The sequence below is a fragment of the Enterobacter cloacae complex sp. IR5403 genome (assembly GCF_049238705.1).
GTDB classification, from domain to species: domain Bacteria; phylum Pseudomonadota; class Gammaproteobacteria; order Enterobacterales; family Enterobacteriaceae; genus Enterobacter; species Enterobacter hormaechei_C.
Map to the genome: position 1 here is coordinate 1 of NZ_JBMKHP010000021.1, position 57,671 is coordinate 57,671.

Annotated in this window: 54 protein-coding genes and 6 pseudogenes (1 of these 60 running past the window's edge); 45 read left to right on the forward strand and 15 right to left on the reverse strand. The window is 49.4% G+C overall.

All coding sequences use genetic code 11. From position 1 onward, the window contains the following. Nucleotides 1-273: 273 nt before the first annotated feature. From ACOTW6_RS20180 to ACOTW6_RS20195, 4 genes and pseudogenes are all read right to left on the reverse strand, one after another. The gene (locus tag ACOTW6_RS20180; protein ID WP_042111466.1) at nt 274-687 is read right to left on the reverse strand and encodes a hypothetical protein; all 414 of its coding nucleotides are present in this window, start codon (nt 685-687) and stop codon (nt 274-276) included. A 688-nt stretch (nt 688-1,375) separates the two neighbouring features. Beyond that, nucleotides 1,376-1,519: pseudogene (locus tag ACOTW6_RS20185) on the reverse strand (morphinone reductase); the annotation flags it as partial. Between the two features lie 275 nt (nt 1,520-1,794). After that, a complete protein-coding gene (locus tag ACOTW6_RS20190) occupies nt 1,795-3,072 on the reverse strand; it encodes a DUF2254 domain-containing protein (RefSeq protein ID WP_003036928.1) in 1,278 nt (425 codons plus the stop codon). 64 nt (nt 3,073-3,136) lie between these two features. After that, nucleotides 3,137-5,134, reverse strand: coding sequence for a BCCT family transporter (locus ACOTW6_RS20195; protein ID WP_016245729.1), 1,998 nt, complete (start codon nt 5,132-5,134; stop codon nt 3,137-3,139). A gap of 544 nt (nt 5,135-5,678) precedes the next feature. Here ACOTW6_RS20195 and ACOTW6_RS20200 point away from each other — a divergent pair. Beyond that, nucleotides 5,679-6,866, forward strand: a complete 1,188-nt coding sequence (locus ACOTW6_RS20200; protein WP_032610113.1) for a site-specific integrase — start codon at nt 5,679-5,681, stop codon at nt 6,864-6,866. Between the two features lie 51 nt (nt 6,867-6,917). Here ACOTW6_RS20200 and ACOTW6_RS20205 read toward each other — a convergent pair whose 3' ends face one another. The 3 genes from ACOTW6_RS20205 to ACOTW6_RS20215 all read right to left on the reverse strand — a co-directional run bounded on the left by ACOTW6_RS20205 (nt 6,918) and on the right by ACOTW6_RS20215 (nt 10,659). Then, nucleotides 6,918-7,268, reverse strand: a complete 351-nt coding sequence (locus ACOTW6_RS20205) for a hypothetical protein (protein ID WP_032673100.1) — start codon at nt 7,266-7,268, stop codon at nt 6,918-6,920. 75 nt (nt 7,269-7,343) lie between these two features. After that, nucleotides 7,344-9,266, reverse strand: coding sequence for a DUF927 domain-containing protein (locus ACOTW6_RS20210; protein ID WP_032610115.1), 1,923 nt, complete (start codon nt 9,264-9,266; stop codon nt 7,344-7,346). Between the two features lie 61 nt (nt 9,267-9,327). Further along, nucleotides 9,328-10,659 (reverse strand): tyrosine-type recombinase/integrase, encoded by a 1,332-nt coding sequence (locus tag ACOTW6_RS20215; protein WP_219241041.1) that lies wholly within the window; start codon nt 10,657-10,659, stop codon nt 9,328-9,330. A gap of 599 nt (nt 10,660-11,258) precedes the next feature. Between ACOTW6_RS20215 and ACOTW6_RS20220 the strand changes: the two genes are divergently transcribed. The 6 genes from ACOTW6_RS20220 (at nt 11,259) to ACOTW6_RS20245 (ending at nt 13,714) form a co-directional block, all read left to right on the forward strand. Continuing rightward, on the forward strand, nt 11,259-11,612 hold the full coding sequence (locus ACOTW6_RS20220) for a hypothetical protein (protein ID WP_214606329.1): 354 nt from the start codon (nt 11,259-11,261) through the stop codon (nt 11,610-11,612). Beyond that, nucleotides 11,605-12,036, forward strand: coding sequence for a hypothetical protein (locus tag ACOTW6_RS20225; RefSeq protein ID WP_214606330.1), 432 nt, complete (start codon nt 11,605-11,607; stop codon nt 12,034-12,036). The genes ACOTW6_RS20220 and ACOTW6_RS20225 overlap by 8 nt, the downstream gene beginning before the upstream one ends. Before the next feature lie 47 nt (nt 12,037-12,083). After that, nucleotides 12,084-12,512 carry a DUF2787 family protein gene (locus tag ACOTW6_RS20230; protein WP_026080582.1) on the forward strand — a complete coding sequence of 143 codons (429 nt, stop codon included), beginning with the start codon at nt 12,084-12,086 and terminating at the stop codon, nt 12,510-12,512. 58 nt (nt 12,513-12,570) lie between these two features. Next, entirely contained in the window at nt 12,571-13,035 is a 465-nt protein-coding gene (locus ACOTW6_RS20235) for a lecithin retinol acyltransferase family protein (RefSeq protein WP_023293479.1), read from the forward strand. Between the two features lie 59 nt (nt 13,036-13,094). Further along, nucleotides 13,095-13,253, forward strand: a complete 159-nt coding sequence (locus ACOTW6_RS20240; RefSeq protein ID WP_224688858.1) for a DeoR family transcriptional regulator — start codon at nt 13,095-13,097, stop codon at nt 13,251-13,253. Between the two features lie 74 nt (nt 13,254-13,327). After that, nucleotides 13,328-13,714, forward strand: a complete 387-nt coding sequence (locus tag ACOTW6_RS20245; RefSeq protein WP_225088728.1) for a hypothetical protein — start codon at nt 13,328-13,330, stop codon at nt 13,712-13,714. Nucleotides 13,715-13,858: 144 nt separating this feature from the next. On the opposite strand, the gene ACOTW6_RS20250 is transcribed toward ACOTW6_RS20245, so the two are convergent. After that, complete coding sequence (locus tag ACOTW6_RS20250; RefSeq protein WP_165789347.1) at nt 13,859-14,827, reverse strand: IS5 family transposase; 969 nt, start codon at nt 14,825-14,827, stop codon at nt 13,859-13,861. Nucleotides 14,828-14,889: 62 nt separating this feature from the next. Here ACOTW6_RS20250 and gfcB point away from each other — a divergent pair, with 62 nt between their 5' ends. The 6 genes from gfcB to etk are packed head-to-tail and all read left to right on the forward strand — an operon-like array spanning nt 14,890 to nt 22,192. Then, nucleotides 14,890-15,534 (forward strand): lipoprotein GfcB, encoded by a 645-nt coding sequence (gene gfcB, locus ACOTW6_RS20255; RefSeq protein WP_106613225.1) that lies wholly within the window; start codon nt 14,890-14,892, stop codon nt 15,532-15,534. Further along, nucleotides 15,531-16,277, forward strand: coding sequence for a capsule biosynthesis GfcC family protein (locus tag ACOTW6_RS20260; protein WP_213828758.1), 747 nt, complete (start codon nt 15,531-15,533; stop codon nt 16,275-16,277). The genes gfcB and ACOTW6_RS20260 overlap by 4 nt, the downstream gene beginning before the upstream one ends. Continuing rightward, a complete protein-coding gene (locus tag ACOTW6_RS20265; protein ID WP_214602676.1) occupies nt 16,277-18,373 on the forward strand; it encodes a YjbH domain-containing protein in 2,097 nt (698 codons plus the stop codon). The genes ACOTW6_RS20260 and ACOTW6_RS20265 overlap by 1 nt, the downstream gene beginning before the upstream one ends. Nucleotides 18,374-18,418: 45 nt before the next feature. After that, the gene (locus tag ACOTW6_RS20270; protein ID WP_106613226.1) at nt 18,419-19,558 is read left to right on the forward strand and encodes a polysaccharide export protein; all 1,140 of its coding nucleotides are present in this window, start codon (nt 18,419-18,421) and stop codon (nt 19,556-19,558) included. Then, nucleotides 19,546-19,992 (forward strand): protein-tyrosine-phosphatase Etp, encoded by a 447-nt coding sequence (gene etp / locus ACOTW6_RS20275; RefSeq protein ID WP_000057871.1) that lies wholly within the window; start codon nt 19,546-19,548, stop codon nt 19,990-19,992. Before ACOTW6_RS20270 ends, etp begins: the two co-directional genes overlap by 13 nt. Nucleotides 19,993-20,011: 19 nt before the next feature. Next, nucleotides 20,012-22,192 (forward strand): tyrosine-protein kinase, encoded by a 2,181-nt coding sequence (gene etk / locus ACOTW6_RS20280; protein ID WP_047731730.1) that lies wholly within the window; start codon nt 20,012-20,014, stop codon nt 22,190-22,192. 119 nt (nt 22,193-22,311) lie between these two features. Here the strand turns inward: etk and appA are convergent, their stop codons facing one another. The 3 genes and pseudogenes from appA to cydB form a co-directional block, all read right to left on the reverse strand. Continuing rightward, a complete protein-coding gene (gene appA, locus ACOTW6_RS20285) occupies nt 22,312-23,610 on the reverse strand; it encodes a bifunctional acid phosphatase/4-phytase (RefSeq protein WP_109867319.1) in 1,299 nt (432 codons plus the stop codon). Between the two features lie 79 nt (nt 23,611-23,689). Continuing rightward, entirely contained in the window at nt 23,690-23,782 is a 93-nt protein-coding gene (gene cbdX / locus ACOTW6_RS20290) for a cytochrome bd-II oxidase subunit CbdX (RefSeq protein ID WP_000270305.1), read from the reverse strand. A gap of 12 nt (nt 23,783-23,794) precedes the next feature. After that, nucleotides 23,795-24,154, reverse strand: a pseudogene (gene cydB / locus ACOTW6_RS20295) (cytochrome d ubiquinol oxidase subunit II); the annotation flags it as partial. A 171-nt stretch (nt 24,155-24,325) separates the two neighbouring features. Here cydB and ACOTW6_RS20300 point away from each other — a divergent pair. The 3 genes and pseudogenes from ACOTW6_RS20300 to ACOTW6_RS20310 form a co-directional block, all read left to right on the forward strand. Further along, complete coding sequence (locus tag ACOTW6_RS20300) at nt 24,326-24,604, forward strand: hypothetical protein (protein WP_338404821.1); 279 nt, start codon at nt 24,326-24,328, stop codon at nt 24,602-24,604. A 523-nt stretch (nt 24,605-25,127) separates the two neighbouring features. Then, entirely contained in the window at nt 25,128-26,393 is a 1,266-nt protein-coding gene (locus ACOTW6_RS20305) for a tyrosine-type recombinase/integrase (protein ID WP_080865721.1), read from the forward strand. A 279-nt stretch (nt 26,394-26,672) separates the two neighbouring features. Further along, a pseudogene (locus tag ACOTW6_RS20310) lies at nt 26,673-26,903 on the forward strand (HNH endonuclease); the annotation flags it as partial. Nucleotides 26,904-27,055: 152 nt separating this feature from the next. On the opposite strand, the pseudogene ACOTW6_RS20315 reads toward ACOTW6_RS20310, so the two are convergent. Continuing rightward, a pseudogene (locus ACOTW6_RS20315) lies at nt 27,056-28,041 on the reverse strand (hypothetical protein). Between the two features lie 240 nt (nt 28,042-28,281). Between ACOTW6_RS20315 and ACOTW6_RS20320 the strand changes: the two are divergent. From ACOTW6_RS20320 to arsC, 15 genes and pseudogenes are all read left to right on the forward strand, one after another. Beyond that, on the forward strand, nt 28,282-29,232 hold the full coding sequence (locus ACOTW6_RS20320; protein WP_172750868.1) for an IS1595-like element ISKpn3 family transposase: 951 nt from the start codon (nt 28,282-28,284) through the stop codon (nt 29,230-29,232). 144 nt (nt 29,233-29,376) lie between these two features. Then, a complete protein-coding gene (locus ACOTW6_RS20325) occupies nt 29,377-29,979 on the forward strand; it encodes a DUF1819 family protein (protein WP_097595476.1) in 603 nt (200 codons plus the stop codon). Further along, nucleotides 29,976-30,578, forward strand: coding sequence for a DUF1788 domain-containing protein (locus ACOTW6_RS20330; protein WP_000566901.1), 603 nt, complete (start codon nt 29,976-29,978; stop codon nt 30,576-30,578). Before ACOTW6_RS20325 ends, ACOTW6_RS20330 begins: the two co-directional genes overlap by 4 nt. Before the next feature lie 11 nt (nt 30,579-30,589). Continuing rightward, nucleotides 30,590-34,231: a BREX system P-loop protein BrxC gene (brxC, locus tag ACOTW6_RS20335; protein ID WP_421766280.1), complete on the forward strand. Its 3,642-nt coding sequence runs from the start codon at nt 30,590-30,592 to the stop codon at nt 34,229-34,231. Between the two features lie 45 nt (nt 34,232-34,276). Further along, a complete protein-coding gene (gene pglX / locus ACOTW6_RS20340) occupies nt 34,277-37,903 on the forward strand; it encodes a BREX-1 system adenine-specific DNA-methyltransferase PglX (RefSeq protein ID WP_421766281.1) in 3,627 nt (1,208 codons plus the stop codon). A gap of 190 nt (nt 37,904-38,093) precedes the next feature. Continuing rightward, entirely contained in the window at nt 38,094-40,691 is a 2,598-nt protein-coding gene (pglZ, locus tag ACOTW6_RS20345; RefSeq protein WP_421766282.1) for a BREX-1 system phosphatase PglZ type A, read from the forward strand. A gap of 10 nt (nt 40,692-40,701) precedes the next feature. Next, nucleotides 40,702-42,786 (forward strand): protease Lon-related BREX system protein BrxL, encoded by a 2,085-nt coding sequence (brxL, locus tag ACOTW6_RS20350; protein ID WP_421766283.1) that lies wholly within the window; start codon nt 40,702-40,704, stop codon nt 42,784-42,786. An 85-nt stretch (nt 42,787-42,871) separates the two neighbouring features. Next, nucleotides 42,872-43,477: an IS5 family transposase gene (locus tag ACOTW6_RS20355; RefSeq protein ID WP_421766289.1), complete on the forward strand. Its 606-nt coding sequence runs from the start codon at nt 42,872-42,874 to the stop codon at nt 43,475-43,477. Further along, on the forward strand, nt 43,401-43,853 hold the full coding sequence (locus ACOTW6_RS20360) for an IS5 family transposase (protein WP_421766290.1): 453 nt from the start codon (nt 43,401-43,403) through the stop codon (nt 43,851-43,853). Before ACOTW6_RS20355 ends, ACOTW6_RS20360 begins: the two co-directional genes overlap by 77 nt. Continuing rightward, nucleotides 43,790-44,041 (forward strand): annotated as a pseudogene (locus tag ACOTW6_RS20365) (hypothetical protein). The gene ACOTW6_RS20360 and the pseudogene ACOTW6_RS20365 overlap by 64 nt, the downstream one beginning before the upstream one ends. A 144-nt stretch (nt 44,042-44,185) precedes the next feature. Next, nucleotides 44,186-44,539, forward strand: a complete 354-nt coding sequence (arsR, locus tag ACOTW6_RS20370; RefSeq protein ID WP_032181589.1) for an As(III)-sensing metalloregulatory transcriptional repressor ArsR — start codon at nt 44,186-44,188, stop codon at nt 44,537-44,539. A 47-nt stretch (nt 44,540-44,586) separates the two neighbouring features. Continuing rightward, nucleotides 44,587-44,949, forward strand: a complete 363-nt coding sequence (arsD, locus tag ACOTW6_RS20375; protein WP_032170437.1) for an arsenite efflux transporter metallochaperone ArsD — start codon at nt 44,587-44,589, stop codon at nt 44,947-44,949. Nucleotides 44,950-44,966: 17 nt separating this feature from the next. Then, nucleotides 44,967-46,718, forward strand: a complete 1,752-nt coding sequence (gene arsA, locus ACOTW6_RS20380; protein WP_095719654.1) for an arsenite efflux transporter ATPase subunit ArsA — start codon at nt 44,967-44,969, stop codon at nt 46,716-46,718. A 47-nt stretch (nt 46,719-46,765) separates the two neighbouring features. Further along, nucleotides 46,766-48,055 carry an arsenite efflux transporter membrane subunit ArsB gene (arsB, locus tag ACOTW6_RS20385; RefSeq protein ID WP_421766284.1) on the forward strand — a complete coding sequence of 430 codons (1,290 nt, stop codon included), beginning with the start codon at nt 46,766-46,768 and terminating at the stop codon, nt 48,053-48,055. A 12-nt stretch (nt 48,056-48,067) separates the two neighbouring features. Continuing rightward, complete coding sequence (arsC, locus tag ACOTW6_RS20390; protein ID WP_032181594.1) at nt 48,068-48,493, forward strand: glutaredoxin-dependent arsenate reductase; 426 nt, start codon at nt 48,068-48,070, stop codon at nt 48,491-48,493. A 30-nt stretch (nt 48,494-48,523) separates the two neighbouring features. Here arsC and ACOTW6_RS20395 read toward each other — a convergent pair. From ACOTW6_RS20395 to ACOTW6_RS20405, 3 genes and pseudogenes are all read right to left on the reverse strand, one after another. Beyond that, nucleotides 48,524-48,937 (reverse strand): annotated as a pseudogene (locus tag ACOTW6_RS20395) (ArsA-related P-loop ATPase); the annotation flags it as partial. A gap of 198 nt (nt 48,938-49,135) precedes the next feature. Beyond that, nucleotides 49,136-49,342, reverse strand: coding sequence for a helix-turn-helix transcriptional regulator (locus ACOTW6_RS20400; RefSeq protein ID WP_032170432.1), 207 nt, complete (start codon nt 49,340-49,342; stop codon nt 49,136-49,138). A 121-nt stretch (nt 49,343-49,463) separates the two neighbouring features. After that, on the reverse strand, nt 49,464-50,042 hold the full coding sequence (locus ACOTW6_RS20405; protein ID WP_115799762.1) for a YagK/YfjJ domain-containing protein: 579 nt from the start codon (nt 50,040-50,042) through the stop codon (nt 49,464-49,466). A gap of 288 nt (nt 50,043-50,330) precedes the next feature. Between ACOTW6_RS20405 and ACOTW6_RS20410 the strand changes: the two genes are divergently transcribed. From ACOTW6_RS20410 to ACOTW6_RS20475, 14 genes are all read left to right on the forward strand, one after another. After that, nucleotides 50,331-51,056 (forward strand): hypothetical protein, encoded by a 726-nt coding sequence (locus ACOTW6_RS20410; RefSeq protein ID WP_421766285.1) that lies wholly within the window; start codon nt 50,331-50,333, stop codon nt 51,054-51,056. 156 nt (nt 51,057-51,212) lie between these two features. Continuing rightward, nucleotides 51,213-52,076 carry a GTPase family protein gene (locus ACOTW6_RS20415; protein ID WP_421766286.1) on the forward strand — a complete coding sequence of 288 codons (864 nt, stop codon included), beginning with the start codon at nt 51,213-51,215 and terminating at the stop codon, nt 52,074-52,076. A gap of 91 nt (nt 52,077-52,167) precedes the next feature. Continuing rightward, nucleotides 52,168-52,989, forward strand: coding sequence for a DUF932 domain-containing protein (locus tag ACOTW6_RS20420; protein WP_368569545.1), 822 nt, complete (start codon nt 52,168-52,170; stop codon nt 52,987-52,989). Between the two features lie 217 nt (nt 52,990-53,206). Beyond that, entirely contained in the window at nt 53,207-53,869 is a 663-nt protein-coding gene (locus tag ACOTW6_RS20425; RefSeq protein WP_421766287.1) for a WYL domain-containing protein, read from the forward strand. A gap of 75 nt (nt 53,870-53,944) precedes the next feature. Beyond that, nucleotides 53,945-54,181 (forward strand): protein YpjK, encoded by a 237-nt coding sequence (gene ypjK / locus ACOTW6_RS20430; protein ID WP_063255810.1) that lies wholly within the window; start codon nt 53,945-53,947, stop codon nt 54,179-54,181. After that, nucleotides 54,181-54,624, forward strand: coding sequence for a YfjS/YafY family lipoprotein (locus ACOTW6_RS20435; RefSeq protein ID WP_001547764.1), 444 nt, complete (start codon nt 54,181-54,183; stop codon nt 54,622-54,624). The genes ypjK and ACOTW6_RS20435 overlap by 1 nt, the downstream gene beginning before the upstream one ends. A 22-nt stretch (nt 54,625-54,646) precedes the next feature. After that, nucleotides 54,647-55,114 (forward strand): protein YkfB, encoded by a 468-nt coding sequence (ykfB, locus tag ACOTW6_RS20440; RefSeq protein WP_001547765.1) that lies wholly within the window; start codon nt 54,647-54,649, stop codon nt 55,112-55,114. A 76-nt stretch (nt 55,115-55,190) separates the two neighbouring features. Beyond that, on the forward strand, nt 55,191-55,430 hold the full coding sequence (locus tag ACOTW6_RS20445) for a DUF905 domain-containing protein (protein ID WP_000194654.1): 240 nt from the start codon (nt 55,191-55,193) through the stop codon (nt 55,428-55,430). 97 nt (nt 55,431-55,527) lie between these two features. Further along, nucleotides 55,528-55,986, forward strand: a complete 459-nt coding sequence (locus ACOTW6_RS20450; protein ID WP_151331197.1) for an antirestriction protein — start codon at nt 55,528-55,530, stop codon at nt 55,984-55,986. 15 nt (nt 55,987-56,001) lie between these two features. Further along, the gene (locus tag ACOTW6_RS20455; protein ID WP_368569693.1) at nt 56,002-56,478 is read left to right on the forward strand and encodes a RadC family protein; all 477 of its coding nucleotides are present in this window, start codon (nt 56,002-56,004) and stop codon (nt 56,476-56,478) included. A gap of 8 nt (nt 56,479-56,486) precedes the next feature. Then, nucleotides 56,487-56,708, forward strand: coding sequence for a DUF987 domain-containing protein (locus ACOTW6_RS20460; protein ID WP_048981705.1), 222 nt, complete (start codon nt 56,487-56,489; stop codon nt 56,706-56,708). Nucleotides 56,709-56,726: 18 nt separating this feature from the next. Beyond that, nucleotides 56,727-57,053, forward strand: coding sequence for a type IV toxin-antitoxin system antitoxin YafW (yafW, locus tag ACOTW6_RS20465; RefSeq protein WP_001548930.1), 327 nt, complete (start codon nt 56,727-56,729; stop codon nt 57,051-57,053). 89 nt (nt 57,054-57,142) lie between these two features. Continuing rightward, nucleotides 57,143-57,520: a TA system toxin CbtA family protein gene (locus ACOTW6_RS20470; RefSeq protein WP_000854726.1), complete on the forward strand. Its 378-nt coding sequence runs from the start codon at nt 57,143-57,145 to the stop codon at nt 57,518-57,520. Beyond that, on the forward strand, nt 57,517-57,671 hold the 5' end (the start) of the coding sequence (locus ACOTW6_RS20475) for a DUF5983 family protein (protein ID WP_001547769.1). The gene runs 334 nt beyond the window's last position; 155 of the gene's 489 nt are visible here — the first part of the coding sequence; it begins with the start codon at nt 57,517-57,519; the stop codon falls past the right edge of the window. Before ACOTW6_RS20470 ends, ACOTW6_RS20475 begins: the two co-directional genes overlap by 4 nt.

Genomic DNA, 57,671 nt, shown 5'->3' on the forward strand with positions numbered 1-57,671 from the left:
GCGCACTAAGACCGCACGAATATAATGGTGGGTTAACGCCAAACGAATCAGAAAACCGATACTGGAAAAACTCTAACGCGGTGGCCAGTTTTTGTTGACCACTTCACCAGCCAGATGTAACCCTGGCGGTCGAAGCGCTCCCAGATTTGCTCAAAGGTCTAGCCAGGTGGCTGGGCGCACTGGTTATGTCAAACCGACGGGCCATGAACTGGTCCGGGAAGTCTATGGGATTATCGTAGACCGTCCAAAGTTCAAGATTTGTCGATGTGTCAGTTACCATTCTGCTTCGAACTCGCCTTCGCGCAGTTCGCACTTGCCCTCAATAATTTCCCACGCATGAGTCATGCCCATATTCATCAACTCAATGGTACGCTCGCGGTCATCGGAATAAGCGCCAACAAATATGACGTATTCCAATTTAGGTTCTCCAAATTCAGGCGAGCAGCCGAAATCATGGAAAGCAGCTTGCCATTGAGTACCTTCTTCATCTGGCATATGGAAAAGTTGCATAGGGCGTTCACCTGGTTCGAACTCAATAAAGCTCGCTGAACCAGCCGGGGAAGTGAGCACCCGAGCATGGCCATCAAAAAAATAATTGCTGGCGCTTCTCAATCCTTCCACATAAAACAACCGGCCATCTGATAGTTGTTTCAAGACCAGATACACCTCACGTCGCTGAATACTCATTATTATTCCTGTGGTTATGGGCATTGAAGGATATTAAGTATGCCCATGCGTAAACCTGGGAGAAAGCAAAAGAGGTATAGCCTGCAGAAGAAATTTTCATTTATTTGACCGATGCCCCGATCTCGATCATTTTGGCCACAACCTTGTCCAGTTTCACGTTACTCAGCGTCAACGTCGCCAAGCATTGGCGCCAGGGCGATCACATCCACGTCATTATTGCGGGTAGGCAAGAGTGTTCACGTGAGTCGTCTGGCAGGTCGAGTCGTGGAGTGACACTACAAAATGCATTGATGCGGAAACATCTGACAGAACAATCGAAAACTTGACCTGCTCCCTTATTGTTTGATTCAGGGTAAATTAAGCAACTTCCGCTCCCGGCAAAGAGCGGGCGAACTCATCGAGCATAAAGTCCGCTGTGAGCGAAAAGCGGACGCCCGCATAGCGTAAACAGGCGTCTGATATTTTGATATGGATTGATGACTTAACCCCTTCCCCGCTTCGTCAATGACTTTCTCGTCATTATCTTTGGTAAATGATCCTTTTGCCTTTCCGGTAGAATACTCAGCATTATTTCTGAAGAGCGGCAAAGACGAGTGCCTTGCCATGAGTTCACCATAATTTCATCTGCGCCCGTGCGGCGAACCAGATCCCTGAGCCCGTCACGGACGACCTCCGGTTTGCCCCATACGGATTCACGCAGCTGATAATATTTTGCGGTCAGTTCATCAGCGGTATCACTAGTCATTGCCCGTGAGCGGGTCATGGGGGCCATAACGACGCGGTTTACCAGGTCAGTATCACCGGTCTGAAACGGGGTAAATAATTTTTCCATTTTTATCTCCTTTGCTGGAGGAAATATGATGGTCTCAGCTACGGAATAAAAAAACAGTAGTCTGTTCCGAACTGAGTAGACATAATTTCTACATTTAGTGTTCTCCTGGTATTAAACCGAAATATTTGATTGTAGGCGATGTCTTACGTAGAGATAAAGCCTGCTGCAAAAGTGATGAAGACTCAGTATGTTCTCTTCTAATACAAAGCAGACGCCCATTCTCATGCAGACGCTTTGTTCTTGTCTCGCTAGCAACCAAATCGCTTGCTCCACAACTATGATTGCTTATTAGCGTTTTCATCAAAAAACAAATCAAAATAAATTGATTTTATGAATTCTCTATCGGAGTCTATATGGTCAGCGCGATTTGCATGCTCTAATGTTTCAATTGCCAGAGTGTGCGCGGCATCAGCAAACATCTCAGGCCAACCCGTACTCAGCATAGATAGCCCTTTGAGCACTCTTATCTGAATCTCTCTCATACTGGCACCATCGCGTGCGACAGGTGAGAAAAAGTCTTCCAGGAGATCGTTGTTCTGAAGTGGCGCAACGTGTACTGAAGGATAGGTCACTTCAATTTCATGAGACTTATTCTGCGCGTAAGCAGAAAGTATACGAACACCTCTGCCAATGACATCGATTGCGGTTCCAGGATCGTTCACTGCGGGTGAAAGGGCTCTGCAGGCTATTTCGGCCATGACGCTAAGACAAAATCGGGGATCCTGAGCAAATGAACGCACATCCGAGACAATGATCGTCTCAAGTAAATCGGCGCAGATTGATGACTCCTGGCCCTGACTCAGGTACAAAGCTGGCATGGACGGATGAATGAAACTGCCTGGTTGCGCCACAAGGTATACATGACGAGGATCATTGGCCAGCAGCTTGCTGAGTTTCTCCATATCAATATATTCAACATAGCCAATCTTCTTCGGATAAACTGCAACCGTTCCTTTCGGCTGTTCATAGCTCTCAAGCCATGGATATCCGCCGAGACAGGGATTTCTGGCTCTCGCAATAAATGTTTCGATGGCCGCCTGTTCTACTTTTGCTGTTGTCTCACCGACCCTCCCCAGAGAGGTCAAATGCTGTATCCAACGAAGCAATGTGATGAGGATGAGGGCAATGACAACGAGTGTGACAATGAATAAAATGACTCTTCCCCTTTCTCCGTAGGCTCCCATATTGAGGGCAATAATTCCTACCAGACTGAAGAGAAAGGAACCAATGAAGGTGGCCAGTACATTTTGTGTGGTTACGTCTTCCACAACTAAACGCGTTGCTCTGGGAGTAACATTAGTAGTGGCTGAACCGTAGGCTGTGACCATGATACTCAGCGAAAATGTGGTCACTGCCAGCATACTCGATGCCAGTATGTTCAGAATGTTATCAACTGCTTCCGCACCAACCTTCACTGAAACCGACTCAGGAATCATTGATTTAAAAAGAATAGATAAAAGAGCCGTTATTATCGCGACAATTGCGAATAACGTAGCTCTGAACCAGAGTTTCTTAAATGTTTGCTTCAGAATCCATTGCCAGCGTGAAATCATTCTGCATTCCCTCGTATTGCGGTCGGGATAAATAATTGCCGCCCCCTAGGACGGCATTTTGCTATCAACGAACCAGGTGCAGGAAGTGCAGGTGTTTTTCGTACTGGTCCAGTATGTCATTAATCAACTGTTCCTGATTCCAGCCCATCACATCATAATTTTGACCGCCTTCTTTGAGATAAACCTCAGCGCGATAATATCGATGTTGGTCAGTCTGCTGCTCATCATTATCCATTGCGGCGAGCGCGAAGGTGGGTGAGCTATACCCGCGAAGCCTCACTTCATATATAAAATTCAGCTCGTTGCCCAAATCCACTTCAAGACGAATACGATCGTCGGCTGCGTCACTAATGTGGCTTATCGTCCCCTGCTTGTTCAGTTCTTCCTGAACCAGCGTCATGGCAGGCTGGATAATGTCGTCCATAAAACGTTTCACAAGAGATCGTTTCGGCAGATACGCGATATTGCGTAACCTTCTCTGCCAGGGAATTGGGTTACGTGCAGCCGTAGGAGCAATAGTCGCCATGCTCAGGCTTTCACGCTTAGTCAAATCTCGACGCAGGGCTTTTAACAGCCCGTATATGGATATCAGCAAGATCACGGAGAAGGGTAATGCACTTGCTATTGTCACCGTTTGCAGCGCGCTCAGCCCTCCCGCAAGGAGAAGCGCAATTGCAACAACTCCCATGAGCGATGCCCAGAAGATTCGCTGCCAGACGGGTGTGTTTGCCACCCCACCTGATGCCAGAGTATCTACAACCATTGCCCCCGAGTCAGCAGATGTGACAAAGAAGACGATGACCATAGCCATTGCAATAAATGACAGCACGGAGGAGAACGGGAAATGCTCCAGGAAATTGAACAAGGCCAGCGAGACATCCTGTTGGACGGTATTGGCGAGATCGGTCGCCCCCTGGTTCATAATGAGATAGATTGCGCTGTTACCAAACACCGTCATCCACATGAGCGTAAAGCCGGCCGGAACAAACAGCACACCGGTGACAAATTCGCGAATGGTTCGGCCGCGTGAGACCCGTGCGATAAACATCCCCACAAATGGCGACCATGAAAGCCACCATCCCCAGTACAGTAATGTCCAGCCCCCCAGCCAGTTGCTCGACTTAGGTTCATATGCGTAAAGATTGAACGTTTTACTCACCAGTTCCGAAAGATAACCGCCGGTATTTTCCACAAATGACTTCAGCAGAAGCACAGTTGGCCCCAGACACAGGACCAGCGCCAGGAGCAACAACGCGAGGCCCAAATTGAGCTCAGACAGGATACGTATTCCCTTGTCTAGGCCGGTCACCACAGAAATCGTCGCTAACCCCGTGATGGCCACGATCAGAATGACCTGCACCGTTTCATTAATGGGCACCCCGAATAGGTGGTTCAAACCGGCATTCACCTGCAAAACACCGTAACCCAGCGATGTTGCAACGCCAAAGACCGTACCTATAACGGCAAAAATATCAACCGCATGGCCTATAGGTCCGTATATGCGATCGCCAATAATGGGATAGAGTGCAGAACGCAGCGTTAAAGGTAGACCGTGGCGGTAACTGAAAAAGGCCAGAATCAGCGCTACAATGGCATATATTGCCCAGGCATGCAGACCCCAGTGGAAGAAGGTCAGCCGCATTGCTTCCTTCGCTGCCGCAACAGTCTCTGGGGCGCCAACGGGAGGTGAGAGATAATGCATCACCGGTTCAGCAACGCCAAAGAACATCAGGCCGATCCCCATCCCTGCCGAAAAAAGCATCGCAAACCAGGAGTGATAGCTGAAATCAGGTTGCGCATGGTCCGGACCCAGCTTGATATCACCGTAGCGTGAGAGTCCCAGAAACGTGACACTCAATAAAATCAGGGCCACAGCAAGGATGTAGAACCAGCTTGCATTCGTGAAGATTTGTTGCTGAAGTAGTTTGAAATTTTTGTCAGCAACATCCGGGAATGCAGCGGCAAAAGCGACAAGAAGAAAAATTAACAAAGCAGATGTAAAGAATACAGCTTTGTTAATCTGGCTGTGAGACTTCTTTGGGATTGTTTCATTTTCACTCATAATCATTTATTCCATTGATTTAAATCCGTATTGGATAATGCTTACCACCTCTTACAGAGTAGCAAAATTCAACTGACTATGCGGCGTGAATCGAGCACATGGTGTGATGAGTGCCGATACAAATCATCCTATAATCGAAGGAGTTCTTTGTTAATCAGCCTGCCACTTCTTGGGTATTTAATTTGCATATTCTGTACCAGAGCTGGGATATACGTTAAGTGAAGTATATTAGACACGAATTACCAGCTTCTGCTTTTGGCACATAGCCGCCCCACATACAGGCAACGCTACTGGTCCTTATGGCATGTAATTATACCCGACTGAAACACATATTATTTCTGTGAACACTTCCCCAACGGCAATCTTTCCCCTTAAGACCAGAATCAGACCGTAAAGCCTGCTCTTTCTGCATTTCCCGTCTTAATTCATACCATGTGGCACCAGCATTCCCTTCGCCATGCCAGAAAATCAACTCAACCATAAAAAGCGCCGTGCCGGGGATGGGTCAACCCTGACGTACTTAACACCAGTCACAGGAGGTAATATGTCCAGCCCGAAACGCTTCCGTTTTACTAATCAGCTCATTAAATCCCTGCCCCCTAACACATCAGATTCACACAGCACCGATGCCGAATACAGCGATACCGAGATTTCTGGCCTGAAGTGTCTGGTCAGCAAAGGGGAAGGACGTAAAAAATTTTTGCTCCGCTACCTCTATCATGGACGAAAACGCGCCATAGCTATTGGTCACTGGCCTGAGGTAGATGTCACCTTAGCCCGTAAGATTTCCATGGAGCATAAACGCTCACTTGCCACCGGAACTGACCCTAAGCAGGAACGTGAAAACAAGAGACAAGAAATGACATTCGATGAACTCTTTAACCAGCATTATCTGGTATGGGCAAAATCTGCAAAACGTAGCTGGGGAAAGGATTTCCAGCGCTACCGGGATCATATCCGTCCCGTCTTAGGTCTAATGCTACTGAGTGATATCACACCAGCCAGGATTCTTCGCCTCCAGCAGACGTTAAGCATTTCACTGTCAGCAGCAACCTGTAATCGTGTCATCGTACTGGTTAAAGCGGTATTTACCTGGGCAGGAAGGCGAGGCATTACCTCTATCCATCCGGCAAGAGTGGTACAGCTTCTCAGGGAGAACAACGCCCGACAGCGCTATTTCACCGAGGATGAAATTCGTCGTATTTTTCTCTCCGCCGATGATGATACCAGCACCGTCGCTGCATGCTATGTCAAACTGCTGTTACTGACCGGCCTTCGTCGTGATGAGCTGCGTCTGGCTAAGTGGGAGCATGTTGACCCGGTTAAACGCACCCTGTGGCTCCCTGAAACCAAGAATGGCTATGGACGGATTGTTCATCTTAACTCACTGGCGATGGACGTAATCAGAACGCTGCCAACACAGCGTGGAAATCCGTGGTTGTTTATCGGTAAAAAACAAGGAATGCCGCTGAACAATCCGGTCAAAGCCTTTCAGCGTATCGTGCGACGGGCGGGAATTTTCGACAAAGAAGTGTGTATTCATACCTGCCGCCATTCGGTTGCGGCGCTCATCGTTTCCCATGGTGGAACGCTGTATGACGTTCAGGCGCAGTTAGGTCATCGCAGTAGTCAGTCATCACAGCGTTATGCGCACCTTCATCCTCAGCGCTTACAAAACACCAGCCAACTTCTGGCGGAAAGGATAACAGCTCAGCTACCTTCTTTGCGATAACTGAAAAGCAGAGGCAAATGCCCCTGCTTTTTTTGAGGGTAAACTCATCAATCAGAATGGGATGTATTCATAAGCGGTCTCATCCTCATTACTTCTGGCAAGATATCGGGCTTTATTGCGAGCCTGATCGATTGATAGTGTTGGTAATTCGCCAAGATAATCATAACGAACGTTACCTTTGAAAATATAACTGGCAAAGAAACGAATCTTTTCATTCCGGTTAATCATTGCTTTTAATTCAGGATACTCACTGTCTGTCACTTCCCTACAGATACCATAGAAATTGCATTTAGCCTGCGTCATGATAAGACCATAAAGCGTAAATGGTGGACGAATAGTTTCACAGCCTGTAATAGCGCCAGGAAAAAAGTGAGTCTCATTTAATTCGCAGAATTCAGTCATGGGGTTCCCCTTCTGTTAATTTATTCAGAATAATAAGTTTAAAGATAAGTTAGTTAACTACATTCAGATAATGCTTTAAGAAAAATTCAAATCAACACTGATAAACTCCCGCTTAATATGGTAGTAACACTTATCCATACCAGTAAGAGGACGCTTTTTGTAATGCCCTTTACTTTCTACCCGAAGAAGTTTTCGGCATGCCAGCTCCTTAGCGACTTCTCGAGCGCTTAATGAATGTTTCTGGCACCACTCTTCAAATACAGGTGCGAAGATTAAAAAATCCTCATTAGTATGGTGGATATACCCCCAGTGGTTTCCGGGTTTACGGCTCTCACGATCTTTCAGGCCGATGAAATGTGCCCCTTCCCTTTTTACAAGATCACGCTGAATATCAATCAATGCTTGCTGGACCGGGTTATATTGCACAGAGGTATCACTCAGCCAACGAACAACTATTTCCCAGACGGCGGTCGCAATTCGTTCCGGAGAGTAAGGCAAGATACCCAGTTCCTGCGCCAGCAGACCTACAGCCATTACGAAAGAAAAGCGTCGAAGCGCACGGAGTTGAACATCCGTCAGGAGATACCCTTCATCAATCAGCTCAGCCAGAAGCAGGCCTTCACATTCTGATACCTTAGCTTTAACGGATTCATGTAACCATTGATAACTCACGGGAAGCCCCTCTTCATCAGTCTGAGAAAGCAGACTACGGAGAAAAGCGGGTCCAGCCGTCCCACAGAAGTGCTCAAGTCCCGACTTAAGTTTGTCAGCATGCTGACGAATAATTTCCGGCCCCTCTCCAGGGGCTCCGGCATCTTTCGGGAAAATCTGGAGATTGATAACCCGATGCTCATGACCGCCCTGCAGGTTTTGTTTTTTTTCTCGCAGCTTATGGGAAAATGATATCTCGCCGGAAGACACAAAGAACGAGTTCCACCTTAACGGTTCGCGCATCTCCTGCGTTTTATCCATACGAATTTTTGAGACACCGGATGTCAGGTTATAGATCAGGGAGGAAAGCTCTTTTCCAGAAAATGCTCCTAATTCATCAAGACATACCACGGTACCGGATTGTAAAGCAGCATGACTCTCGATACCGTTGCTCGTGGCATTCCACCGGGCAATGAGCGACGGGCCGTTACTTCCGGCATCTCCTCCATACCCGTGACACGATGCACTCAGTTGCAGCAGGATTGTTTTTCCTGTCGTGGAAAGACCATAGAAATGGAATATAGCAATATCCTGCCCGGCAAGCCCAAGCAAAGGGGATGCAAGAGAGAGCATGATGGCAAAAATTTGATAATCACCTTTTGCATGTTCAGCAATAAGTTCCTGCCACTGATCTAGCTCACCGTATTCCTTAATCCCTTCGGGGATACGCTTTACAGAAGCCGGGATAATATTTTCAAATCCGTCAAGGTCACAGAAAATAGGGGTTTTTCCGTGCAAAAAAGCGGCTTTCTTATCGATCATCCCCATAGATGGCGTCACCAGATAACACGGTAACTTCATATCCATGCACTTGAGAATGAATCTAATCAGTTCATTTTTACGAACAGGATCAATCGCAACGCCTCTGTGAGCGAGAGAGGCCATTACCCGATCAATATCGGCATACAGTTCATCCATTTTGATACGAATAGAAATAATCTTTCCAGCCTGATTCCTTGCAACAAGCAACAACTGCATATCAGACTGACTATCAGCAGAAAAGCATTTCGCATAAGGAAATACAGGTGTAAATGTAAACGGTACCGGGGCCTTACCTGAGAGTGAATAAAGCGCTTCTGCACTGGCTCCATAACCCTCCGGCAATCCCTCACGGAATACCATTTCGTTGATAACGGAAAGATCGATATCTTTATGTTGTGAAGCTTTTCTCAGCAGCTTCTTGACATCTGACCTGTCAGTTTTTTCACGATGCATATTTGACATAATTTTCGCGAGTGGTGAAAGCGCAGGTGGTAGCGTTGATAATGTTTTAGTTTCAATTGTCATTAATTCTGTCCTGTAAAATATATAACGGTATAAGCCATGTCCTGCTCTATGAATGTTTTCATTAAGTCATGTTTACAAGGTTCAAATCTGCCATCGCCCGGTTAACGGCTTCGTGGTAACGCGCCGGCGATGAGTGCAAGTAAAGTGACGTTACTTTGATCGTGCTGTGGCCCAGTAAGTCTTTGACGGTGTGAATGTCGGCCCCGCTCTCAATGAGCTTTGTCGCAAAGGTATGACGCATCTCATGGATGGTGAACGGTGGAATACCCGCAGCCTCACAAAGTCGTTTTTGCAGGCGACGCGGCTCAGCAACCGGATTGTCGGTCCCCTTGCCCGGAAATACCCAGCCTTCATCACCCAGATGCTGACGCTGTTCTGTCAGAAGAACGAACGCCTTATCACATACCGGTACACGGCGGAGTTTGCCGTTTTTGGTGTGGCGAAGAGTGATAACTTTGCGGCTCCAGTCCACATCCTCAAGGCGAAGATGACGGGTTTCCCCCAGACGCAGTCCCGTCAGGGCAAGGAACATGAGCAGAGCAAGGGCTTCATGATCGGGTTTACCATTACGCCAGCACTCACACACTTCCATCCAGCACTGAAGCTGGGAATCATCCATGGCGCGGCGATCTGACGTCACTTCAGGCAGCGCTTTGATATAAAGCGCCGGAGAGCGGTTGGTGTATCCCATGCGTATAGCCCAGGTAAACACCGCTTTAATGAGCGCCAGATGGCGGTTGCGGGTGGCTGGCTTGAGATCGAGAGCATACAGATAGCTCAGAATATCCGCCTCCGTCATACCTGCCAGCTTTTTGTCACCGAGAAGAGGGCGCAGGTATTTACGGATCTTAGAAAGGTCGGTGTTAGCTGAACGCTTAACGCCCGTGCTGAGTACGCTTTTCTCATACTCATCCACAAGCTCATTAAACGTCATTTTACTGTGAGTAAGAAAACGCTCACCGTAAGCCTCAACGGCGGTCTTGAGCTCCTGAATTATTTTAAAGGCATGCTCCCTTGCATCTTTAATTGAAATTTCCGGGTAGCCTCCTACGGCAACGTAGATATTCTTTCCGCGAATACTTTTGCGGACAATAAATTTAATGCGACCTGATGGATAGAATATTGCCTTAAGTCCGGTTAACTTCTTATCGCTGGTCTCGATTGTTTGTGCAGCTTGTACTGCACGGATTTTATATTCATCAAGAAAGGCTTTAGTAAAAACACCTCCAGTATTTTTAGGTGCAACCTCTGAATATTCTATAGCATTAGATACTCCATGGTCGGAATATCCATGAATCTCTTCATCGACATTGAAGGAATTTTTATGAGCAGCAGCGATGCTCTTTTCATCCAGCGCTTGCGTTATTTTATTTAAAGGGTAATTAACATCCATAATATGTACATGGTCCTCTGAAAATTCAGATGATAATGAGTAAGTTAATATGTCGGCCAACAATGGGATAAGCTTATTTATTCGTGACATCACTTTCAAGCCCATGAAAAATCAGCTCTTACATGCCCATTGACATTTAATACTCAAGTCAGAAAGACCATGATGACTCATCAGGAGTACTCCTGCTCAGGGAAAAGGGAAAATAGCGTTAAACCATATAAAAAATTGTGTTCCGGATGCGTCGCCCAAAGTAAGTCAACTTTTGAGGCTCTGAAATAAGAAAATGGTGATACACCTCACCGATTTTCGCCTGATAAACGACCTCATAAGGCATTTAAAATTAATACCTTTTAAATCAATAGATTAAAGTAATGGTTTTAACAATATGCAGCCCAACTTAAAGGTGAATCAACCTTTCCATAATCAAAACCACACTCTATTCATTTTTTATTATTGTGACATTCGTCACATTTTACACCTGCGGGTGCTTTGATTTTGTACATTCACAAAGCTCACCCACACCAACGACTATGACCGTAAAAAACCTCTTTTTATGCACATATTATTTCCATGTAAATCAATTCATTATGGAGATAATCATGTTTAAACTCACGACTCCCACCAGTCTTCCCCTTCTCAACCTGCCCGCCTCCGCACTGGTGGCCCTCAGCAATGAAATCCTTGGCCCTGTCGATGATATCGACCTGTTTACCGCCTTCTGGAACGAAACGGGAACCCTGCTCTGGCATCTCAACCACGATGACACACTCCCCGAAGACCCGCTGCTGGCAGTGGCACTGGCTAACCCTGAATACGTCACCGCGCTTGATGATGGCTGGTATCTCCTGCTCGGCATCGTCTGCGATAACGGTCAGGGTATCTATCTGGTGTTCCCGGAAACGACCGTTATCACTCAACTCCAGAACCTGATTAAGGCGCTGAACCATGAGTAAGAAAAAAATCGCTACCGAAGCCGCCGTCATCGAAAGCTATACCGTGTACTACAGCGGGGAAGCAGAGAAAATCAGCCCCCATAGCAAGGGACTGCTGACGTATGAGCTGGGTAAAGAGGGTGAAACCGGAAGCCTTGCCCTGCGCTTAACCGCCAATGGCGAAGGGGGCCTGTTCTCCCGTGAATGGATAGCGCTTGATGCGATTCACGCCATTCTGGAACAGCAGCAGGACAGCTTTCCGTCCCGTGTATTCCGCCCGCTGTTTGGTCAGGGCAGCACCAACAACGCCGGGTTTCTTGCCGCCGTACTCAGAAGTCCGGATATCTGTCTTATCGAGGCGGACAGCAACAGGCTCTTTATGCACCGTTGTTATGCCGACTGGCAACATCGTATGACGCAGCTTGCCGCAATCAGCCAGGACTAATCCCCCGCTTTTTCTGTGTTCCATACCCCTTAAAAAGGAAATTCACTATGTCATCACCCGCTATATTGCAGGGCGGCTATGTGCTGCCGCTCTCCCGGTCGTTCACCCAACTGCTTCTGGGTATCGTTGCGCAAAAACCGCCTCATCGTCACCCCATCACCGGATTAACCATTAACTTCCGTGACCCTGAATACTCACCGGAAAAGGGCGGCTGGCATCCGGTCGAAATACGCCTCATCCCTGCCGGAGAAGACTGGCAGCTCGATTACGTCACCGATTTTCACTATGCAGGACATCCATGGCCTGAGCTTGAAAAAGATGTCGATGTGAGCTGGACGCAACAATACACGTGGCTTTCCCGTTGTGGCGATATCTCTCATGTCGACGCCCGTGAGTTCTGGTCGCTATGGGAAAGTAACTTTATGGCTTACCACGATATGGGGGTTTTCACGGTCCGTACGTTGTGGGAAAGCTGAGTGTTCACAACGTTTCCCCCGCATCCCCCCTCTCCCCCGTAGTAAGGAACTGAATGTTATGTACCGGCTTCTGCTGCTGAACTTCGTGGATTCATTTATCGATAACTGCATTCTGTCCTGCGTCGATGAACCGGCTTACGGCGGTATCGTGCAGTGCGAACTGCTTTTTGGCCTTGCCGCACACAGCGGTATCTATGTGGGTAACGGCGATATTGTTCATCTTGATGGAGATGGAACCGTTATCAAAAGTAAGGCTAAAGGGTTTCTTGACCGGCTCGATGGCTGGAACTCCGCTATCTCGGTGTATACCGACTGTATGGATTTGACGCCTCAGGGTTGTGCTCAGGCCGCTGAACGGGCAAAGGCGGCAGTGGGCCAGCGCTATCCCTACAGCCTGCTCGACTTTAACTGCCACCGGTTTACTGCCCGCTGCGTTACCGGCGATTCGTGCCCTGATATCTGGCTTGCCAGACATCTCGATTCTTTTCAGAAAGGGGACCGATGGCGCGTATGGCAACGATGAAAGCCAGCCGTTGCAGGCAACGTGTCACCGGACAGGGAGAACGGCTTATCCGGCTGACCATGGTGCTGTTTTACGGTCAGACAATATCTGTTCGCTACATCATCCGGCAGTTTGACGTGTCTCCCCGTACAGCAAGACGGGACCTCGCTCAACTGGCCTTTGTGCTGGAATCTGCTGGACCTCACCGCTGGCGACTGGCTCCCTCGCTGAAACCCTGACTTTTTTATCTGCCGGTCATCTCCTGACCGCTCCGTATGGCAGGCTGTCTCCGCTTTTCAATCCATAAGGGAACATGATGAAAATTTTAAAACTGTTAACCGCCGCAATTCTGCTTTCCGCCTTCAGCCACAGCGCGTTCGCCGACGAGCAGGCTGACGCTCAGATGATAACCAACTCGACCTTCTGCGCGATGTACTCCACCCGCCTGACCCAGACCAGTGACAGCGGCCTTCAGGTAAAAGGCGTTAATCTCAATGCCCGCTTCAACGGACCGGTATTCAACAGGGTACTTCAGGTGATGAACAAGACCTATGGCAGAACCTGGCTCGAATCAAATGCCCGTAACGGCAGCATGACCGCCATGCAGCTTTCGCAGTCGGAGCTTCTGTATAACCCGGAATATGCCCGGCAGTGCGATGCTTTTGCGGATAAAGTGGAAAAGGAATGGCGCGGAAAGTAATCCCGACGCGTTATACCTCTATCCGGTGAACAGAAACCTGCTTTCGGGCAGGTTTTTTTTACTTTTTTGTTTTTCAGGCGGACAAACCGGCTTTGTTGAATAAATCAGATTTCGGGTAAGTCTCCCCCGTAGCGGGTTGTGTTTTCAGGCAATACGCACGCTTTCAGGCATACCTGCTTTCGTCATTTTGTTCAGCGCTCGTACCAGGGCCATAGCCTCCGCAACCTGACCATCGTAGTCACGCAGCGTCAGTGAACCCCCGAACAGCTGTTTTACCCGGTACATCGCCGTTTCCGCTATCGAGCGACGGTTGTAATCTGTTGTCCATTTCCACCGCGCATTACTCCCGGTCATTCGCTGATTAGCCACTGCACGGTTACGGTCTGCATATTCACCGGGCCAGTAACCCGCACCTTTTCGGGGAGGGATAAGGGCGCTGATTTTCTTACGCCGCAGTTCATCGTGACAGAGCCGGGTGTCGTAAGCGCCGTCTGCCGATGCTGCCCTGATTTTTCTGTGAGTCTGCCGGATAAGACCCGGGAAGGCTTCTGAGTCCGTCACATTGTTCAGCGACAGGTCTGCACAGATGATTTCATGTGTTTTGCTGTCAACTGCCAGATGCAACTTTCGCCATATACGACGGCGTTCTTTGCCGTGTTTTTTGACTTTCCATTCGCCTTCACCAAAGACCTTCAGCCCGGTGGAATCAATCACCAGATGCGCGATTTCACCCCGGGTGAACGTTTTGAAACTGACATTAACCGACTTTGCGCGCTTGCTGACACTGGTGTAATCCGGGCAGCGCAACGGAACATTCATCAGTGTAAAAATGGAATCAATAAAACCCTGTGCAGCCCGCAGGGTCAACCTGAACACGCGTTTAATGACCAGAACGGTGGTGATGGCGAGATCAGAATAGCGCTGAGGTCTTCCCCGTGATGAAGGCGTTGCCGACTCATACCAGGCCTGAATAGCTTCCTCATCCAGCCAGAAAGTTATGGAGCCACGGTTGATGAGGGCTTTATTGTAGGTGGGCCAGTTGGTGATTTTGAACTTTTGCTTTGCCACGGAACGGTCTGCGTTGTCGGGAAGATGCGTGATCTGATCCTTCAACTCAGCAAAAGTTCGATTTATTCAACAAAGTCTTTTTTTAATTAACCTTTCAAGGATTAAAGGTGCGCCCTCTTATTTTATCGATTTTCGCACTATTTCTTGCGGGATGTACGCACAGCCAGCAAAGTATGGTCGATACATTTCGCGCCAGCCTTTTCGATAATCAGGATATCACCGTAGCGGATCAGCAGATCCAGGCGTTGCCTTATTCCACGATGTATTTACGCCTTAATGAAGGGCAACGAATCTTTGTGGTACTGGGACATATAGAACAAGAACAAAGCAAATGGTTATCCCAGGATAACGCCATGCTGGTTACTCATAATGGACGTCTTTTAAAGACCGTCAAACTTAATAATAATCTGCTGGAAGTGACAAATTCCGGGCAGGACCCTCTGCGTAACGCGCTGGCAATAAAAGACGGCAGCCGCTGGACGCGCGATATTCTCTGGAGTGAAGACAACCATTTTCGCTCTGCGACCCTGAGTTCCACTTTTTCCTTTGCTGGATTAGAGACGCTGCATATTGCGGGTCGCGATGTGCTGTGTAATGTCTGGCAGGAAGAGGTGACTTCCACGCTGCCAGAAAAACAGTGGCAAAACACATTCTGGGTCGATTCGGCTACTGGCCAGGTTCGTCAAAGTCGGCAAATGTTAGGCGCAGGGGTTATTCCCGTAGAAATGACGTTTCTTAAACCCGCACCATGAATAAATTACAGTCGTATTTCATTGCCAGCGTACTTTACGTAATGACACCCCATGCCTTTGCGCAAGGAACGGTGACTATTTATCTGCCTGGCGAACAACAGACACTTTCCGTTGGCCCCGTGGAAAATGTTGCCCAGTTGGTGACACAACCGCAACTGCGCGATCGCCTCTGGTGGCCTGGTGCCTTGCTGACCGACTCTGCGGCGAAAGCTAAAGCGCTTAAAGACTACCAACATGTCATGGCACAGCTTGCTTCCTGGGAAGCAGAAGCTGACGACGATGTGGCGGTAACGATTAAATCCGTGCGCCAGCAGTTACTCAATCTCAATATCACTGGTCGCTTACCGGTCAAACTGGACCCTGATTTTGTACGAGTGGATGAGAACAGCAATCCCCCGCTGGTCGGGGACTATACGCTCTATACCGTACAGCGTCCGGTGACTATTACTCTGCTGGGTGCGGTTTCTGGGGCTGGGCAATTGCCCTGGCAGGCAGGCCGTAGCGTTACCGATTATCTGCAAGATCACCCCCGTCTTGCAGGCGCGGACAAGAATAACGTTATCGTGATTACGCCTGAGGGTGAGACTGTCGTCGCCCCTGTTGCCCTGTGGAATAAAAGACATGTGGAACCACCGCCTGGCAGCCAGCTTTGGTTAGGCTTTTCTGCGCATGTACTGCCCGAAAAATATGCTGATTTAAATGACCAGATTGTGTCTGTTTTAACGCAACGTGTTCCTGACTGATGAAGAAGAATTCTTATCTTTTAAGCTGCCTGGCCATTGCCGTCTCCAGTGCCTGTCATGCTGAAGTATTAACCTACCCGGATCCGCTGGGTTCGTCGCAATCGGACTTTGGCGGCACAGGATTGTTGCAGATGCCAAATGCGCGCATCGCAACGGAGGGTGAATTCAGCGTCAACTACCGGGATAACGATCAATACCGTTTCTACTCCACCTCCGTGGCGCTGTTCCCATGGCTGGAAGGCACCATTCGTTATACGGATGTGCGCACACGTAAATATAGCCAGTGGGAAGATTTCAGCGGCGATCAGTCATACAAAGACAAATCATTCGATTTTAAACTTCGCCTGTGGGAAGAAGGTTACTGGCTACCGCAAGTGGCGTTTGGTAAACGTGATATTGCTGGTACGGGTCTGTTTGACGGTGAGTATCTGGTGGCCAGCAAGCAAGCGGGGCCATTTGATTTCACCCTCGGGATGGCATGGGGCTACGCCGGTAATGCGGGCAATATTACCAACCCGTTTTGCCGGGTGAGCGATAAATATTGTCATCGCGCAGAGTCTCACGATGCGGGCGATATCAGCTTTAGCGATATCTTTCGTGGCCCGGCCTCCATCTTTGGCGGCATTGAGTATCAAACGCCGTGGAATCCCCTGCGTCTGAAACTCGAATACGACGGCAACAATTACCAGAATGATTTCGCTGGCAAACTGCCTCAGGCAAGCCATTTCAACGTCGGTGCAGTTTATCGCGCTGCCAACTGGGCAGACCTCAACCTGAGTTATGAACGCGGTAACACGTTGATGTTTGGTTTCACTTTACGGACCAATTTCAACGATCTGCGCCCTGCCCTGCGCGATACGCCAAAACCGGCATATCAACCTGCGCCTGAATCTGAAGGATTGCAGTACACCACGGTAGCAAACCAACTTACCGCCCTGAAGTATAACGCGGGCTTTGACGCGCCAGAAATTCAGCTACGCGATAAGACGCTGTATATGTCTGGTCAGCAATACAAATACCGTGATTCTCGTGAAGCGGTCGATCGTGCCAGCCGGATTCTGGTGAATAACCTGCCGCAAGGCGTTGAGAAGATTAGCGTGACGCAAAAGCGCGAGCATATGGCGATGGTGACTACCGAAACCGACGTAGCCAGCCTGCGCAAACAGCTGGCAGGTACAGCGTCTGGTCAATCAGAGCCACTGCAACAACAACGTGTTGAAGCTGAAGATCTTTCTGCCTTTGGTCGGGGCTACCGTATTCGTGAAGATCGCTTTAGCTACTCTTTCAACCCAACACTTTCACAGTCGCTGGGCGGCCCGGAAGATTTCTATATGTTCCAGCTGGGGCTGATGTCCAGCGCCCGCTACTGGTTTACTGACCACCTGCTGCTTGATGGCGGTATTTTCACCAATATTTACAATAACTACGACAAGTTTAAGTCTTCGCTATTACCCGCGGACTCTACCCTGCCCCGCGTGCGCACGCATATCCGTGATTACGTTCGCAATGACGTTTATCTCAACAACTTGCAGGCGAACTACTTTGCCGACTTAGGCAATGGTTTCTATGGCCAGGTGTATGGCGGTTATCTGGAAACGATGTACGCCGGTGTCGGTTCCGAGCTGCTTTATCGCCCGCTAGATGCCAGCTGGGCGCTGGGTGTGGACGTTAACTACGTGAAGCAACGTGACTGGGACAACATGATGCGCTTCACCGATTATTCCACACCCACAGGTTTCGTGACGGCTTACTGGAACCCGCCGACGCTCAATGGCGTACTGATGAAACTTAGCGTTGGGCAATATCTGGCAAAAGATAAAGGCGCAACGATCGACGTCGCCAAACGCTTTGACAGCGGCGTGGCGGTAGGGGTATGGGCGGCAATCAGTAACGTATCTAAAGATGACTATGGCGAAGGCGGCTTTAGTAAAGGTTTTTATATCTCGATTCCGTTCGACTTGATGACCATTGGACCTAACCGCAACCGCGCGGTGGTTTCGTGGACACCATTGACGCGTGATGGTGGACAAATGCTGTCACGCAAATACCAGCTCTATCCAATGACGGCAGAGCGAGAAGTACCGGTTGGACAATAACCTGACGTAATTCATAACATTACATTGACTGATAAATATAAACCAATGAAAAAGAACATTTTTAAGTTTTCGGTACTGACATTGGCTGTTCTGTCTTTGACAGCATGTACCCTTGATCCTGGTCAGAATTTATCGACCAGGAACAAGGATGTCATTGAACTACCTGACAATCAGTATGACCTGGACAAAATGGTCAATATCTATCCCGTCACGCCAGGATTGATTGATCAGTTGCGCGCCAAACCGATTATGTCGCAGGCTAACCCGGAGCTGGAGCAGCAAATCGCGAACTATGAATATCGTATCGGCATTGGTGATGTGTTGATGGTTACGGTCTGGGATCACCCGGAACTAACCACCCCCGCAGGGCAATACCGTAGCGCCAGTGATACCGGCAACTGGGTTAACGCCGATGGTGCGATTTTCTACCCCTATATTGGTCGCCTGAAAGTGGCCGGGAAAACACTTACCCAGGTACGCAACGAGATTACAGCGCGTCTCGATTCAGTCATTGAAAGCCCGCAAGTCGATGTCAGCGTCGCGGCGTTCCGCTCGCAAAAAGCGTACGTCACCGGCGAAGTCAGCAAATCGGGTCAGCAGCCGATTACCAATATTCCTCTGACCATCATGGATGCGATTAACGCCGCGGGCGGTCTGACCGCAGATGCAGACTGGCGCAATGTGGTGCTCACCCAGAATGGCGCAAAGACCAAAGTGAACCTCTATGCGCTGATGCAGCGTGGCGACTTGCGCCAGAACAAACTGCTGCACCCGGGCGATATTTTATTTATTCCGCGCAACGATGATCTGAAAGTCTTCGTGATGGGTGAAGTGGGTAAACAGAGCACGCTGAAAATGGACCGCAGCGGTATGACCCTGGCGGAAGCGCTGGGTAACGCTGAGGGTATGAATCAGGATGTCGCTGATGCGACGGGGATTTTTGTTATTCGTGCAACGCAAAACAAGCAGAATGGCAAAATCGCCAATATTTATCAGCTGAATGCGAAGGACGCATCGGCAATGATACTCGGAACGGAATTCCAGCTTGAACCTTACGACATTGTTTATGTCACTACCGCGCCGCTGGCTCGTTGGAACCGTGTGATTTCCCTGCTGGTACCGACGATTTCCGGGGTGCATGACCTGACAGAGACTTCGCGGTGGATTCAAACATGGCCCAACTAAAATTTAACTCAATCCTGGTGGTTTGTACCGGCAACATTTGCCGTTCGCCCATTGGCGAGCGCTTGCTGCGTAAACGTCTGCCAGGCGTAAAAGTCAAATCGGCAGGTGTTCATGGTCTGGTAAAACACCCTGCAGATGCGACAGCAGCAGATGTTGCCGCTAATCATGGCGTATCTCTTGAAGGACATGCCGGACGTAAGCTCACTGCTGAGATGGCACGAAATTACGATCTGATTCTGGCAATGGAGTCGGAACATATTGCTCAGGTTACCGCAATCGCTCCCGAGGTCCGCGGGAAGACAATGCTGTTTGGGCAATGGCTGGAACAGAAAGAGATCCCGGATCCCTATCGTAAAAGTCAGGACGCATTTGAACATGTCTACGGTATGTTGGAGCGCGCCAGTCAGGAATGGGCGAAGCGCCTCAGCCGGTAATTTGAGTTTATAAAATACGATGACAACTAAAAATATGAATACGCCACCAGGCAGCACTCAGGAAAATGAGATCGATCTGCTTCGTCTGGTCGGCGAGTTATGGGATCACCGTAAGTTTATTATCAGCGTGACCGCGTTATTCACACTGATCGCTGTCGCTTACTCGCTGTTAAGCACGCCAATTTATCAGGCAGATACTCTGGTCCAGGTTGAGCAGAAACAGGGCAACGCCATTCTCAGCGGCCTGAGCGATATGATCCCTAACTCATCGCCCGAGTCTGCACCGGAGATCCAACTGCTGCAATCGCGCATGATTCTCGGTAAAACCATTGCTGAACTGAATCTGCGCGACATGGTTGAGCAGAAGTATTTTCCGATTGTGGGTCGCGGCTGGGCGAGATTAACCAAAGAAAAACCAGGTGAGCTGGCGATCAGCTGGATGCATATTCCACAACTGAATGGTCAGGATCAGCAACTGACACTCACGGTTGGGGAAAACGGCCACTATACGCTGGAAGGTGAAGAGTTCACCGTCAATGGTATGGTCGGCCAGCGTCTGGAAAAAGATGGCGTTGCGCTGACTATCGCGGACATTAAGGCCAAACCAGGAACACAGTTTGTCCTGAGCCAGCGTACCGAACTGGAAGCGATTAACGCGTTGCAGGAAACCTTTACCGTTAGCGAACGCAGTAAAGAAAGCGGGATGCTGGAACTTACCATGACTGGTGATGATCCCCAGTTGATTACTCGTATTCTGAACAGCATCGCTAACAACTATTTGCAACAGAATATCGCTCGCCAGGCGGCGCAGGATTCACAAAGCCTTGAATTCTTACAGCGCCAGTTGCCAGAAGTGCGCAGCGAGCTGGACCAGGCGGAAGAAAAACTCAACGTTTATCGCCAGCAGCGCGATTCGGTTGACCTTAACCTGGAAGCCAAAGCCGTTCTTGAGCAGATTGTGAACGTTGATAATCAACTCAATGAGCTGACCTTCCGCGAGGCAGAGATCTCCCAGCTGTATAAGAAAGATCACCCAACTTATCGTGCGCTGCTGGAAAAACGCCAGACGCTAGAGCAAGAACGCAAACGCCTGAATAAGCGGGTATCGGCTATGCCTTCCACCCAACAGGAAGTGTTGCGTTTAAGTCGTGACGTAGAAGCGGGCCGTGCGGTATATCTGCAATTACTTAACCGCCAGCAGGAGTTGAGTATTTCGAAATCCAGTGCCATTGGTAACGTGCGGATTATCGACCCGGCAGTCACTCAGCCGCAGCCAGTGAAACCGAAAAAAGCGTTGAATGTGGTGCTTGGTTTTATTCTTGGCCTGTTTATTTCGGTGGGTGCCGTGCTGGCGCGTGCGATGTTGCGTCGTGGTGTAGAAGCCCCGGAACAACTGGAAGAGCACGGCATCAGCGTTTATGCCACCATCCCGATGTCCGAGTGGCTGGATAAACGTACCCGTCTGCGTAAGAAAAATTTATTTTCTAATCAGCAGCGCCATCGTACTAAAAATATCCCCTTCCTGGCGGTGGATAACCCGGCGGATTCTGCTGTGGAAGCCGTACGTGCGCTACGAACCAGTCTGCATTTCGCTATGATGGAGACTGAGAATAACATTCTGATGATCACCGGTGCGACGCCAGACAGTGGTAAAACATTTGTCAGTTCAACTCTGGCAGCGGTGATCGCCCAGTCCGATCAAAAAGTGTTATTTATTGATGCCGACTTACGCCATGGTTATTCGCATAACCTGTTTACCGTGAGTAATGCACATGGCTTGTCGGAATATCTGGCAGGTAAAGATGAGCTCAACAAAGTGATCCAGCATTTTGGCAAAGGAGGCTTTGATGTGATTACTCGCGGTCAGGTGCCACCTAACCCGTCTGAACTGCTGATGCGCGATCGGATGCGTCAATTACTGGAATGGGCGAACGACCATTACGATCTGGTGATTGTCGATACGCCGCCGATGCTGGCGGTGAGCGATGCTGCGGTCGTGGGGCGCTCTGTCGGCACCAGCCTGCTGGTTGCGCGTTTTGGCCTGAACACCGCCAAAGAGGTGAGCTTGTCAATGCAGCGTCTGGAACAGGCAGGCGTCAATATTAAAGGCGCTATCCTCAATGGTGTGATTAAACGCGCCAGCACCGCTTACAGTTACGGCTATAACTATTACGGTTATAGTTACTCCGAGAAAGAGTAAAACTGAAGGTAAAGTGACCGGATGCGGCGTGAACGCCTTTTCCGGTCTACGCATTAGACAGTTCTTCGTTTGTCATCAGCCTCAGAGCATTCAGGTAGCTGAATGCTCTTTTTTATGCATTACAAACTGCACGCCGGTATGCGTGCTTCATTCACGATTTGCGTAAAACCGGCCAACGAACACATGCCCTGCGCATTTCGCTCTTGACATCCTGCCAGGGTCAGTTTCACCTCTCCGGGCGGCGTATTTAATGACAGCGGCGTTTTATCACGCATCTGCTGTAAAGTCTGGAAGACCAGCGAAACCTGAATCCACTGGCTGTTATCGCTTAGCCGACGCCAGCGTTCAAACACCAGTTCACCACCTGGCGGCGTGTTATCCGGCTGACCTGGAAGCGTCCAGTTGAGCTCCAGTGCGCCGCCGAGATTTGCCAGATTAGTATCGTGTCCGGCGATAAACAGCACTGAAGTGGGTAATATCACACCATACGCCTGTTTTTGCGGTGGATGGGGCGTCAACGCTGTCATGATCAAATCCAACAACGGGGTGGCGCGGCTGCGGGCAACCTCCGGCGTGCGTTGTAGTAAATAAAATTGCGCGTTATGCAAACTTAGCAACGTGTTCCACTGGTGTGAATCAGTGATCCTTCCCCACCCCGGCTCCGGCATTCCCTGTGCCTGTTGCAGGAGAAATATCTCCGTCAGCATTGATGCGAGGCTTACCGCACCGGTTAATGAGACATTGTCGGCGCTCACCTTGAGTTCCGATGGTAATGCCTGCGTTAATGAACAGCTTTCGTCCTGTTTCTCACGGTTAAGGCACAAGTTTGATTGCGGAAAATTAAGCACCCGTTCCAGTTCGCGAAACGCCGTTTGCCGATGCCCGGTAAAGTCAGCAATTGACCCTCCTGCCCTGCTGAGGATCGCGTCAGTCACGTTCGCGTTATCCAGTTGGCAAACGCCAGTTTTTAGAGGATTAAATAACGGATCGGGACTGGACGTATCTGCCTGGGTATGTACGGTTATTGCACAGTCAGGTGCCAGCCCGGCGGCGAAGGCTTCGCCTGTTTTACGGGTACGCTCGTCGACATCAGCAATAATCGCGACCTGACCAGGCTGCGGGCAGCCCTTTTTCGTCAGCAATCCGTCGGCTACCAGACGCTGGCGTTGGTAATGTCCGAGATAAGCGATTAGCTCACCACCGCGCGGTGTCAGCCAACCCAGTTTTACCGGCCAGGTTGGCCATGCGTCTGGGGTGACATCCTGCATCAGTTGCGTGGCCTTGGTTGGGGCACGCACACCATGACGACTGACAATCACCACACTTTCCAGCTTCAGCTCCGGCTCACTCTGAGCGAATGCAGATTGCGGGGTTAACGGAATCAGAAGAGATAAAAATGGGATCAAGATCGCTTTCATCGATATGTTTCCGCTTTTCATATCCGACATTATTGATTGCCTGATACGACGCTAATGCGCCGCATCAGACTTACGTTCGTTAACTTTTCAATCGCGGGTCCAGCCATACCAACACAAGGGTGGAGAGCGAACACATCAACAAAATGCCGACGAACCAAAGTAAATACCACATTGTTCCTGCTCCTTAGTACAGCTCGTTTTCGTTACGGCGGAGAGTTTCTGTCGTCATGCGCCCCCACATTTTGTAGTAGCTCCAGAGAGTGTAGAGCAACACAATGGGCAAAAATATCAGCACGATTACCAACATAATACTCAGCGTCAGCTGACTGGAAGTGCTGTCCCACAACGTCAGGCTGGAGATTGGACTCACGCTTGACGGCATGACAAAGGGGAACAGCGTGATGCCTGCCGTGAAAATCACGCCAAATTGCATCAATGATGCCATCAAAAATCCCCAACCCGGGCGACCACGATAAATCGCCATCACCGTCAGCAATGGGCAGAAGAACCCCAGTAGCGGGAAGATCCACAAAACGGGCGACTTGAATCAGACCTGTTATGATCGATGAAGCGCTGGTTAATGTTAATGCTAACTGGATAGATTTTAAACGCATATTCAAATGATTAGCGTCCAGAACTTACAGAAACCAGTGCTTGATTTTGGATGGTAAAGTGCTGAACGGACGTATCACAGGAGAATGCTTATGAGCGTAATATAAAAGACGATCGACTCCGCACCATCGCTACCTTTGATGGCAAGACCCTGAAAGACGACCGGCTCAGAACCATCTCAACTTTTGACGGTAAAACCCTGAAAGACGACCGACTCCGCACCATCGCTACCTTTGATGGCAAGACCCTGAAAGACGATCGACTCCGCACCATCGCAACATTTGATGGTAAAACACTTAAAGACGATCGACTCAGAACCATCGCGACAGTTAATGGTAATGTTAGTATTGTTGTTTTGGCGTTTGCTGCTCGGCTATTTTAGGGCTAAGAGCCTATCTCAACAGAGATTAATACTTTACCCAAAAGATATAATATCAGTATCTAAAAGCCTGCACCGTCTGATTTTTAGTCATTGAATCGCGAGAACGGGAGATAATTTCTCTTCTATGGGTATAGGCTCATAATGGTAGGATTCTGGTAGCTTCGAAACGCCGTATTTAAGCAATACTTAAGTCATGAAGAACCAAACTTAAACATTTTTCTCAAGGTAAACCAGTAAAAAACTGTTAGTGCTGATGGATCGTTTGGGCTCTTTTAAAGGGATTGAAAATCCCCGTGTCCTTGGTTCGATTCCGAGTCCGGGCACCAAATTCATATCAACGGACCTCCACGGAGGTCCGTTTTTCGTTTCAGAACGCCACAATTTAAGCGTTCTGCCTCCAAATCAATTCTACCGAACTCAACCAGATTCCCCCCACATCAACCCCATTGTGTGGGTATAATTGCGGGTATACCCCAGTTCGACAGAATTTGTACCCTCTTTAACGCATTCAGAAGGCTGAACTATGGCACTGACTGACGCAAAAATCCGGGCTGCAAAGCCCACCGACAAGGCTTATAAACTCACTGACGGGGCCGGCATGTTCCTGCTGGTTCATCCTAATGGTTCCCGTTACTGGCGTCTCCGTTATCGTATTCTGGGTAAGGAGAAAACCCTGGCACTTGGTGTGTATCCGGAAGTTTCTCTCTCCGAAGCTCGTACAAAACGGGATGAGGCCCGAAAACTGATTTCGGAGGGGGTTGACCCTTGCGAACAAAAAAGAGCTAAAAAAGTAGTCCCTGATTTACAACTCTCTTTTGAACATATTGCACGACGCTGGCATGCCAGTAATAAACAATGGGCACAATCACACAGCGATAAAGTACTCAAAAGCCTCGAGACACACGTTTTCCCCTTTATCGGCAACCGGGATATCACAACACTCCGTACCCCGGACCTGCTTATCCCTGTTCGTGCCGCAGAAGCTAAACAAATTTATGAAATCGCCAGTCGTCTGCAGCAAAGAATATCTGCTGTAATGCGTTATGCCGTACAGTCTGGCATCATCAGATATAATCCTGCTCTGGATATGGCTGGCGCATTGACCACTGTAAAACGCCAGCATCGCCCCGCTCTTGATCTTTCTCGCCTGCCTGAACTTTTGTCGCGTATTAGCAGTTACAAGGGGCAACCTGTCACCCAGCTTGCCGTTATGCTGAATTTACTGGTTTTTATTCGTTCCAGTGAACTCAGATACGCCCGGTGGTCTGAAATTGATATTGACAATGCCATGTGGACTATTCCAGCCGAACGCGAACCTCTGCCCGGCGTAAAATTCTCACACCGGGGCTCCAAGATGCGAACACCACATCTTGTGCCACTCAGCAAACAGGCTGTAGCCATACTGACAGAACTTCAGACATGGGCAGGTGAAAATGGTCTGATATTTACGGGTGCACATGACCCGCGTAAACCAATCAGTGAAAATACTGTAAATAAAGCCCTGAGGGTGATGGGGTATGACACAACCCAGGAAGTCTGTGGCCATGGATTCCGGGCGATGGCGTGCAGTGCATTGATTGAATCAGGTTTGTGGTCCCGCGATGCTGTGGAACGTCAGATGAGCCATCAGGAGCGTAATGGTGTACGTGCTGCGTATATCCATAAAGCAGAACATCTGGAAGAACGGCGACTGATGTTGCAATGGTGGGCCGATTTTCTTGATGCGAACCGGGAGAAGGGTATCAGTCCGTTTGAATACGCAAATGTTAACAATCCGCTGAGAAGGTGATAGAAGGCTATTCACACACATGCTCTTCCCCATGGGGAAGAGCAACCTGCTCCAATAAATTTCTTTTTTATTCCGGCTGATAGCACCGCAATCACCCGTTCCCTTTAAATAGCCACTTAGCATTCGGCGTAAAATTTGACAGAGAAGGACTATCTCAGCAGGAGCTTAAAGTGTGGTTTTAGGCATAATGTCAATTGACTCACCATCTGGGAATTGTAGATGATTGACATAGTTTCCCAAACGGAAAAATCACTTCCCTGCTTGGAAGAAAATCTGCGAGCACATATAAAATGGAAACAGCACGGCGGCCCTTGTGAAATCCCCAATGGCCTGGCGTTTTGCGCAATTCACCATAAAGCCTTTGATAAAGGATCGATTGGTCTGGATGAAAATATGCGGGTACTGGTCTCGGATGCGGTAAACGGCGGAGGGATTGTTGAGAGGTTATTCTGGCATTTTGACGGGAAAACTATTGCGTTGCCACAGGTGCGTAAAAATTACCCTTTTTAGGGGGGTGTAGAGTGGCATCGGAAAGAGGTTTTTAGGGGGGGAGGTTGATAATACCGCGCCCCCATAATCTTGCCATCTCTTACATTGAGATGTTAAAAGCTACAAATGCTCTCCCTATTTTTCAATGTAGACATTTATAGCAATATAAAAATTTATTGTTCAGCTTTTTCAACAACAAAACCATTTTGCTGTACAAACTCAATCAAGGGTTCAATATTAACAATACCCCATTGATTAGAAATAGTAACAATTTCACCAGAAGGAAGTGTAATCAATGCATCTTCGTTGATATGATAGCGACTCTTTTGCTTCTCTGGTATCTGATCGATAAGTATAACTGTACGTTTTTTAAAGTCTTCACTTAATCCACTTATTAAATCATTATAACTTGCAGGATTAAATTGTTTTATCCAATCGCGTAATAACTCAAGCGCTAAATTACGTTTATTAAGTTTTTTATCTTTGTATATATACCACGTATAGTCCTTCTCTTTTTTCTGACTGCTAATTAGTTGTTCATCACGTTTTTCACGAAACTTAACTTGATATTCTTCCAATTCAGGAACCGGTATAATTTGCTCTGCATTGATAAGAACATCATCATTAAATCTATAAGGCGTCAGACGAATGCATCGAATGTCTACCCCCTTATCTCTTAACCAAATCGCAGTGGTAGTCAGTTCCTTGCTAAAATCCGATGAAGCCAAAACAATTCTGATATCTTTTCCGAAATCAACAAGCTCAGTTTCATCCAGCTCAACAAATTCAAGTATTTTTTCTTTCGCATCGGCATCGCAGTTTTGTTTTTTCAAATACGTCTGGAAATATTCACATGCTTTCGCAAAACTCATTGTGGAAATCATCGCCGCATATCGTAGTGCCTGTAACTCCATATGCGCACCCGTTTCATCACGTTTTAATTCGATAACCACTAAATTTGCCTGTTTATCGATTGCCAATAAATCAATTCGCCGATGGCTATCTTCCCAGTCAGAAATCACCAGACAATCAGGAGCAATAATATCTATATTTTTTTGATTGCTTCTTGTAAATCATAACGTTCCTGTAATCCTTCCAGAGTAAAGGTCGTTTTTTCTAAAGCATGTAGTTCTTTATTTGCGATATTGTACAGCGCCACGTTTATCTTCCTTTTTTAACTCATTTTACAGGGACTTTAACACAGTTAAAATTTTATTTCCTGAGCTGTAATCGATTAAGCTGATGCATTCAATGGGAATGATATAGGGTCATTTCCAGTCTCACTTATAGAAATGGCTAAAGCATGACTCTCGCCAAAACCGTTCCTGATTACCCATGATTAGCAGTCAGTTACCACGAACTATACTGATCTTACGTACAGTTATCGAGGTGCGAGATCATGGCCAAAAGCAAAATCCAATTCCAGAAAGGCTACAGCCTGTTTGAGTTTCTCAAGGACTATGGCACTGAGGCTCAGTGCGAAAACGCGCTGTTCACTTGGCGTTTTCCTAACGGCTTTGTCTGCCCTGAATGTGCCAACAAGACCTGTTGTCGCCTGAGAAGGCGGCCACGTGTGTGGCAATGCAATCACTGCCGTCACCAGATGTCATTGACTGGAAACACGATTTTCGCAAACACCAAGCTCCCACTGACCAAGTGGTTTCTGGCAATGCACCTGTTGTCACAAACCAAAACAGGCTTGTCAGCGATGGAGCTAAAGCGCCAGTTGGGCGTCAAATATGACACCGCCTGGATGCTCAAGCACAAGCTGCTGCAAGCCATGAAAGAGTCCGATGACAAGCAGCCCATCAGCGGCATCATTCAGCTCGATGATGTCTACTGGGGTGGCGAGCGCCGTGGTGGCAAACGGGGTCGGGGCGCGGCAGGCAAGACGCCGTTTGTGGCAGCAGTGGCCCTGAACAAGGAAGGACATCCAATCAAGATGCGGATGACGGTGGTCGATGGTTTCAAAACCAAGTCCGTTGCTGATTGGGCAAAACGGCATATTGCCAGTGGTAGCGCGGTGATATCCGATGGATTGGCCTGTTTCAAAGCGGTCAAGGAGGCCAATTGTGAGCACCTGGGTGTTGTCACCGGGGGCAACCTGGACTGGCTGGATCATCCGGCATTCAACTGGGTAAACACGATGATAGGAAATGTGAAAAACTCGCTGCGGGGCAGTTGTCATAAGCTCGGAGCGAAGCATTTACCAAGGCATCTTGCTGAATACTGCTTCCGGTTTAATCATCGTTTTGATCTCAATAGCATGTTGGTAGAATTGGGGCATGCAGTCGTGTCAAGCCCTCCGATGCCATATCGACTCTTGAAGCTGGCTGAGGGTCATGGGTAATCAGGAAACCGTTTATGTGTTGTACATAACGCGATCATCCCTCTCACAAATTGCCTTTTCTCATGGCATCTCGCCCGGTCCCCCATTACAATCACTTTTTGTTTTTTGCGAGCTGCATTCCAGTCTTCAGAGGGTTTTTCGATGATTAAAAATGACAAGGCATGGATAGGAGACTTGCTGGGCGGACCGCTCATGAGCAGGGAAAGCCGCGTCATTGCCGAACTGTTGCTAACCGATCCCGATGAACAGACATGGCAAGAGCAAATTGTTGGCCACAACATTTTACAAGCCTCTTCTCCTAACACCGCAAAACGTTACGCGGCAACAATCAAGCTTCGCCTGAACACTCTTGATAAAAGCGCGTGGACATTGATTGCCGAAGGTAGTGAGCGGGAACGCCAACAACTTCTGTTTGTGGCTCTGACGCTACATTCGCCGGTAGTTAAGGATTTTCTGGCTGAAGTGGTGAACGATCTGCGCAGGCAGTTCAAGGAAAAGTTGCCTGGCAATAGCTGGAACGAATTTGTGAATAGCCAGGTTCGCCAGCATCCGGTACTCGCCAGCTACTCAGATTCATCTATTGCAAAAATGGGAAACAATCTGGTAAAGGCGCTTGCTGAAGCGGGTTATGTGGATACGCCCCGCAGACGTAACCTGCAGGCAGTTTACCTTTTACCGGAAACTCAGGCAGTGTTACAGCGCCTGGGGCAACAGGACTTGATATCTATTCTGGAGGGAAAACGGTGATAGATCCCGTTCTTGAATATCGCCTGTCTCAAATCCAGAGCCGCATTAACGAAGATCGCTTCCTCAAAAATAACGGCTCCGGAAATGAAATTGGTTTTTGGATCTTTGATTATCCCGCACAGTGCGAACTGCAGGTACGGGAGCATTTGAAATATCTGCTCCGGCATCTGGAAAAGGACCATAAATTTGCCTGTCTGAATGTCTTCCAAATCATCATCGATATGCTCAATGAGCGCGGCCTTTTCGAGCGCGTCTGCCAGCAGGAAGTCAAAGTGGGTACTGAGACGCTGAAAAAGCAGCTTGCTGGTCCGTTAAATCAGAAAAAAATCGCTGATTTTATAGCGAAAAAAGTCGATCTGGCTGCCCAGGATTTTGTCATTCTTACCGGCATGGGCAACGCCTGGCCATTAGTACGCGGTCATGAACTGATGAGTGCCTTGCAGGATGTCATGGGGTTCACCCCACTGCTGATGTTTTATCCTGGCACCTACAGCGGGTACAACCTTTCCCCGCTCACAGACACCGGTTCACAAAATTATTATCGCGCTTTCAGACTGGTACCAGATACGGGACCCGCAGCAACATTGAATCCTCAATGAAGAGCATAACAATGAATATTGAACAGATTTTTGAAAAACCTCTAAAACGAAATATAAACGGGGTAGTCAAAGCAGAGCAAACCGATGATGCCAGCGCGTACATCGAGTTAGATGAATATGTCATCACCCGCGAACTGGAAAACCATCTTCGCCATTTCTTCGAATCCTATGTTCCTGCCACTGGCCCGGAAAGGATCCGTATGGAAAACAAGATCGGCGTATGGGTTTCAGGCTTCTTCGGTTCAGGTAAATCGCACTTTATTAAGATTCTTTCTTATCTTTTATCTAACCGCAAAGTTACACATAACGGTACGGAACGTAATGCTTACTCCTTCTTTGAAGAGAAAATCAAAGATGCATTATTCCTTGCCGATATTAACAAAGCGGTGCATTACCCGACTGAAGTCATTCTGTTCAATATTGATTCGCGTGCCAACGTAGATGACAAAGAAGATGCCATTCTTAAAGTCTTCCTGAAAGTTTTCAACGAACGCATTGGCTACTGCGCTGATTTTCCGCATATTGCCCATCTTGAGCGCGAGCTGGATAAACGCGGTCAGTATGAAACCTTTAAAACCGCGTTTGCCGATATCAATGGCTCACGCTGGGAAGACGAGCGCGACGCTTACTACTTCATCAGCGATGACATGGCACAAGCGTTAAGCCAGGCCACGCAGCAAAGTCTTGAAGCCTCCCGCCAATGGGTGGAACAACTCGACAAAAACTTCCCGCTGGATATCAATAATTTTTGCCAGTGGGTAAAAGAGTGGCTGGATGACAATGGTAAGAACATCCTCTTTATGGTGGATGAAGTCGGTCAGTTCATTGGCAAAAATACGCAAATGATGCTGAAGCTGCAGACTATTACTGAAAACCTTGGGGTAATTTGCGGTGGCCGCGCATGGGTTATCGTGACTTCGCAGGCCGATATCAATGCGGCAATCGGTGGTATGAGCAGTCGCGACGGACAGGACTTCTCCAAGATCCAGGGGCGCTTCTCTACACGCCTGCAACTTTCCAGCTCTAACACATCAGAAGTTATCCAGAAACGTTTGTTGGTAAAGACTGACGAAGCAAAAGCGGCGCTGGCAAAAGTGTGGCAAGAGAAAGGCGATATCCTGCGTAACCAGCTGGCTTTTGACCCTACAACAACTACTGCACTACGTCCTTTTACCAGCGAAGAAGAGTTCGTTGACAACTACCCGTTTGTCCCGTGGCACTATCAGATTCTGCAAAAAGTGTTTGAATCTATTCGGACGAAAGGTGCAGCGGGTAAACAATTGGCCATGGGTGAGCGTTCTCAGCTGGAGGCATTCCAGACGGCGGCGCAGCAAATCTCAGCGCAAGGGCTGGATTCTCTGGTGCCTTTCTGGCGCTTCTATGCCGCCATTGAGAGCTTCCTGGAACCTGCCGTTAGCCGCACCATCACTCAGGCTTGCCAGAATGGCATTCTTGATGAGTTCGATGGCAACCTGCTGAAAACGCTGTTCCTGATCCGCTATGTGGAAACGCTGAAAAGCACCCTGGATAACCTGGTCACATTATCTATCGATAGGATCGATGCCGATAAAGTTGAGTTGCGCCGCCGGGTCGAAAAAAGTCTGAACACGCTTGAACGCCTGATGCTCATTGCGCGCGTTGAAGATAAATATGTGTTTCTGACCAACGAAGAAAAAGAGATCGAAAACGAGATCCGTAACGTTGATGTCGATTTCTCTGCGATCAACAAAAAACTGGCATCGATCATCTTTGATGACATTCTGAAAAGCCGTAAATATCGTTATCCGGCTAACAAGCAAGACTTTGATATCAGCCGCTTCCTGAACGGGCACCCATTAGACGGCGCAGTGCTTAACGATCTGGTGGTGAAGATCCTGACCCCTAAAGATCCGACCTATACGTTCTATAACAGCGATGCGACCTGTCGCCCTTATACGTCAGAAGGCGACGGCTGTATTTTGATTCGTCTGCCCGAAGAGGGCCGTACCTGGAGCGATATTGATTTAGTCGTCCAGACTGAAAAGTTCCTCAAAGATAACGCCGGGCAACGTCCGGAACAGGCAACCCTGCTCTCAGAAAAAGCGCGTGAAAACAGCAACCGGGAAAAATTACTCCGTGTTCAGTTGGAATCACTACTTGCAGAAGCAGACGTCTGGGCAATTGGCGAGCGCTTACCGAAAAAATCCTCCACGCCATCGAACATTGTCGATGAAGCCTGCCGCTATGTGATTGAAAACACGTTTGCCAAGCTAAAAATGCTGAAGCCGTTCAACGGCGATATCGCACGTGAAATCCATGCGCTGCTTACAGTAGAGAATGATACAGAGCTGGATCTAGGCGAGCTGGAGGAATCTAATCCCGAGGCGATGCGGGAAGTGGAAACCTGGGTCAGCATGAACATCGAGTTCAATAAACCGGTCTATTTACGCGATATTCTGAACCACTTTGCTCGTCGTCCTTATGGATGGCCAGAAGAAGAAGTGAAGCTGCTGGTTGCCCGTCTGGCGCGTAAAGGCAAATTCAGCTTTAGCCAGCAGAATAACAATATTGAGCGTAAGCAGGTGTGGGAGCTGTTTAATAACAGCCGTCGCCACAGCGAGCTACGTCTGCACAAAATTCGTCGTCACGACGAATCACAAATTCGCAAAGCCGCCCAAACCATGGCGGAGATTGCCCAACAGCCGTTTAGCGAACGTGAAGAACCCGCACTGGTCGAACATATCCGTCAGGTCTTCGACGACTGGAAGCAAGAGCTGAATGTCTTCAGAGCGAAAGCGGAAGGTGGAAACAATCCAGGCAAAAATGAGATTGAGTCAGGTCTGCGTCTGCTGAATTCCATTCTTAGCGAAAAAGAAGAGTTTGCTCTGATTGAGAAGGTCACCAGCCTGGCAAACGAATTGCTGGATTTCAGCGAAGATCGCGAAGATTTGGTCGATTTCTACCGCAAGCAGTTCTCCACCTGGCAAAAGCTGGGGGCTGCGCTGAACGGAAGCTTTAAATCCAACCGCAGCGCGCTGGAAAAAGACGCCGTGGCGGTAAAAGCATTAAGTGAGCTGGAAAACATCTGGCAGATGCCGGAGCCTTATAAGCATCTCAATCGCATCACGCCGCTGATTGAACAGGTCCAGAACGTCAACCATCAGTTAGTCGAACAGCACCGCCAGCACGCCCTGGAGCGTATTGACGCGCGCATTGAGGAAAGCCGTCAACGCTTGCAGGAAGCGCACGCCACGTCGGAGCTGCAAAACAGCGTTCTGCTGCCGATGCAAAAAGCCAGAAAACGCGCTGAGGTCAGCCATTCGATTCCGGAAATTCTGGCGGAACAGCAAGAGACGAAAGCGCTGCAAACGGATGCTGAGAAGAAGATTAACCAGTGGATCGACGAGCTGCGTAAAAAGCAGGAAGCCCAGCTACGAGCAGCGAATGAAGCTACACGCGCTGCAGAATCACAACAGACCTATGTTGTGGTAGAAAAACCCGTTATCCAACCGGTACCGAAAAAAACGCATCTGGTCAATGTAGCCAGCGAGATGCGCAAAGCCACCGGTGGTGAAGTGTTGGAAACCGCTGAGCAGGTGGAAAAAGCGCTGGATACGCTTCGTGCTGCCCTGCTGGCAGCCATTGAGGCAGGTGACCGGATTCGTCTTCAGTAACCCCCATTTCAGGGCAGCGCTCTGCTGCCCTTTGCAGGATTTTCTATGAATACCAATAATATCAAAAAATATGCTCCACAGGCTCGTAACCAGTTCCGCGACGCAGTGATCCAGAAGCTGACCACGTTGGGAATTTCCGTCGATAAAAAAGGCACTCTGCAAATTGCGGATGCCGAGATCGTCGGCGAAACCGTGCGCTACGGCCAGTTCGACTACTCTAAATCTACCCTTACCCGCCGCGATCGTCTGGTCAAACGCGCCCGTGAACAGGGCTTTGACGTTCTGGTTGAGCACTGTGCCTACACCTGGTTCAACCGCTTATGCGCCATTCGCTATATGGAGATCCAGGGTTACCTTGACCACGGTTTCCGCATGCTCTCGCACCCGGATAATCCAACCGACTTTGAAGTGCTGGACCATGTGCCGGAAGTGGCGGAAGCATTATTGCCAGAGAAAAAGGCACAGTTGGTCGAAATGAAGCTGTCCGGCAACCAGGACGAAGCCATCTACCGTGAACTGCTGCTGGCCCAGTGCCACGCCCTGCACCGTGCGATGCCGTTCCTGTTTGAAGCGGTCGACGATGAAGCCGAACTGCTGCTGCCGGATAACCTGACCCGCACCGACTCCATTCTGCGCGGTCTGGTGGATGGCATTCCGCCTGAAGACTGGGAAGACGTTGAAGTTATCGGCTGGCTGTATCAGTTTTATATCTCTGAGAAAAAAGATGCGGTTATTGGCAAGGTAGTAAAGAGCGAAGATATTCCTGCCGCCACCCAGCTGTTTACCCCAAACTGGATTGTGCAGTATCTGGTGCAGAACTCCGTCGGCCGCCAGTGGTTGCAGACCTACCCAGACTCGCCGCTGAAAAGCAAAATGGACTACTACATTGAGCCTGCTGAACAGACGCCGGAAGTTCAGGCGCAACTGGCAGCCATTACGCCTGCCAGTATTGAACCGGAAAGCATCAAGGTGCTCGATCCGGCCTGCGGCTCCGGGCATATTTTAATTGAAGCCTATAACGTGCTGAAAAATATCTACGAAGAGCGCGGCTATCGCGCCCGCGATATTCCACAGCTGATTCTGGAAAATAATATTTTTGGTCTCGACATCGACGACCGCGCTGCCCAGCTTTCCGGCTTTGCCTTATTAATGATGGCCCGTCAGGATGACCGCCGGATATTCACCCGCGACGTGCGCCTGAATATTGTCTCCCTGCAGGAGAGCCTGCATCTGGATATTGCTAAGCTGTGGCAGCAGCTGAACTTCCACCAGCAGAGCCAGACCGGCAGCATGGGTGATATGTTTGCCGAAAATACCGCATTGCCCCATACCGACAGCGCCGAATATCAGCTGCTGATGCGCACGCTGAAACGCTTTGTGAATGCCAAAACGCTGGGCTCGCTGATTCAGGTGCCGCAGGAAGAAGAAGCGGAGTTGAAGGCGTTTCTCGATGCGCTGTATCGCCTGGAACAGGAAGGGGATTTCCAGCAGAAGGTCGCAGCGAAAGCGTTTATTCCGTATATTCAGCAGGCGTGGATACTGGCGCAGCGGTATGATGCGGTGGTGGCAAATCCGCCGTATATGGGTGGCAAAGGGATGAATGGCGAGCTGAAAGAATTTGCCAAAAATAATTTCCCGGATAGTAAAGCTGATTTGTTTGCGATGTTTATGCAGCATGAATTTTCTTTGCTTAAAGAAAATGGGTTTAATGCACAAGTAAATATGCAGTCTTGGATGTTTTTATCCAGTTATGTGTCTTTACGTGAATGGCTACTAAATAATAAAACTTTTATTACCATGGCCCATCTAGGCCCACGGGCGTTCGCGCAAATTTCCGGAGAAGTAGTTCAGACTACGGCTTGGGTGATCAGAAACAACCATTCCGCATTGCAACAATGTGCTTTTTATCGTTTAATTGAGGGTAATGAAGAGCAAAAGAAAAATACGTTAATTAGTCGCAAAAACGTTTTTTACAATATTAGCCAAGACGATTTCAAAAAAATACCAGGAACTCCTATTGCGTATTGGCTACATAAAAATGTTATTGATTGCTACATGCGTGGTACGCCTTTTAAGGATAGAGGATTCCCAAAGGTAGGTATGCAAACAGCTAATAATGATAAGTTTTTACGCTATTGGCATGAGATTGATTATACCGAATTTTCTCAACAGGAGGCGATACCTAAATGGATAAAATATCTAAAGGGAGGCAGCTATCGAAAATGGTATGGTAACCTTGAATATGTTCTAAGATACAACCGGAATAAACATTTCATTCTTGCTCAGCCAAATTCTACTTTGATGGGGTTAGAAAAACTGTCCTCACCCAAATGTACTTGGACGGATCTAACAAGCGGTAACTTTAGCTGCCGTTACGCTCCTGATGATACATTTCATGACATTTCTGGACACTGTTTTTATCCGGATCGTAGTGAACAGTTTTCTTTGTTAGCTCTGGCTAATACAAAATTGTTTGATTATTTTTTATCAATAACTAACGCATCATTCCACTTTCAAGTTGGTGATGTAGGCAAGGTTCCAGTTATTGAAGTTAAAGATAAATCATCTGAAATCGCTAAGACTCTTGTTGAGTTATCGAAGATGGATTGGGACAATTACGAGTCGTCATGGGATTTTAAAGTAAATCCTATTATTTGTAAGAAACATCTTTTAATTTCACATGCTTTTTCTGATTTAAAAAATGAAAATAAGAAGTTAATTGAAAAATTTAAATTACTTGAAGAAAAAAACAATAGTACTCATATAGTGGCATATGGACTTAATGGGTTACTAAATTATGAAGTTGAACTAAACGAAGTTAGTTTAATATGTAATCCATCATATCGCTATGGAAAAAACATTTCACCAGAAGAACAACAAAAAAGGGAGCTCAGCGATACTTTTATCGAATTACTATCTTTCTCAATTGGCTGTCAAATGGGCCGCTACTCCCTCGATCGCGAAGGCCTCGTCTACGCCCACAAAGGCAACAAAGGCTTCGCCGATCTCGTGTCCGAAGGTGCCTACGAAACCTTCCCTGCCGATAAAGACGGCATCCTGCCTCTGATGGATGACGAGTGGTTTGACGATGACGTCACCTCTCGCGTCAAAGAGTTTGTCCGCACCGTCTGGGGCGAAGAACACTTGCAGGAAAATCTCGAATTTATCGCCGAAAGTCTCTGTTTATACGCGATCAAGCCGAAAAAAGGTGAATCTGCGCTGGATACCATCCGCCGCTATCTTTCCACCCAGTTCTGGAAAGATCATATGAAGATGTATAAAAAGCGTCCGATCTACTGGCTGTTCAGCTCCGGTAAAGAGAAAGCGTTTGAGTGTCTGGTTTATCTGCATCGCTACAACGATGCGACGCTGGCGAGAATGCGTACCGAATATGTGGTGCCGCTGCTGGCGCGCTACCAGGCTAATATCGATCGTTTGAACGAACAGGTCGATGGTGCCTCCGGTGGCGAAGCCACGCGCCTCAAGCGTGAGCGTGACAACCTGAGCAAGAAATTCAACGAACTACGCAGCTTCGACGATCGCTTACGCCACTATGCTGATATGAGAATCAGTATTGATCTCGACGATGGCGTTAAGGTTAACTACGGTAAGTTTGGCGATCTGCTGGCGGATGTGAAAGCCATTACCGGCAGTGCACCTGAGGTGATTTAAGTCAGATAGCATACCTTCCCACACCACCGGGCTTTAGCCCGGTGGTGATCTCGATACGGGAAACCAGCCTTATTCAGGCATCCGTCACCTCCAGTTCATGATAAAATGCGGCTTTATGTCAGAACGCGGAACACGGTTTCCAGGCGTTCAGGCATCTTCGAATATACAGAATCAACATGGGATTGTGACCTTGCAAAATCAGGAATTTATTGCCGGCCTTAAAGCAAAATTCGCCGAACATCGCATCGTTTTCTGGCACGATCCCGATAAGCGTTTCCTCGAAGAGCTGGATAACCTCGAACTGGAGAACGTCACGCTGCTCGATATGACCGACCAGTCGCAGCTGGCGGTTAAAAAGCGCATTGAAATCGATGAACCAGAACAGCAGTTTTTGCTGTGGTTCCCCCACGATGTACCTCCCAAAGAGTTCGACTGGCTGCTGGATATTCGTCTTTACAGTACGGAATTCCATGCCGACTTCGCCGCCATCACGTTGAATACGTTAGGCATTCCGCAGCTTGGCCTACGTGAGCATATCCAACGCCGGAAGGCATTTTTCAGCACTAAACGTCTTGCTGTCTTAAAAGGCCTGGTGACTGAGCAGGAAAACGAAGCCTCCCTTGATAAGAAGATGGTTGCGGTCATCGCTGGCGTAAAAACCGCAAAAACGGAAGAGATTCTTTTCAGCCTGATTACCCAATACGTTAATCAGCAGAAAGATGACGACAGTGACCTCGAAAACACGCTGGCGATGCTGAAACGCCACGATCTTGAAGGCGTGCTGTGGGACATTCTGAATCAGGAAATGGGCTATCAGGCTGAATATCCTTCGCTGGAAAACCTGATCCTCAAACTGTTCTGTACCGATATTTCCGCACAGGCTGATCCGCAGAAACGCGAATGGCTGGAAAAAAACGTGCTCACAACGCCGTCAGGCAGAGCCTCAGCGCTGGCCTTCATGGTCACCTGGCGCGCCGACCGTCGCTACAAAGAAGCCTATGATTATTGCGCACAGCAGATGCAGGATGCGCTGCGTCCAGAAGACCAGTACCGTCTCAGCTCGCCGTATGATCTGCACGAGTGCGAAACCACGCTGAGCATTGAGCAGACCGTTATTCATGCGCTGGTGACGCAGCTTCTGGAAGAGAGCACCACGCTTGACCGTGAAGCCTTTAAGAAGCTTCTGTCCGAACGACAGAGCAAATACTGGTGTCAGACGCGTCAGGAATACTACGCCATCTATGACGCGCTTCGTCAGGCTGAACGACTGCTGAATCTGCGTAATCGTCATATTGACGGTTTCCACTATCAGGACAGCGCAACGTTCTGGAAAGCGTACTGCGAGGAGCTGTTCCGCTTTGACCAGGCCTACCGCCTGTTTAATGAATACGCGCTGTTGGTTCACAGCAAAGGCGCAATGATCCTGAAAAGCCTGGATGACTATATCGAGGCGCTGTATTCCAACTGGTATCTGGCAGAATTAAGCCGGAGCTGGAATAAGGTTCTGGAAGCCGAAAACCGTATGCAGGAGTGGCGTATTGCGGGCGTTCCACGGCAGCAAAACTTCTATAATGAGGTGGTTAAGCCACAGTTTAACAATACACAAATCAAGCGCGTGTTCGTGATTATCTCCGACGCGCTGCGTTATGAAGTGGCAGAAGAGCTGGGCAACCAGATCAATACCGAGAAGCGCTTTACTGCCGAACTGCGTTCCCAATTAGGCGTGTTACCCAGCTATACCCAGCTGGGAATGGCGGCATTGCTGCCACATGACGAGATGTGCTACCAACCGGGTAATGGCGATATCGTTTATGCAGACGGGCTGTCTACCTCAGGTACGCCTAATCGCGATACCATTCTGAAGAAATATAAAGGGATGGCAGTAAAATCCGACGATCTGCTGAAATGGAAAAATCAGGAAGGACGGGATCTTATTCGCGATTACGAAGTCGTCTATATCTGGCATAACACCATTGATGCCATGGGTGACAGTGCATCTACGGAGGAGAAGACCTTCGAAGCGTGCCGCAACGCGGTGATTGAACTGAAGGATTTAGTGACCCGTGTGATTAACCGTCTCCACGGTACACGCATTATTGTCACGGCGGACCACGGTTTCCTGTTCCAGCAGCAGCCCCTTTCCGGGCAAGATAAAACCACGCTGCAGATCAAGCCAGACAATACGATTAAAAACCACAAACGCTTTATTATCGGCCATAAGCTTCCTGCCGATGATTTTTGCTGGAAAGGGAAAGTGGCGGATACCGCAGGCGTGAGCGACAACAGCGAGTTCCTTATTCCGAAAGGGATCCAGCGCTTCCATTTCTCTGGCGGCGCGCGCTTCGTTCATGGCGGCACCATGTTGCAGGAGGTTTGCGTTCCGGTATTGCAGATAAAAGCCCTGCAAAAAACCGCCGCAGAAAAACAGCCACAGCGCCGCCCGGTGGATATTGTCGCTTACCATCCGATGATTAAGCTGGTGAACAATATCGATAAAGTGAGCCTGTTGCAGACGCATCCGGTGGGCGAACTTTATGAACCGCGTATCCTGAACATTTACATTGTCGACAACGCCAACAATGTGGTCTCGGGCAAAGAGCGCATCAGCTTTGACAGTGATAACAGCACCATGGAAAAACGCGTACGCGAAGTTACGCTGAAGCTGATTGGCGCTAACTTCAACCGTCGCAATGAGTACTGGTTGATACTGGAAGACGCACAAACGGAAACGGGGTATCAGAAGTACCCGGTCATTATCGATCTGGCGTTCCAGGATGATTTCTTCTAAGTGAGGCGATATGCAAACCCATCATGATTTACCTGTTTCAGGCGTATCCGCAGGGGAAATTGCCTCCGAGGGTTACGATCTGGACGCCCTGCTGAACCAGCATTTTGCTGGTCGTGTGGTGCGTAAAGATCTCACCAAGCAACTCAAGGAAGGGGCAAACGTCCCGGTGTATGTGCTGGAGTATCTGCTCGGCATGTACTGCGCCTCTGACGATGACGACGTGGTCGAGCAAGGGTTGCAAAACGTTAAGCGTATTCTGGCTGATAACTATGTGCGCCCGGATGAAGCAGAGAAAGTGAAGTCGCTGATCCGCGAGCGTGGTTCGTACAAAATCATCGATAAAGTGTCGGTGAAGCTAAACCAGAAAAAAGACGTTTACGAAGCCCAGCTTTCTAACCTCGGTATCAAAGACGCGCTGGTGCCATCGCAGATGGTTAAAGACAACGAGAAGCTACTGACGGGCGGTATCTGGTGCATGATTACCGTTAACTATTTCTTTGAAGAAGGGCAGAAGACCTCACCCTTCTCATTGATGACGCTCAAGCCTATCCAGATGCCGAATATGGATATGGAAGAAGTGTTCGATGCGCGTAAACACTTTAACTGTGACCAGTGGATCGATGTGCTGCTGCGCTCGGTGGGTATGGAGCCCGCCAATATTGAGCAACGCACCAAATGGCACCTTATCACCCGTATGATCCCGTTCGTGGAGAACAACTATAACGTTTGCGAGCTGGGGCCGCGTGGCACCGGTAAAAGCCATGTGTATAAAGAGTGTTCTCCTAACTCCCTGTTAGTTTCTGGCGGGCAAACGACCGTTGCCAACCTGTTCTACAACATGGCCAGTCGCCAGATCGGCTTGGTTGGCATGTGGGATGTGGTAGCGTTCGACGAAGTCGCGGGGATCACTTTCAAAGATAAAGACGGCGTGCAAATCATGAAAGATTATATGGCGTCAGGATCTTTCTCTCGCGGCAGAGATTCGATTGAAGGTAAAGCGTCGATGGTTTTCGTCGGCAACATCAATCAAAGCGTAGAGACTCTCGTTAAAACCAGCCATTTGCTGGCGCCATTTCCGGCTGCGATGATTGATACTGCATTTTTCGACCGCTTTCATGCCTATATTCCCGGTTGGGAAATCCCCAAAATGCGCCCGGAATTTTTTACCAACCGTTACGGGCTGATTACGGATTATCTCGCTGAATATATGCGCGAAATGCGCAAACGCAGTTTCTCTGATGCGATTGATAAATTCTTTAAGCTGGGTAACAACCTCAACCAGCGTGACGTTATTGCCGTTCGACGTACCGTGTCGGGGTTGTTAAAACTCATGCATCCCGATGGCGCGTACAGCAAAGAAGATGTGCGAGTCTGCCTGACCTATGCGATGGAAGTTCGTCGCCGCGTGAAAGAGCAACTTAAAAAACTGGGCGGTCTGGAGTTCTTCGATGTGAACTTTAGCTACATCGACAACGAAACGCTGGAAGAGTTTTTTGTGAGCGTACCGGAACAGGGCGGCAGCGAACTTATTCCTGCCGGAATGCCAAAGCCGGGTGTTGTGCATCTGGTCACTCAGGCAGAAAGCGGCATGACCGGGCTGTATCGTTTTGAAACACAGATGACTGCCGGTAATGGTAAGCATAGTGTATCGGGTCTGGGTTCAAATACCTCCGCGAAAGAAGCTATCCGCGTCGGTTTCGATTACTTCAAAGGCAATTTGAATCGGGTAAGCGCGGCCGCGAAATTCTCCGATCATGAATATCACCTTCATGTCGTTGAACTGCATAATACTGGCCCAAGCACCGCAACCAGTCTTGCTGCGCTTATCGCTTTATGTTCGATATTGCTGGCAAAACCGGTGCAGGAACAGATGGTGGTGTTGGGCAGTATGACGCTTGGTGGGGTAATTAACCCGGTGCAGGATCTTGCCGCCAGTTTACAGCTCGCCTTCGACAGCGGTGCAAAACGGGTTCTGTTGCCGATGTCCTCGGCTATGGATATTCCAACGGTTCCGGCAGAGTTATTTACCAAGTTTCAGGTGAGTTTTTACTCAGACCCGGTTGATGCTGTTTATAAGGCGCTGGGTGTGAATTAACGTAGTAACTATTTTAAGGAAGGTGCGAACAAGTTCCTGATATGAGATCATCATATTCATCCGGAGCGCATCCCAGAGGGACATCATGAGCCATCAACTCACCTTCGCCGATAGTGAATTCAGCACTAAGCGCCGTCAGACCCGAAAAGAGATTTTCCTCTCCCGCATGGAGCAGATTCTGCCATGGCAGAATATGACCGCTGTCATCGAGCCGTTTTATCCCAAGGCGGGCAATGGCCGACGGCCCTATCCGCTGGAGACCATGCTGCGTATTCACTGCATGCAGCATTGGTACAACCTGAGCGACGGTGCCATGGAAGATGCCCTGTACGAAATCGCCTCCATGCGCCTGTTTGCCCGATTATCCCTGGATAGCGCCCTGCCGGATCGCACCACCATCATGAATTTCCGCCACCTGCTCGAGCAGCATCAACTGGCCCGCCAATTGTTCAAGACCATCAATCGCTGGCTGGCCGAAGCAGGCGTCATGATGACCCAAGGCACTTTGTTCGATGCCACCATCATTGATGGCACCCAGCTCTACCAAGAACAAAGAGCAGCAACGCGATCCGGAGATGCATCAGACCAAGAAAGGCAATCAGTGGCACTTTGGCATGAAGGCCCACATTGGTGTCGATGCCAAGAGTGGCCTGACCCACAGCCTGGTCACCACCGCGGCCAACGAGCATGACCTCAATCAGCTGGGTAATCTGCTTCATGGAGAGGAGCAATTTGTCTCAGCCGATGCCGGCTACCAAGGAGCGCCACAGCGCGAGGAGCTGGCCGAGGTGGATGTGGACTGGCTGATCGCCGAGCGTCCCGGCAGGGTAAAAACCTTGAAGCAGCATCCGCGCAAGAACAAAACGGCCATCAACATCGAATACATGAAAGCCAGCATCCGTGCCAGGGTGGAGCACCCGTTTCGCATCATCAAGCGGCAGTTCGGCTTCGTGAAAGCCAGATACAAGGGGCTGCTGAAAAACGATAACCAACTGGCGATGTTATTCACCCTGGCCAACCTGTTTCGGGTGGACCAAATGATACGTCAGAGGGAGAGATCTCAGTAAAAACCTGAAATAACGCCAGAAATGGTGGAAAAAATAGCCTAAATAGGCTGATTCGATGTGTTTGCGGGAAAAAAATCGGCCCAGATCCGCGAAATTTTAATCAGCGAGTCAGCTTGGGAAGAAATGACCTGCTTATTCGCACCTTCCCTAACAAAATGTGCCCTGAGAGTGTCTTCGGGGATTTCTGATATAGAAGGTTACTCTGGATTATCTCTCTTTCCATGAAAGATGTAGAGAGTAGCTTTTTGTTTACTTCATATATGAAAATTCAAATGTATTTTTGACATTGTACTGTTATAGAGAGAAACTGCGAGATAATAGCAGGAGGACCTATGCCACAATTATCATCATTACAGCTCTTCAAAAACCTCTCCGATGAAACCCGTCTAGGGATCGTACTGCTGCTCAGAGAGATGGGAGAGCTGTGCGTGTGCGATCTCTGTACAGCGCTGGATCAGTCACAGCCCAAGATCTCTCGCCACCTGGCAATGCTCCGGGAAAGTGGTCTATTACTGGATCGCAAACAGGGCAAGTGGGTTCACTACCGCTTGTCCCCACATATTCCTTCCTGGGCCGCTCAGGTGATTGAGCAGGCCTGGTTAAGCCAACAGGACGACGTACAGGCCATCGCCCGTAAGCTGGCATCGGCAAACTGCTCTGGTAGCGGTAAGGCTGTTTGCATCTAAAAAATTTGCCTGAACATATATGTTTTTTCAAATGTGAGGTATTCAGAATGAAGACGTTAACGGTGTTTGACCCGGCAATGTGCTGCAGTACCGGCGTATGTGGCTCAGATGTCGATCAGGTTCTGGTTGATTTTTCTGCTGATGTGCAGTGGCTGAAAGGACGTGGCGTACAGGTTGAACGTTACAACCTGGTGCAGCAGCCCATGAGCTTTGTTCACAATGAGAAAGCGAAAGCATTCCTCGAAGCATCTGGAGCAGAAGGGCTTCCGCTACTGCTGTTGGACGGTGAAACGGTGATGGCTGGGCGATACCCGAAACGCGCTGAGCTGGCTCGCTGGTTCGGTATTCCGCTGGAGAAGGTAGGGTTAGCTCCCACCAGCTGCTGTGGTGGTAATACTTCCTGTTGCTGAATATGTCAGGAGGACATATGAAATTCTTACAGAATATCCCGCCTTACCTATTTTTTACCGGTAAGGGAGGTGTAGGAAAAACTTCTATTTCCTGTGCGACGGCTATCCGCCTTGCCGAACAGGGTAAGCGGGTTTTGCTGGTCAGTACCGATCCTGCCTCGAATGTCGGTCAGGTTTTCGATCAGGCTATCGGTAACACCATTCGCCCTGTGACGGCAGTTCCTGGACTTTCCGCTCTGGAGATTGACCCGCAGGAAGCCGCCCAACAATACCGCTCCAGAATCGTTGAACCTATTAAAGGTCTGTTGCCTGATGAAGTTGTTAACAGTATCAGCGAGCAGCTTTCAGGAGCCTGTACCACGGAAATCGCGGCATTTGATGAGTTCACCGGCTTATTGACAGACGCTTCCCTGCTGACCCGCTTCGATCACATCATTTTTGATACAGCGCCAACGGGCCACACGATTCGCCTTCTCCAGCTTCCTGGTGCCTGGAGTAGCTTTATTGAAAGCAATCCAGATGGTGCTTCCTGTCTTGGCCCAATGACCGGGCTGGAAAAGCAGCGTGAGCAGTATGCTCACGCGGTAGAGGCGTTATCCGATCCTGAAAGTACCCGCCTGGTTCTGGTTGCACGACTGCAGAAATCGACGCTACAGGAAGTCGCCCGCACCCATGAAGAACTGGCTGCGATTGGCCTGAAAAACCAGTACCTGGTGATTAATGGTGTGCTGCCTGCAGCCGAAGCAGAGCATGACGCCTTGGCTGCTGCGATATGGCAACGGGAGCAGGAGGCACTGGCAAATCTCCCTGCCGGTTTATCCGGGCTGCTGACAGATACCTTATTACTACAGCCAGTCAACATGGTTGGCGTGTCTGCATTGAAGGGGCTGCTGGACACCCGCTCAGAGAGATTACCCCTCCCAGCAATGAACGTCCCGTGCACGCCTCAAAACTTATCGCTCTCTGGCCTGGTCGATGATATCGCTCGCAGTGAGCACGGCCTGATTATGTTGATGGGCAAAGGTGGCGTAGGTAAAACCACGATGGCTGCGGCCATCGCCGTCAGGCTGGCAGACATGGGATTTGACGTGCATCTCACGACCTCTGATCCTGCTGCACACCTGAGTACAACGCTGAACGGCAGCCTGAATAACCTGCAGGTCAGCAGGATTAATCCACACGATGAAACCGAACGTTATCGCCAGTATGTCCTAGAGACGAAGGGAAGAGATCTGGACGAAGCAGGGAAACGGCTACTGGAAGAGGATTTACGCTCTCCTTGTACTGAAGAAATTGCCGTGTTCCAGGCCTTTTCCCGAGTGATTCGTGAAGCGGGTAAGCGGTTTGTTGTCATGGATACCGCCCCTACGGGACACACGCTGTTGCTGCTGGATGCTACCGGTGCTTATCACCGAGAGATAGCCAAAAAAATGGGGGGTAAAGGTCATTTTACTACCCCAATGATGCAGCTTCAGGATCCGGATAGAACCAAAGTTCTGCTTGTTACACTTCCTGAAACCACACCGGTACTGGAAGCGGCAAACCTGCAGGCTGACCTTGAAAGAGCGGGGATTCATCCGTGGGGCTGGATTATCAATAACAGCCTTTCCATTGCGGATACGCGTTCTCCGTTGCTTTGCCAGCGCGCTCGTCAGGAACAGCCTCAGATTGAGGCTGTTAAGAATCAGCACGCTGACCGTATAGCACTTGTTCCGGTGCTGGCGTCAGAGCCCGCTGGTATTGAAAAGCTCAGAGAGTTGATGAGTTAATTTTTTTGCATATACAGGGCGGCAAAGTCGCCCTGTCAGGAGGCTTTATGTTACTGGCAGGTGCTATTTTTGTCCTGACCATTGTTTTGGTTATCTGGCAACCAAAGGGATTAGGGATCGGCTGGAGTGCAATGCTGTGCGCGGGGCTGGCTCTGATATCTGGCGTTGTGCATGTGGGCGATATTCCGGTGGTGTGGAATATCGTCTGGAACGCGACGGCGACCTTTATTGCCGTGATTATTATCAGCCTGCTGCTTGATGAATCTGGTTTTTTCGAATGGGCAGCGCTGCACGTTTCCCGCTGGGGTAACGGTCGTGGACGTTTGCTCTTTACGTATATCGTTCTGCTCGGTGCGGCGGTGGCGGCACTGTTTGCCAACGATGGTGCGGCACTTATTCTGACGCCGATAGTCATCGCCATGCTGCTGGCATTAGGGTTCAGCAAAGGCACAACGCTGGCATTCGTCATGGCTGCCGGTTTTATTGCCGATACTGCCAGCCTGCCGCTTATCGTGTCGAACCTGGTGAATATAGTCTCGGCGGACTTCTTTGGACTGGGCTTTACTGAGTATGCCTCGGTAATGGTGCCAGTGGATATTGCCGCTATTATCGCCACGCTGGTGATGCTGCATCTGTTCTTCCGCAAAGATATTCCGCCTACTTACGAACTGGCTCTCCTGAAAGCACCTGCAAAAGCGATTAAAGATCTGGCAACCTTCAGAACCGGCTGGATCGTGTTGATCCTTCTTCTGGTTGGCTTTTTCGTCCTTGAGCCGCTCGGTATTCCCGTTAGCGCGATTGCGGCTGTTGGCGCTGTTATCCTGTTTGCTGTGGCGAAACGAGGCCATGTCATTAACACTGGTAAAGTGCTGCGTGGGGCACCATGGCAGATAGTCATCTTCTCGCTGGGGATGTATCTGGTGGTCTATGGCCTGCGTAATGCAGGGCTAACAGAATATCTCTCCAGTGTGCTGAACGTGTTGGCAGATAAAGGACTTTGGGCCGCGACGTTTGGTACCGGCTTCCTGACAGCTTTCCTGTCTTCCATCATGAACAATATGCCTACCGTGCTGGTTGGCGCTCTCTCTATTGATGGCAGCACCGCAACAGGCGTTATCAAAGAGGCGATGATTTATGCCAACGTGATTGGCTGCGATCTGGGACCGAAAATTACACCGATTGGTAGCCTGGCAACGCTGCTCTGGCTGCATGTCCTTTCACAGAAGAACATGACCATCACCTGGGGATACTATTTCCGCACTGGGATCGTCATGACTCTGCCAGTGCTGTTTGTAACGCTGGCCGCGCTGGCGCTACGTCTCTCTTTCACTTTGTAATGAGATACTGATATGAGCAACATCACCATTTATCACAACCCAGCCTGCGGCACGTCGCGTAATACGCTGGAGATGATCCGCAACAGCGGTATCGAGCCGACCGTTATTCTTTACCTTGAGACTCCGCCTTCACGCGATAAGCTGGTCAAACTCATTGCGGATATGGGCATTTCCGTCCGGGCGTTACTGCGTAAGAACGTCGAGCCGTATGAGGAACAGGGTCTTGCAGAAGATAAATTTACTGATGACCAGTTAATCGATTTTATGTTGCAACATCCGATCCTGATTAACCGTCCGATTGTCGTGACGCCACTGGGAACTAAACTTTGCCGTCCTTCGGAGGTGGTTCTGGATATTCTGCCAGAGGCTCAGAAAGCGGCTTTCACCAAGGAAGACGGTGAAAAAGTCGTTGATGAGGCAGGTAATCGACTGAAATAAAGATGAAGGGGGCAAATGCCCCCTTCATTATTACTTCGCCATTTCTTCCAGCAGGTCAATACCAACCGGCTCTTCGCTCTGTAACGCTGTTAATGCAATACGCTTTGCATACTGCTCTTCCACATCAGAGATGAGAGGCGACTCGCGGTTTGCCCTGGTCTTCAGGAAAGGTGAAGACGGCTTAGCAGCTGCCAGGCTGTTATTCACAACCCATGCCCACGGCTCAATGCCAGCGCGACGCAGATCCTGCTGCAGGTTTGCTGCTTCCAGTACAGGTGTCGTTTCGGCAAGCGTCACGATAATCACCTTCGTCTTCTCCGGGTCCTGCAATTGCATCATTGGCGTCATCACATGGTCATGTGTTTGCCCCATCTGGCGCACCATTTCCCGGTTATAGGCTCCTGTTGCATCCAGTAGCAGAAGCGTATGACCCGTAGAGGGTGTATTGTTTAGGGACAGGTATTCGATTTGTCAGTTTCGGCGGTCACTGAAAGAACACCTTTTACCTCTACAAGGTTTAATTCCTTGGCTCAGGGTAGGGCTTGGTGGATGCGAAATCGAAGGTAAGTGATCTTGATGTCTTAAGTATTGATGAAAACACATTATAACGATTTTGGTTTTCTAATTCTGGGCTAGAGCGCTTTACTTTCTGGATTCGTAGATACGGTAATATAACCATTCTTCCAGATCGCTTTTTAACCAACGGGAAGCTCTGCCCAATTTAATCGGTTTAGGGAATGCCCCATCCTGTATCAGCTTATAGAACCATTTATCGCTCAGGCCAGTAAGCTGGGTAATGAATTTCATATCAATGAATTGATCTTCAAGTAGTGCAGGTTTTGTATACATGTTGATGTGTTCCGGTTAAAGATGAATAACCGGAGCTGCTAGTAAACCAATCATTACCGTCAGCTCCTCCACATCAATGGCTTCTGTTGTAAAAAAACTTCAGCTTAACGTTTACCTGTCGCTACTCCTTCCTGGGCCTGCCTCTACGGCTTCGTGGTGGTATAGCATTCATACCTGCAATAACCCCTCGTGACTTCTGCTCAGATTTGGCTAAATAACTAATTACGTAACGTAGTTCATCAACTGCTTGCCTATTGCGGTGATCCACTATCGTTCCGGAACTCGCAACGAAATGCTTTTTCTTGGAACACAGATGAAAGAGACCTTCATCGTCAGTCAATCTGCGCCATTCTTCCCCTATCGCACGCGAAGTTGGATAGAATTTCCGATGCTTCTGCCCATCAAGATAAAGCATGGCATGCACATGCAACCCCTTACGCTGTCTGTATTCAATTACCCAGTAGTACCCAATAACCATCTTTCGGCCAATTGCCACGTCCATCAGGTGCTGTATCTCGCCCTCCATCTCATCCATGAGATTACGCTGCGAGCGTTCACTCCCTTGTTTCCAGCCAAAATCCATACGAAAAGCCAGTAAGCGGGAATAACGCTCAAACATTTCATCCAGGTGGTGGTTTATATCTTCGAGAAGAAAACGATGCATAGGGTAATTAGGGTTGGCATTGTAGGGTTCTTTCATGATCTATCCTCAAACTAAACGGGGTTCAATAGATAGATGTGTGATGTATTTTTTAATGCAGGGATGAGTATTGATTACAGGAGGGGAACGGTTAACTCCGGGTGATAATACTAATTAACCTTAATTCAGTAAGAACTGATGGTTTCAAGGATTCTATCGTAGGTTCACATGGTGGCCTTACACAGGAAGAAATGTGTACGCGAAATCTGAATTATTGCAGTGCGATCTGGCGCTTTACTGGCCTCTGTGATAGGTTGTTATGCACAATCAACAAAGTGCATAACAATTATGGTAAAGAGAATTACATTTAACACCGATGATGATTTAACGATTAATTCAATCGACAGGTATGCCGAATCCAATGGCATGTCACGTTCTAAGGTAATATGTGAGTTATTACGGTCCACTGCACCTATTCTTGATTTTGTGACATATCAAAATAGAATTACTCAGGAGGTTGAAAGCAGGCTTTTTAGCATGTTTTATCATGAGGTTCGTCACTTCGAAACGCAGCAGCATAAAGATGACTCTACTTTTAAATATCTTCACTCTCTGTCTGAAAAGCTTATATTCAATGTTCACCCAAATCCTGTTGAAAGCTTTTTCCTTCCGGCAATATCTGAATGGGACTCTTGCAATAGTGGGTTTATGGAGAGAATTGAGAATAAAATTAAATCCTATATGCCCGAGGGTGATTGTATATCACGCTATGTTTATTTGTGCGTAAATAAAAAATCTGGTGAGAAGTTTGGCTATGACCTGATTCAAATAGAAATTCCATTATTTGTTGTTGAGTCTTATTTATTTGACATTCAGTCACTTTGCCATGTCGAACTGTTGATTTTTGCAATGCAGGAATTGATGAATATATGCGCAGAAAAAAAAGACATCTTAATTCCGCTTATCTTTCATGGATTCCAGTGCTTCCCTTTCAGGAAGGGTTTATTTTTATCGCTGCTTTGCACATCGATAAAGCATTGCCTAATCAACTATACCCTCCTAAGGTCACCATAAACTACCCTTACGAGTACTGGAAGTATTTAGGGTAATTCAATAGAAAATCATCGTTCAAACTATATTCAGATATATATCATTTTCATGAACATACCAGCATAACGGCAGAACTTCACGGTCCTGCCGTTTTTAGTTTTATTTATTGCAGGAGTTGTCATGAGTAATCAGCAAGGTTTGCAGCCATTAAACCATTCGCTTTCCGGCCTGCCGCAGTGGGTGTCTGAACGTATATTGCAGCAGATAAATCAGTTAACCCACTACGAACCAGTGATTGGCATTATGGGTAAAACTGGGGCGGGAAAGAGTAGCCTTTGCAATGCTCTGTTTGCCGGTGAGGTGTCGCCGGTCAGCGATGTCGCGGCCTGCACCCGTGAACCTTTACGATTTCGTCTGCAGATCGGAGAGCGTTATATGACGCTGGTGGACCTGCCCGGTGTGGGTGAAAGTGGCGTTCGCGATACTGAGTATACTGCGCTGTACCGCGAACAACTTCCCCGGCTCGACCTGGTGCTGTGGCTGATTAAGGCTGATGATCGGGCACTGGCGGTGGATGAGCATTTTTACCGCCAGGTGATTGGTGAAGCTTACCGGCATAAAGTGCTGTTTGTTATCAGCCAGTCTGATAAGACTGAGCCCACCAGCGGTGGAGAGCGATTGTCCACAGAGCAGAAGCAGAATATCAGCCGCAAAATCTGCCTGCTGCATGAGCTGTTCCAGCCAGTGCATCCTGTATGTGCCGTGTCAGTCCGTCTGCAGTGGGGACTACGGGTGATGGCAGAGCGCATGATCCGTTGCCTGCCGCGTGAGGCCAGCAGCCCGGTGGTGTCGCAACTGCAGCATCCCTTTCGCACGACGGTAGTCCGGGAACAGGCGCGTAGCGATTTTGGTGAAACCGTCGGTGCTGTACTCGATAGCATCAGTGCCTTTCCCCTGATACCCGCCCCGGTGCGGGCCGTCATTCAGGCCGTGCGCACCACCGTGGTGTCAGTGGCCCGTGCCGTCTGGGATTTCTTCTTCTGAGTATTTAACCCATCCCTGTTATTTCCCTAACCCTGTCGCCGATGCGACGGGGATTTCTTTTATTTGTTTTCCCGTTATGAGGAGTCTGCTTATGACCCGTCTGGCTTCGCGCTTTGGCGCAGCAAATCTTATCCGTCGCGACCGCCCGTTAACCCGCGAAGAGCTGTTTCGCGTGGTGCCCAGTGTATTCAGTGAGGACAAACATGAATCCCGTAGTGAACGCTACACCTATATACCCACCATCTCCTTGCTGGACAGCCTGCAGCGCGAAGGCTTCCAGCCGTTCTTTGCCTGTCAGACCCGGGTACGCGACCCGGGTCGACGCGAGCACACAAAACACATGCTACGCCTTCGTCGGGAGGGGCAGATTACCGGTAAACAGGTACCAGAAATTATCCTGCTCAACTCCCATGATGGCACCAGTTCGTACCAGATGTTGCCGGGTTTATTTCGTGCGGTTTGTCAGAACGGGCTCGTCTGCGGTGAGTCATTTGGCGAGGTGCGTGTGCCGCACAAAGGCGATGTAGTGAGTCAGGTGATTGAGGGGGCCTATGAAGTGCTGGGCATTTTTGACCGTGTGGAGGAGAAGCGGGATGCGATGCAGTCGTTGCTGTTGCCACCACCTGCGCAGCAGGCACTGGCAAAAGCCGCGCTGACGTACCGCTTTGGTGAGGGCCACCAGCCGGTGACTGAGTCGCAGATCCTCTCCCCGCGCCGCTGGCAGGATGAGAGTAGCGACCTGTGGACCACGTACCAGCGTATTCAGGAGAACCTGATTAAGGGTGGGCTCAGTGGCCGTAATGCCAAAGGAGGACGGTCACATACCCGTGCCGTTCGCGGTATCGACGGGGACGTGAAACTTAACCGGGCACTGTGGGTGATGGCGGAAGCGATGCTCACGCAACTGCAGTGACCGTTTAATGTTGCCGCTTTGTTAATATCGGACACCACCTGTCCGCATCGCACCGTGCTGGCGGTCCTCACTCACTGAGTGAATGGCCTGTAACCCCCGCTGCCTCTGGCTTTTGCAGAAATGAAAAATAGTTTCTGTGATGTCCATACCCTGTCCGACCCCCTCTTTAAAGTAATCACATCATTTTCAGTCAGTTAACTTTCACGGAGAACGTCTCATGACACAGGCAGAACGCCGCCATGACCGGCTGGCTGTCAGGCTGTCACTGATAATCAGCCGTCTGGTGGCAGGGGAAACACTGAGTGTGCGTAAGCTGGCCGCTGAGTTTGGTGTGTCGGTGCGCACGCTGCGGCGTGATTTTCGTGAGCGGCTGATGTATCTGGACCTGGAGTATCAGTCCGGATATTGCCGCTTACGCACTGCGGGCAGTGAGACGCAGATGGTGCCCGACGTGCTTATCTTTGCCCACCGCAGCGGGATGGCCGGTCTTTTCCCTGGCTTTGACCGTCGTCTGGTAAACGCACTGCTGATGTGCGATGAGTCTCCCTGCGTAATCGCACCCGCCAGTCCGGCTCCTTCGCCATCAGGCGCATTGTCTTTCTGGCGACTGATTCAGGCCATTACCGGGCGCAGGCGGGTGACGCTGATTGCCGAGGGGCAGCGCTGTGAGCGGCTGGCTCCCTGCCGGTTACTTATCCACCAGCAGGCCTGGTATCTGGTGGCAGAGCACGACGGACATATCGCCGTATTCACCCTGGATGAAATCCATCTGGTTCAACCCCTGCAGGAGTCTTTTCGCCGCAACGACAGTCTGTGCAGTCTGGTTGAAGACCCGGTGTTTATTCAGGCCTTACCCCATTTTCGCTTTATCCAGCAGTAGCTGCTTGCGTTTGTTCCGGCCGACAGCCCACCGGAATAGTGAAGGTCTATCTCAACTCATCCGCAGGGAGAGCCTATGCCATTTATTGCCATTATCGCCATTGTTGTCATCGTCATCATTCTGAACAAAACCGGGGTGTCCGAGAGCCTCACGGCCCTGACCCTTGCCACTGTTGCCGCACTGCTGACGGGAGGTGGCGCAGCAGGTGCCGCCAGTGTCGCGCTGACACCGTTCGTCGGCGTGCCGGTGGGTATTTTCGTGGGGATTTATGTCTTTGCCAAAGTGGTTCGTCTGATTTCAGGAAAAAAATAATGAAACGTAAAACACTGCCTCTGCTGGCGCTGGTTGCCACCACTCTGTTTCTCATCGCATGCGATGACAGAAGTGATGACCTGAAGGCCATCAGTAAATTTAAGGACCTCACCCCACCGCGTTTCAGTGATGTGGTCAGCCACCAGGATGATGTCAGCGAAGAATGGTCACAGGTTGACTACTTATCCGGTCCCACCTTGCAGGTTTTACGTACCCGCCAGTCGCCCGATGGCTGCGAGGATGGCAGTTACTACTACCTCGTGGATATGCAGGAAAAAACCGTCCAGCCACTGATGAATGCGCTGTGTATTGCCGATAACATCAAACTGGAATACCAGGAGGTGACGGACCCGTATACCAAAGAAAAATACTTTGAGTACGCCCATGACGGCAAACTGATGGGGCGACTGCTGATACCCTCAAACCCTGAGAACCAGGAATAAAACAACGACAAAGGAGACAAGAATGACAATACTTTCACTAAGTCGGTTTATGCTGGCGGGTGTACTGCTCGCGAGCTTTAATGCCTCTGCTATCCCGGGGTTCTGGCAGCAGGGTTACGGTCAGGGCAATACGGAATACAGCGTGACCGAAGCCAGCGGAAAGACGTTTACCATCAACTGCACAGGGAACCCGGACCAGAATGGTTTCTATCAGCATTCAGTCTTTCTTACCCTTGCCGATGACAAGATGGTCAGTTCGCACGATGACGACACTACTATCACCGTAGTGATGGATCACCAGCAGTACATTATTCCGTCCAGCCTGGGCTGGCGTAACGGCGATAACGCCTGGTTTGACTTCATCAGCAATATCTCTGAGGCCGGGCAGTTCGACGTCTACGTCAATGACCACAAAGCAGGGACCTTCACTGCGGACCGGAAGAACGCTGAGAAAGTTCTGTCCACTCTCGGAGACTGCAGCAACGACTGATAGTAGTATCTTCCCCAGCAAATCCACCCCGACAGCTAGCAGGCTGCCGGGGTTTTCTTTTATCAGGAGCCCGAAAATGACCCAATCCGTGTTGCTGCCACCGGGGCCTTTCACCCGGAGACAAGCGCAAGCGGTCACTACCACGTACAGCAATATCACACTCGAAGACGACCAGGGCAGTCACTTCCGTCTGGTGGTTCGTGATACTGAAGGCCGGATGGTCTGGCGGGCATGGAACTTTGAGCCGGATGCCGGTGAAGGTCTTAACCGCTATATCCGCACCTCAGGCATCCGTACAGACACGGCCACCCGCTGATCGCGAAGCATTTACCCGCATTCACCTCCCCGAACACACTTTATATCCCCATACGCCAGCCATCGCCGCTGGCGTTTTTATTGACGGAGACATACCCATGACAACACAGACGCAGCACGACCTCGCACCCGCTAACCAACCCGAATTTGAACTGACCGTCACGCCGGTCCCCGATGAACAGCGTATCGATTTCTGGCCACAGTACTTTGGCGCTATCCCGCAGTGGCTACTCCTGGAGCCGCATATCTTCGCCTGGATGGACCGCTTCTGTGAGGGCTACAGCGGTGGTATCTGGTCGTTCTACACCCTCAGCAATGGCGGCGCATTTATGTCCCCCGAGCCTGACAACGATGAGACATGGCGTCTGTTTAACTGCCTGAACGGTAACGATGCCCAAATGAGTGCAGAAGCAGCAGGTATTGCTGTCTGCCTGATTGCGTACAGCCATCACGCCTGTCGCACCCAATGCGATGCCATGACTGAACACTATTACCGCCTGCGGGATTACGCCCTGCAGCATCCAGAGGCCCACGCCATTCTGCGTATTATCGACTGACCGAAGGAGCAACAGATGAAACAGCTTTCCTTTTTACCCGGCGAGATGACGCAACAGGACCGGCGTCTCATTCAGCGGGCGCTCAGGGCTCTGGACCGCCACCTGCATGAGCCCGGCGTGGCCTTCACCTCTATCCACGCCGTACGTGAATGGCTGCGACTGCATATGGCCGCGCTTGAGCGGGAAGAGTTCCGGGTGCTGTATCTGGACAACCAGAATCAGTTGATTGCCCATGAAACGCTCTTCACCGGCACGATTAACCGCACCGAGGTGCATCCCCGGGAGGTGGTCAAACGTGCCCTGTACTTCAACGCGGCGGCGGTGATACTCGCGCATAACCATCCTTCCGGCGAGACAACACCCAGCCAGGCTGACAAAACCCTCACGCAACGACTGGTACAAGTGCTTCAGTTGGTGGATATCCGCGTCCCTGACCACTTGATTGTCGGTGGCAAGCAAATCTATTCGTTCGCAGAACACGGTCTGTTGTGAGGTATGACATGAAAATTATCAGTAAACGCCGGGCAATGACGATATACCGCCAGCATCCTGAGTCCCGGATCTTTCGCTACTGCAGCGGAAAATACCAGTGGCACGGTAGCGTCTGTCATTACACCGGCAGGGACGTTCCGGATATCGCCGGAGTCCTCGCGGTATACGCCGAACGCCGCCAGGACCGCAATGGGCCCTATACCTGCCTGATGAGCATCACCCTGAACTGACAATAGTGGAGAACTGTAATGAGCAACCCTACCAGGGGCCTGCAGCGGGAGATTACACTGCGCCTGGGAGCCCGTCTGGTGCAGGAAGGCAACCGACTGCATTATCTGGCTGACCGGGCCAGCATCACCGGCAAGTTCAGTGACATCGAATGCCGGAAGCTGGATGAAACATTCCCGCACTTTATCCGCCAGATGGAATCGATGCTGACCACCGGTGAACTCAGCCCCCACCATGCCCACTGCGTTACCCTGTACCACAACGATTTAACCTGCGAAGCCGACACCTTCGGCTCCTGTGGTTACGTTTATCTGGCTGTTTATCCGACGCCTGAAACGAAAAAGTAAATCATCAGAATAATCTTCTGCTCCGGCCTGGTGTTTTCACCACGCCACTTTTCCATTTTTCATCTCTGCATATCAGGAAAATCTTCAGTATGAAAACATTACCCGACACACACGTACGGGAGGCATCGCGCTGCCCGTCTCCCGTCACCATCTGGCAGACACTGCTGTCCCGGTTGCTGGACCAGCATTACGGCCTTACGCTGAATGACACACCGTTCGCCGATGAACGTGTGATTGAGCAGCATATTGAAGCTGGCATTTCACTGTGTGATGCGGTGAACTTTCTCGTTGAAAAATACGCACTGGTACGTACCGACCAGCCGGGATTCAGCGCCTGTACCCGCTCTCAGTTAATAAACAGTATTGATATTCTCCGGGCTCGCAGGGCAACCGGCCTGATGACCCGCGATAACTACAGAACGGTAAATAACATTACCCAGGGGAAGCATCCGGAGGCGAAACAATGAAACTGGCCCTGACGTTGGAAGCCGACAGCATTAATGTGCAGGCACTGAACATGGGGCGAATTGTCGTTGATGTCGATGGTGTTAATCTCACTGAACTGATTAACAAGGTCGCTGAAAACGGTTATTCACTCCGCGTGGTGGAGGAATCCGA

Coding starts and splice junctions, on each gene's coding strand:
- ACOTW6_RS20435 (WP_001547764.1), top strand. CDS start 54,181: ATGAAACGTAAAACACTGCCTCTGCTGGCGCTGGTTGCCACCACTCTG.
- ACOTW6_RS20470 (WP_000854726.1), top strand. CDS start 57,143: ATGAAAACATTACCCGACACACACGTACGGGAGGCATCGCGCTGCCCG.
- ACOTW6_RS20195 (WP_016245729.1), bottom strand. CDS start 5,134: ATGAGTGAAAATGAAACAATCCCAAAGAAGTCTCACAGCCAGATTAAC.
- ACOTW6_RS20360 (WP_421766290.1), top strand. CDS start 43,401: ATGAAGGCCCACATTGGTGTCGATGCCAAGAGTGGCCTGACCCACAGC.
- etp (WP_000057871.1), top strand. CDS start 19,546: ATGGCCCAACTAAAATTTAACTCAATCCTGGTGGTTTGTACCGGCAAC.
- ACOTW6_RS20245 (WP_225088728.1), top strand. CDS start 13,328: ATGATGAAAATTTTAAAACTGTTAACCGCCGCAATTCTGCTTTCCGCC.
- ACOTW6_RS20410 (WP_421766285.1), top strand. CDS start 50,331: ATGGTAAAGAGAATTACATTTAACACCGATGATGATTTAACGATTAAT.
- arsD (WP_032170437.1), top strand. CDS start 44,587: ATGAAGACGTTAACGGTGTTTGACCCGGCAATGTGCTGCAGTACCGGC.
- ACOTW6_RS20230 (WP_026080582.1), top strand. CDS start 12,084: ATGTCATCACCCGCTATATTGCAGGGCGGCTATGTGCTGCCGCTCTCC.
- arsB (WP_421766284.1), top strand. CDS start 46,766: ATGTTACTGGCAGGTGCTATTTTTGTCCTGACCATTGTTTTGGTTATC.
- yafW (WP_001548930.1), top strand. CDS start 56,727: ATGAGCAACCCTACCAGGGGCCTGCAGCGGGAGATTACACTGCGCCTG.
- ACOTW6_RS20400 (WP_032170432.1), bottom strand. CDS start 49,342: ATGTATACAAAACCTGCACTACTTGAAGATCAATTCATTGATATGAAA.
- ACOTW6_RS20260 (WP_213828758.1), top strand. CDS start 15,531: ATGAATAAATTACAGTCGTATTTCATTGCCAGCGTACTTTACGTAATG.
- ykfB (WP_001547765.1), top strand. CDS start 54,647: ATGACAATACTTTCACTAAGTCGGTTTATGCTGGCGGGTGTACTGCTC.
- ACOTW6_RS20225 (WP_214606330.1), top strand. CDS start 11,605: ATGAGTAAGAAAAAAATCGCTACCGAAGCCGCCGTCATCGAAAGCTAT.
- appA (WP_109867319.1), bottom strand. CDS start 23,610: ATGAAAGCGATCTTGATCCCATTTTTATCTCTTCTGATTCCGTTAACC.
- brxL (WP_421766283.1), top strand. CDS start 40,702: ATGCAAACCCATCATGATTTACCTGTTTCAGGCGTATCCGCAGGGGAA.
- ACOTW6_RS20235 (WP_023293479.1), top strand. CDS start 12,571: ATGTACCGGCTTCTGCTGCTGAACTTCGTGGATTCATTTATCGATAAC.
- ACOTW6_RS20270 (WP_106613226.1), top strand. CDS start 18,419: ATGAAAAAGAACATTTTTAAGTTTTCGGTACTGACATTGGCTGTTCTG.
- ACOTW6_RS20420 (WP_368569545.1), top strand. CDS start 52,168: ATGACCCGTCTGGCTTCGCGCTTTGGCGCAGCAAATCTTATCCGTCGC.
- ACOTW6_RS20450 (WP_151331197.1), top strand. CDS start 55,528: ATGACAACACAGACGCAGCACGACCTCGCACCCGCTAACCAACCCGAA.
- ACOTW6_RS20415 (WP_421766286.1), top strand. CDS start 51,213: ATGAGTAATCAGCAAGGTTTGCAGCCATTAAACCATTCGCTTTCCGGC.
- ACOTW6_RS20460 (WP_048981705.1), top strand. CDS start 56,487: ATGAAAATTATCAGTAAACGCCGGGCAATGACGATATACCGCCAGCAT.
- ACOTW6_RS20265 (WP_214602676.1), top strand. CDS start 16,277: ATGAAGAAGAATTCTTATCTTTTAAGCTGCCTGGCCATTGCCGTCTCC.
- ACOTW6_RS20320 (WP_172750868.1), top strand. CDS start 28,282: ATGGCCAAAAGCAAAATCCAATTCCAGAAAGGCTACAGCCTGTTTGAG.
- etk (WP_047731730.1), top strand. CDS start 20,012: ATGACAACTAAAAATATGAATACGCCACCAGGCAGCACTCAGGAAAAT.
- ACOTW6_RS20180 (WP_042111466.1), bottom strand. CDS start 687: ATGAGTATTCAGCGACGTGAGGTGTATCTGGTCTTGAAACAACTATCA.
- cbdX (WP_000270305.1), bottom strand. CDS start 23,782: ATGTGGTATTTACTTTGGTTCGTCGGCATTTTGTTGATGTGTTCGCTC.
- ACOTW6_RS20305 (WP_080865721.1), top strand. CDS start 25,128: ATGGCACTGACTGACGCAAAAATCCGGGCTGCAAAGCCCACCGACAAG.
- arsC (WP_032181594.1), top strand. CDS start 48,068: ATGAGCAACATCACCATTTATCACAACCCAGCCTGCGGCACGTCGCGT.
- brxC (WP_421766280.1), top strand. CDS start 30,590: ATGAATATTGAACAGATTTTTGAAAAACCTCTAAAACGAAATATAAAC.
- arsR (WP_032181589.1), top strand. CDS start 44,186: ATGCCACAATTATCATCATTACAGCTCTTCAAAAACCTCTCCGATGAA.
- ACOTW6_RS20205 (WP_032673100.1), bottom strand. CDS start 7,268: ATGACTGAATTCTGCGAATTAAATGAGACTCACTTTTTTCCTGGCGCT.
- ACOTW6_RS20355 (WP_421766289.1), top strand. CDS start 42,872: ATGAGCCATCAACTCACCTTCGCCGATAGTGAATTCAGCACTAAGCGC.
- ypjK (WP_063255810.1), top strand. CDS start 53,945: ATGCCATTTATTGCCATTATCGCCATTGTTGTCATCGTCATCATTCTG.
- pglX (WP_421766281.1), top strand. CDS start 34,277: ATGAATACCAATAATATCAAAAAATATGCTCCACAGGCTCGTAACCAG.
- arsA (WP_095719654.1), top strand. CDS start 44,967: ATGAAATTCTTACAGAATATCCCGCCTTACCTATTTTTTACCGGTAAG.
- ACOTW6_RS20210 (WP_032610115.1), bottom strand. CDS start 9,266: ATGACAATTGAAACTAAAACATTATCAACGCTACCACCTGCGCTTTCA.
- ACOTW6_RS20455 (WP_368569693.1), top strand. CDS start 56,002: ATGAAACAGCTTTCCTTTTTACCCGGCGAGATGACGCAACAGGACCGG.
- ACOTW6_RS20220 (WP_214606329.1), top strand. CDS start 11,259: ATGTTTAAACTCACGACTCCCACCAGTCTTCCCCTTCTCAACCTGCCC.
- ACOTW6_RS20215 (WP_219241041.1), bottom strand. CDS start 10,659: ATGGATGTTAATTACCCTTTAAATAAAATAACGCAAGCGCTGGATGAA.
- ACOTW6_RS20190 (WP_003036928.1), bottom strand. CDS start 3,072: ATGATTTCACGCTGGCAATGGATTCTGAAGCAAACATTTAAGAAACTC.
- ACOTW6_RS20240 (WP_224688858.1), top strand. CDS start 13,095: ATGGTGCTGTTTTACGGTCAGACAATATCTGTTCGCTACATCATCCGG.
- ACOTW6_RS20445 (WP_000194654.1), top strand. CDS start 55,191: ATGACCCAATCCGTGTTGCTGCCACCGGGGCCTTTCACCCGGAGACAA.
- ACOTW6_RS20200 (WP_032610113.1), top strand. CDS start 5,679: ATGTCCAGCCCGAAACGCTTCCGTTTTACTAATCAGCTCATTAAATCC.
- ACOTW6_RS20405 (WP_115799762.1), bottom strand. CDS start 50,042: ATGAAAGAACCCTACAATGCCAACCCTAATTACCCTATGCATCGTTTT.
- ACOTW6_RS20425 (WP_421766287.1), top strand. CDS start 53,207: ATGACACAGGCAGAACGCCGCCATGACCGGCTGGCTGTCAGGCTGTCA.